The organism is Psychrosphaera sp. 1_MG-2023, from assembly GCF_030548245.1.
Taxonomy (GTDB): domain Bacteria; phylum Pseudomonadota; class Gammaproteobacteria; order Enterobacterales; family Alteromonadaceae; genus Psychrosphaera; species Psychrosphaera algicola.
Window position 1 is genome coordinate 57,672 of the sequence record NZ_JAUORW010000001.1, and the last position, 57,671, is coordinate 115,342.

The following is a 57,671-nucleotide window of genomic DNA, read 5'->3' on the forward strand; positions in this document are numbered from 1 at the left end:
GCCGGTAAAGATTATCAAGAACTCGAAGTGACAAATCTTATTCGATTGGCTCAGGCACAAATGGATGGGTTGTCGAAAGCGCCTCAATTGCCCGTTCCTGAACCGCCAGTTATTAGGGCGATTTCACCGGACCGAAAAATTACTTGGATGGGGTCACCTTTAGGAAGAAGTTATCGAGTTGAACGAAAACAGATAAATGGATCAAAATGGCATGTTATTGGCGATAATATCTCTGATGGTAAAAACAAGTTTGATCCAACATTAGATACCTTATTTCAAGATACCGAACGGTTAACCCCTGGGCAAACATTCCTCTATCGTATTGTTGCGAAAAACGAAAGTGGTGAGTCTGCACCGTCAAATGAAATTGAACACAAGGTTATTGCTCCAAATAGCTTTATACAAACCATTAATGGCCAGTTTAAACGCGACGGCAAACCTTACTATTTTATTGGCACCAACTATTGGTATGGACCTTTAATTGCGGCAAAAAATGGTGACCGAAGTCGCTTAACGTTAGAGTTAGATCAATTACAACAAATTGGTGTAAACAATTTACGTATTTTAGTGGGAGCTGATGGCGGAAATGGTCATTCTGTTGTTAAACCTGCGTTACAATTTCAGCAAGGTAAATACGACTTAACTTTATTAGAGGGTTTAGATTATTTATTAGTTGAAATGAAAAAACGGAACATGGTTGCTGTTTTGTATTTAACCAATAATTGGATCTGGTCAGGTGGTATGTCGCAATACCTAAATTGGAATGGTTACGGCGACGTGCCAAACCCATTTAACGAAGATACAACATGGGCTGATTACATGTCGTATACCCAACAGTTTCATCGTTGTATTCCGTGTACAAATGCCTTTTATCGTCATGTAGAAAAAATAGTTACTCGAACAAACTCGATAACAGGCCAGGCATATAACACAGACTCAACTATTATGTCGTGGCAATTAGCGAATGAACCTAGGGTATTTACCCAAGCTAATTACGAGCCATTTAAAGAGTGGCTCGATACCTCAGTAGCACTGCTTAAAAAACTTGCACCGTTTCAACTGGTTTCAACGGGTAATGAAGGTGCAGCAGGTAGTTTAAATCGTGTCGATGTTTATCAAAAATTGCATGATAATCCGAATATTGATTATCTGACGATGCATATCTGGCCAAAAAATTGGAACTGGTATCAAAAATATGACAAAAATAACAATGATATTCAGGCTGAATCAACTTTGGTTGCTATTGAAAAAGCAAAACAATATATGGCTGAGCATGTTAACGTTGCCGTTGAATTAAACAAACCTATAGTGTTATCTGAGTTTGGTTTTCCGCGTAATTTGGAACGTTTAAAGCCAAATACATCTACTGTGTATCGAGACAAGTTTTTTGCGAGTATTTTTGATCTGGTGCTAAAAAGCAAAAACAACAGTCAGGTGTTAGCGGGACTTAATTTTTGGGCATATGGCGGTAATGGGCATGCAAACCCTGACCATAATGGTGTTTGGCATTTAGGCGACGATTATATGGGTGACCCAGCGCAGGAACCACAGGGACTAAACAATGTCTTTTCGACGGATAAAAAAACTTTATTATTAGTTGAAGAACTGAATATTAATTTGCATAACTAACTTTGTATTAAAAGGTCAGAAGAGAATATCGATTGTCCGTACCTGACCTTTTAATTATCTTACTGCTTTAGTGTTTTTTGATTCTCAATTCATCTATTTTAATATAAACATGCCTTAATTCATGATTTTAAGAGTGTTGTTCAGGACTTTGTCCGTGACGACACTTTTTTGGCGTTATAAAATAGGGCAAAAGAAAACAACACTTCAATTATGCCACCGACAAATGCACCGGTTATAAAGGCCGCGTTAAAAACTATGCATAGAGCACCCGCCAGCATTAGCGCGGCACCAAGTACCCAATACAACTTATTACCGTATAACGTTTGAAACATTAGATAACGCACCCCAATGGCCAATAACATTATGGGGTAAAACCAAGTCGCTTGGTTTTGTGCGATGGCAAATGCGATAAATAAGCCAACAAACAAGATAACGGTAGTTTCCATTGCGAGTTTACTGAGGGGATTATTACTGTGGTGTGCGCCACTACGTTGTAGTAATTTAGCGAGAACAATTGAAAGTGGGAAGATAACCATGCCACCAAAAAACAGGGTAAGCATACTATTTTTATCGGTAGAAAATAGAGCAACCGAGGCCGCGATACACCAAACAATGCCGGAGACTAAAACCCCTGTAGCCCCGCCAAAATAGGCAATATCCATGTCGTTTTGAGCGTCGTTAAAATTCACTATCAAGTCCAAATTGAGCGGTCAGGAATACCAGCGCTAACTGGCTACCTGACCTTATATAGCTTTAGTTGTAGGTGTAGTTGCGACTGAACTAGTCAAGCGCTACAGTAAATGACGTATTTGTTGACGTACCCGACGGAGCGACCACTTCGATTGAAACTTCTGCGGTATCGGTTTCTCCGACATTATTCTTTAATGTGAATGTCATGAAAGCCCCACCATAACCATCAGGGTCGAGAGTACCGACCGTATCAGCGATACGCAGTTGAGTTGTTCCTGATAATTCGCCAGCAGTTGTTGTAACGCTAATCTGCGTCCCGACTGCCATGGTTTGCATTGCATTGTCTGAAATGGCAAGTTTGTAACTCGCAAAATCATTTCGAGCGATGGCTGTTGAAGAACTTATTGATTCATTGCCATAGTTTTGGGCAAGAACGGCATCATTCGACAATTGCGTTACTTTTAAATAGGCATTACTACTTGAAGTAATCAGTACGCCAGCGCGTCTTATATGTATGAGTTTATTCGCATCATCTGAGCACAATGTCGTGCTGTTGCAATGTGGTCCATTAAAGTAACCGTCGCCGATATCATGGGCCGCATTTGAATTGTAATCAAAGAATTTTTCGCCACTGTCGTAGAGCATATTTTCATTGTCGTCACGCCATGCATCTTGTAGGTCAATAAAACCAGAAGTGAGTTGGGTGTCTGGACGCTGGAACCCTGAATCAACAGCATCCATGTTCCCAATTAAATTGTTTGCAACAGTGCCGTCTGCGTCACCCATGATATTATCGCCGTTCACATCAAAAAAGGTTTCATGACCAATGGCATAAGCTAATATTGTCGCTCGGTGGTTATCTAAAAACGGTTCTTGGCTGGTCCACATAACAGAACACTTACCATTGATTGTATTGCAATGTGACTCAATTGCACCACCTTCGGTTGTAAAATTTATGGTAGTGCCATCGGGAATAGGGTTGTTGAAGCTGTCAGCCAAATAGGCACTTACAATGACTTGCTTGCCTACGATATTTCGAGCTTCTGGGTTTGTTTCGGAAAATGCAATTGTGAATGAATCTTGATCAGGAAGGCCGGTATTTATTGACAATAAATCAGATTGAGTAGAAATATTGATGTCGTTTTCCAGTGCAACCGTCGCATTGACTCGTACTGAAGTTGGAACGGTTCCTGAGAGCACTATTGCGCTAACAAGACCATTAGAATTGGTCGTTCCGGAATCGTTTACTAGTTTTATATCGCCTACTTTTGATGTTAGCGAGAATTCTACTTTTTGTTGTTCAATTGGGTTGCCTAGTTCGCCTCGGACTAAAAATGTGATCGTTGAAAATTCTTGTTGGCCTTGACCGCCAGCGCCTTTAATTACTATTGATTCCGGTGAGGCACTCACAAACTCTATTGAGCCTAAGCCTTCTGGCAACAAAGTGATATCGTGAGTAATTACATAGTCTTTAGAATTAACAGTGATGGTCGCGATAATTGTATCAACATTACCGGAATTACCCGCACAACTAATGTCTTTATAAGTTGCTTTAAACGTGCCTTTAACACTTGTTATTGCGGTGTCTATTGATGCTTTGTCGTTGGCGGCACAAGTTGACGTAAAGCTTGCTGTTATTGAGTCGGTAATCAGTTCATGTGCATCGTCTACGATTGAAAATTCAATTCCAAGTGTTGCCCCTGCGTTTATTGTCGCTGGTGTTTCAAGACTTGGATCAGGTTTAAATTGATCAAGAATAAAGGTATTTGAATCATCAAAATAACCTAAGTTAACGCTTTCTACATTTACGCCTGCAATCACTTCGTAGGCTATGGAGTCAGAATTTGACACTGAGTTAACTTCAGCTTGGGCCGACGCAAATCCAGCGCCTAATGTTGTGTCGGTCGTAAGACTAACGGTTGCAATCCCATTACTATTAGTTAAAGCAGAAGGGGCCTGTAAAGCGCCTAATTCAGCAGTAAAAAATACTGGCGTATCAACAATGGGCGCATTGTCTTTATCAGTTAGCGTAGCCTGTAATTGCGCTGAGTTTTGTTCACGGATACGGTTTGTTACTATTCCCGTGCTGTCTACAATGGAAAGTGCGATGTTAAAACTGTCTTCTTCTACAACAACAGTTGTTGCGTCTACCACCTCAAATAAGATATCAGTTTGCAAAACTTCTTCGTCGACGGTTGTTGATATTGTCGCGGTTACAATACCAGTTGAGATCCCTGTCGTATCGACGACAAATTCTGTGGTGCCATCAGAACCGGTTAATCTGGCATCAGATGAGGCGGTACCTTTATTTGATGAAAATTCAATAGCATGATTAGTTATTACCCCTTTGTCGGCATTGGTTAGTTTTACTTTGATAATAGCCGATGCGCCAAGAGAAATTATATTTGCAGAGGTATCCTCTGAATTTGTCAATGTGACAGACAAAATACCATTAGTACCTGTCACTTCTAAGTCTGCGGTTGACGTTTCCGTGTCACTACAACCAAATAAAATTGACGTGAAAAACAATACGAATAATAACTTTAGGTTTACCATGATTTTCCATTGAATTAATGTTGATTCAGTAACAGATTTAAACACTTAGCTAGACAACCTGCAACAAAATAAAGGTTTGTTTTATCTTAATTTCTGCTTTGTTTTTAAGGCAAATATGCATATTTTTATGTCACAAGTATAGACAAACATATGGGGATTGTGACGCCGTAAATATAAAATATTTTAGAGGCTTAGGTAGCAAATCGGTTAAAAATTTGTGGGGATAAAGATTGAATGTAACTAGTAGAGGGCAAGTCAACGGCGGCAATAGTTGCTTTATTGAATTGTGGAACCTTTTGTTTTAGTGGAGTATAAAAGGAGATAAGTGCCTGTTATTAGACACTTATCTATCAATTTTTGTGATTTATTTGTTAGTGATTAAATATCAACAACCACTTTGCCCATGCCTTTGCCACTTGTAAGACGCTCATGTGCTTGACCAATCTGTTCTAGCGAGTAGTGTTTTTCGTCTACGATTGGCGTTAATTTACCTTCATCAACGATGGCCGCTAACGTCGTTAAAATCTCACTATGTTGTTCACGTTTCACATTATGAATCATCGGGATCAACATAAATACCACATGTAGTGACAGTCCTTTAAAGTGTGCTGTCGTTAAGTCCATTTCAATCATTGATACTGTCGTAGCAACTTGGCCATTAAGTGCAGCTGCTTCAAATGAATTAGCTATGTTAGCAGCACCAACAGAATCATAAACAATGTCAAAACCTGCGCCATCTGTGTATTGTTCAACATACTCAGCAACCGTTTGGTTGCGGTAATTAATACCTGTAGCGCCTAACTTTTCAATTAAAGCGAGTTGCGGCTCACCGCCGCCAGTAGAATAAACGTCTGCGCCAAAATAATTAGCGAGTTGCAATGCAACGTGACCTACGCCACCGCTACCACCATGTACTAAGACTTTTTGTCCTTTTGAAATACCTGCACGAATAAGCCCTTCGTAGGCAGTAATACCGACCAAAGGTAGCGCCGCTGCTTCACGCATACTGATGGTTTTTGGCTTTAGCGCAACCAACTTTGCGTCAGCTACCATGTATTCAGCCAAGGCACCTTGAAGTTCACCTAAACCGCCTGCACAGCCATATACTTCATCGCCCACAGCAAACTGAGTTACGCCCTCACCAACGGACTCAACTGTACCAGCAAAGTCCATTCCGAGAATACCCGGCATTGTTGGAGCTAATGGACCGAGTTCAGCACCCATTTGACGCAACATAGTATCCACTGTGTTCACGCTAGTAGCGGCAATCTTAACTAAAATATGGCCGGCTTTTATTTCTGGCTTTGCGACTTCTGCTGCTTCAAATACTTCAGTGCCGCCAAATTGTTTGATGATCATTGCTTTCATTATTATTTCCTTAAATATGTTCTATTTAGATTCTGTGTTTTGTTTATGCGGTCAGTATATTTACAATGTATGGGTTTGATAATATGCTTGATTACATAATCAGTTTTTACTTTTTGTTGATAATAAAATGAATATTGAACATCTGAAGTTGTTTGTCAGAATTGCCGCTACACATAATATAAGCTTAGCGGGGAATGAACTTGGATTATCTCCTGCAGTGGCCAGTTCACATATGAATAAATTGGAAGCCTCGCTTGGTGTAAAACTCATTTATCGAACAACTCGAAAAGTGTCATTAACGGAAGAGGGACTGGCATTTTTGCCCCACGCGGAAGGTGTCCTCGATACCGTAGATACAGCTCGTGCGGCGGTTGGCGCTGGCAGTTATACACCCCAAGGTACTATCAGAGTTGCGGCTCCGGCGTCATTTGGCAGGATGCACATAATCCCAGCCTTAAAAGGATTTATCGACCAATATCCAGAATTGAAAATAGATTTGCGATTAAGTGACAGCATGATTGATATGGTTGAAGGTGGTTTTGATATTGCAATTCGAAACGCTTCCCTCAATGATTCGACACTCATTGCCAGAAAGTTGTCCCCCGACCGACGCGTAGTTTGTGCGTCACCTGACTATATCAAGCAGTACGGAGAACCACTTCACCCTTCGGAGTTACAACATCATCAATGCATTACGTTATTTGGATTAGACAATTGGCAATTTGAAACGCCTGAGGGGGTTGTTCGAGTTAAAGCGAAAGGCATGTTACGTACTGATAATGGTGAATCGATACGCGATGCAAGTGTTGAAGGTATTGGTGTCACCTTGTGTTCGATGTGGTGTGGTTATCGGGAATTTGAAAATGGTAAATTGGTTCAGATACTAAAAGAGTTTCCATTGGTTTCAGATACGGCTATTTGGGCCGTTTATCCAAGTTCTAGACTTGTTGCCCCTAAGGTCCGAGCGTTTATCGACTATTTCTCCCAATATTTTGGCAACACGCCGTATTGGGAGAAATCGTCACATTGAGTGGTTCAAATTAACGGGCTAAAACCTGCTCGATGGCTTGTGTCAACTTGATCGTTTTGTTGGTATCGAGAGCGTCTGGGTGCGGTGCTGAAAATTGTCCTATGTCATTATCGAAATATAACCCAGAAGCTTTTGCAAAATCGTTAGATAATGCAGCTTTTACCAAAATATCAGCACCTTGTTGAACGTCTTCGCCAGCGACGCCGTAAGCTTCTTTTACCATTTTACTGCCTAAAAATGACTTAGGATTAACGGCGACAATTACTGGACCATCTGAACCTAACGACATAGCCATTTGCCTTGACCACATAGTAATTGCGAGTTTGCTTTTGGCATAAGCTTCATTGTCTGACAACTTACCCACGGTAAACAACTCTGCGGGGTTGATTGACGCCTGTGCTGCGGAGGATACGTTCACAACTCGGCCAGAATTATCCATTATTGGTAAAAGTTGTTGGGTTAACAAATAAGGGGCAATGGTGTTAACGGCAAATCGAACATCAAACCCATCAATGGTTTCGGTATTTGCAATTTTGAACACCCCCGCATTGTTAATTAACGCATCTAAGTGTTGGTGTTCTTCTTTGATTTGGTTTGCCAATTGCTTAACTTCGCTTAGGATGGATAAATCAGCTTTATAAGTTTTAATAAATTCAGGCGATGCAAAATCTGACAACAAGGTTTTAACCGCCGCTAGTTTGGCTTCACTTCTGCCATGCAATAAAACCTCATGACCCAATTTAAGCAATGATTTAGCCGTTGCAAAGCCAATGCCGTCAGTTGACCCGGTTATCAATATTGTTTTCTTCATTTTAGTTTCTCCGAACACATTACATTTTATTGTATGGTTGATTAGTTAATAATTAATTTAGGGAAGTTCAATGGCTTTGTTAATTTAGTCAGCGTTTGCTAAATTCGGTCAGTACGTTTTCAGCCAATAAATTTAGTGTTGTTTCAATGTCGAGCTGATTAAATCGTAAATTAAGTGCCACATGATTAATTCCTGCACGTTCGAGCGATTTTAAATACCCGACTAAATACTCAACCGTAGACCTAAAACCGAGATGAATTGGCTCAGGTTTAGCTGAGTTAGAGGTAGCTAAGTCAAAATACAAAGGTTGCATTACGGGTTGCGGCGCTCGATTGTAACGTTTAAGCCGATTATACCAATCTTCAACAAATAGCTTTTGTACAAGAGGGTCGTGAGGATAGACCATGCACCCATCGCTATTTTTGGCGATCCATTCAGGTGATTGTTGACTGCCGCCTGTTACCAACAATGGCAAACGGCCATTGGTTGATTTTGGGAGCATATCGATGTCGCTATCGTGGTCAAATTTTCCATACCTATTATCAAAGGTCGGTTTATCGTTTTGCATTTTTCTAATGTATTCAAAACTATCACGAAAGCGTTCACCTCGGTTTTCATATTCAAGTTCCATTGCTGGATATTCCTGAGGTCTATCTCCGGAGGCTACTCCTAAGATGACTCTACCATTAGACAAGACATCAACACTCGCGGCGGATTTAGCAACATGGGCTGGATGCCGCAGTGGTAAAACAATACTCGCAACACCTAGCGCAATGGTTTTGGTCTGCGCGGCGAGATAACCAAGATAAACAAATGGATCAAAAACATGACCAGCGTCACCAAATGCAGGCACATTAAACGGTACATCTCGTAACCAAACAGATTTAAAGCCCAAACGCTCAGCGAGTTGTACGCGGGTTAAGTGGTCTTCCATTGTCGGCACTGGACCAGACTCATACCGCTCTAGTGGTACCACAAGTCCAATGCTTAATTTTCCTAATTTAAAAACAGAGTTATATCCTGAGTTTAATGAAGGAAAACAGTTTGTCTGAGCTGTGTCTTGAGTGCCTTGCGTCTTTTTCGTCGTTTGCATGTTTTGCTGCATGTTTTGGTCCATGGTAGAAATGAGTGAACAATTTACTTGCCGATATTCACTGTGAAACTAACCATTATACTAACGACAATTAAAGTAATTGATAATACGTCAATTTAGATATTCAGTTTTTACATTTTGTTGATAAAGGGAGAGGGTATTTAGTCAATTTAACATACAAAATTGGCCTACAATTATAGATTTAGCTTGGCTGTCAATGGTTAAAAATGAATTTGAAATTTGATGACAATGTCATTAGAAGCCCTTTTTACGTAACCTGGACTCGTTTTGAACTGCGTTTATTAATTTGCCAAAATTCCTATCTTTTTCTTTGCGTTCAGCCAATGTAGCACTATTAAAGGCTTGTTCTTTTAACAATTTCTGAAAGTTATTGAATCGTCGCGGCTCTAGTTCTCCATTTGCAAGTGAACGTTGAACAGCGCATCCGGGTTCTGTTTGGTGAGAGCAATCACTAAATCGACACTGTTTAGCTAATGCCACAATTTCACTAAACGTTTCATTAACACCAGTTTCACATTCAGTTAACTGCAACTCTCTGATCCCCGGCGTGTCCATTAACAATCCACCTTGTGGTAGCGATTTTAATGCTCTGTGAGTTGTTGTATGTCGGCCCTTGGCGTCATCTTCTCTGATGCTGCCTGTTTTCATAGATTCAGTTTGCAATAGCGTATTTACAATTGTTGATTTACCGACGCCTGAGGAACCTACAAACGCGATGGTTTGGCCTAGTTTGCAATAAGGGGTAAGTTGTTCGAGGTCTGAATACGCTAACGCATTTACGGCTAACGTGACCATCATCGCGTCGAGATCTTGTACTTGGTGTATTTTATTTGTTACTTCTTCATTATTTTCACATAGGTCGGCTTTGGTCAGGACGACAATAGGGTCGACCATAGCGTCTTTGGCAACCGCTATATAACGCTCTATTCGGCTTAAGTTAAAGTCTTGATTAAGTGAGCTGACAATGATGAGGTGATCTATATTGGCTGCGATAAGTTGCGTATCAACTTTTGACCCTGGAGACTTACGTTGAAACACAGATTGCCTTTCTAAACTTCGCTCAATTATGTTTGTGGTTTTATTGATTAAAAGCCAATCCCCGACACAAATAGGTTCAGCAATATTGGATGGTCGGATATCAAATTGACCTTGGTCGCTCACAACAACTATTTTACTTCGGTGCTGCTCCACAACTCGACAAAATAGACAGGTGTCATATTCATCTAAATTGATCTGCTGTTGAAAGAATGGTCGCCAGCCTAGTTGCTGCAAACTCAAATGTGAAGATGAAGACAAAATTATTTACTCTTTTCGGTTTAGTTTAAATAAGCGTTGTGCTTACCCACTATAGTCGATATAGCCCGTTTTTGAAGTAAGTGAAACTCAGTTAAGGCGACTAAATACTTTTGTATATTAGCATTGCATTCCAACCAATAAATAATGCAATTGCATAGCTAATTAATGTCCCTAACAACATATATTCTGTCAGCTTCATATCTTTGTTTTTTGTTAAATCGCCAAATCTAAAAATTGTTTTTGTGGCGACTAAAAAACCAATGCCTGCAAATTGCCCCATAAAAATAAAAGAAATCGCTAAACATCGTTCAATGTAGCCTATCCATGAACCTGCTGAGATTAACCCAACATTGTTTTCTTTTTCGATTTTCAGTTCGACTTCTGTTTTATCCGGCGTTTGACTAATTAATGTGTCGCTTCTTGTTGCCATATTATTATGAGTTAACGCATCGGTGTGTTTCTTTAGAGCGAGTGCTATTAAAACCGATGCCGGTTTACAAACGAGCAAATAGGCAATACCGAGGATCATGGTTTTAGGGGTAATGAGTTGCTTTAAAAATCCAATAACGTCTATAAAAGTAATATTGGAAATAACAGCCCAAACTATGACTAAAATGACGATACGAAGTAATTGATCGAGTAGAAAGTAGACAAGGTTATTGCTTTTTGGTGACTTACAAAGGTCGGCCATCAAATGACCGGCAGTGATAACAAAAACCGCAGTAATGGCTTGAGTTAGGCTTGTCGGTGTTAAATAAATAATTGTCGTTAATACTAAAGTGTAGAGCAGGGCGTGTATAATTGCGCGTCTCCAGAGCGTTTTGATTTTTACGGATTTAGAGGTTGATTGCGTTAGCCACTGCGGCGATTGTAGATAAAAATCGCTAATAAAGTGGGCGGTTAGAAGCAACAACAAGGCTGTCATTGTGACTTTTCCTTCAGATATTCAATCTTACGATTAACATTCTCAATATATTCTTTTATTAAATTCGCACCAATATTACTGAGCCTATTACTGATGTTTTGGCGAGTGGTAGCGGTTAACTCAGCCATGGTTTTATGATCGGTAAAATCGTTTTCAATATATTGATAAAGCAAGGTGGCTTGAGTTTTGGTGAGTCGATTTAAAAGATGATTTAAAAACTGTGTGAGTAAGTTAAGCTCACTTTCGTCTAAATCTTGCTCAATCAGAAGTGATAGTTCACCCCTTGATGTTTTTTGAAGTCCCCGTCCAGACGCAACAAATACCGAACCTGATGACGTGTTTGGTTTATCGGCATAAATGTCGTATTCACCATAGGCGAGCGAAAGTGTACACTGGATTGGCTTTTCTGAAAACGTGGCTAAATGCAGTGCGAGTTTAATTAATAATGTGCTTTTTAGTGCATCTAATGGGTTAGGGTATTGAATTTGAAATTCATCACCACGGTATATTTCACCGACGGCGTTAAACTGGACGTTTACGTCTTGCAGTAATGACGTTAATTGCTTTATGACTTCTGAATACGTCTCTTTTGACATTTTTGTTGAATTAACAATGTCTCCAGTTAACACGGCGATCATTTCGAAGTTTCTCAATAGTTAAGTATTATGCAACCTTATATGATTGCAATTTAATTTGCAATTGAATTTGATTGCCTTGGGGTTTACAACAAAAAAGGATTGTCTGCGCTCTAAGTTCTAAGGATAGTGCAATAAAAAAGCGAATCCAATCAGTATGAATTCGCTTTTAAATTTAACAAGACCAATATTAGCCGTTAATTATTTACAATTTAGCATAACCTTAGTTTTGCCCTTAGAATAAATAGCTAACGCTTAAATCGACTGTCCTAGGCATTATATAGCGACCATTTGACGATAACGAATCGCGTGGATCACCTTCTGTTAGTGCGTTTTCATCGGTCAAATTACTGACTGACATTTGCACTTGAACCGCATCAGTTAAGTTTAAGATCATACCTAAATCAACTTTTTGATAACCAGCCAAGGTTACGGTATTTTCATTATTGGCAAAGCGGTCACCAACGGCTGAAATATTACCGTAAACAGTGGCCCAACTGCCGTTGTCAAAATCAATGTCATAACTTGGGGTCAAACGAATTTGCCAACCTGGTTGTCTTTGTGCCTCATTACCTCTGTTATCAGGGCTTTCAGTAATTTCGGTTTGTTGAACTGTAGAGTTCAGACTTAGCGATAGACCACTTTCGGTGAAATAATTGAAATCAATTTCAATACCATAAGCTTCATTAGTCAATACTTCAGCTGGCGCACCTGGTTGTGAAACAAACGTATCGCCTTTCACTTCATTAAAAAAGGTTGTGGCATACAGTTCGTAATCATTTCGTACCATTTTATAACCAAACTCAAATTGAGTTACCTGTTTGATTAAGTCTTCACCATCTTGGTATGAACCAAAGTTGTCTCTGAAATCATCAAAAAACGGCATTTTACTTCCGTCACTATAACGAGCGAAAATACCTTGGTTTTTGTCCAACATCCAATTTGCACCAACAGTATAGGCCAGCTCTGTTTTGTCATAAGATACGGCCTTATTTATTGCACCGTCCAACCCTTCATCAACCGTATATTCAATCTTATGATTTTCGTTTCTGAGTCCACCATCAATGGTGAGACCGTCAATCACATCAAATGATGCTGCGATATATAAGGCACTTGTTGCTCCATCACCCACACTATTAATATCATAGTTCCAGCCACAGCCATCTAAGTTATCGTTACAGTCAATACCGGTTAACATCTCGCCACCTGACTCAATGACATGGTAGGCTTGATTACCAATTGACCACCAGTCGTTTGCGGCAAATGTCGAGTGATAATAACCTGCGGTAAAGGTGCCATTATCCAACGTTTTAGTTAGCGTGAAGTCATTGGTAAATGCCTCTATTTGCTTTTTGACTACCCAGCGCCCAATTTGTTGAACCATAGTGTCGCCTGCATACACTTTGCCTGACACGGCACCAATTGCAGAACTGCCATTATCGGCAACATTAGACAATGCAGTAGCATCTTCATTTGGCACTAAACCATAAGTATTGGCGTCACCTGTGGTGTATATGAATCGGTCGACTAGCGCCCAATCATTTCCCAATGTTAAGTCTATGCTGCCACCTGTTACCGAACCATTCCAACCGCGGCCTTGACCAAAATCAACAGTTTCTTCGGTATTATCAGGGCCATATTTGATTGTGGCTAAGCGATTTTTACTGCCAATTTGTGTGTATTTATTATCGACCGAATCGACATTAAGTGGCGATGGCAAATACCAGACGCCATGATCGTCAGTTATACGGCTGTATAAATTGATCTTACCGTTGTCTAATTGTTTGGTGATGTTAAGGGTAAATTGCGACCCTTGTTCCGCATTAAAACCTGCGTCACGTATGCCTGGTGAGCTTTTAATGTAACCGCCGGCCATAAAGTACAAATCTTCGGCTATTGCGCCACTGATCATACCGTCGATACGTTGTAAGCCGTAATCTGATGTAGAGTACTTAAAGAGACCTTCGGTATCTTCCGAACCTTCTTTAAGGATGAAGTTGGTTGTTAAACCGGGTTGTCCATTAGAAACAACGGCATTAGGGCCACCGCGAAGAGCGTCCATAAAAACGACCGTTTCGTCTAGCCTAAATAAGGTAGAATTTTCTAAAAAGGAAAGGGTTGGTGGTGGAAAAATCGGTGCACCTTGCAACTGTACAGTTAAGAAAGGTGCATCGCCACCACCGGGGAAGCCACGAACGAAGACATTGGCGCCAGAAACACCACCTGAGCTTTCCGCCCAAACACCTGGTACGGCTTTGAACAAGTCAGCTGTACTTTTTGGCGCTAACTTTCTAATGTCGTCTTCTGAAAACGAACTGATTGCAAAACTCACTTCTTTTTTTGCAACACTTTTACCGCTAAATGTCCCGGTAACAACAATTTTTTCAACGTTGTCATCATTATTATTTTTTTGTTCAGCAAAGGCGTTACTTGTACTACAAGTAAAGGCCAAAGCTAAGGCGACTGACGATAATTTGAATTTTTTAGTCATTTTTATACCCTCTAAGTTGCGATGGTTTACACCCATGCAACTACTGATTATTTTGATTGTAGTTCCTTCCCCGCATTTAAACTAAACAAAATTGCAATCGTTTGCAATTACTTTGTGCAACTAATTGCAATCGATTGCAATTGTAAGTGTTTTACGACGTTAAGTTGCGTTTAACTACAGTAGTTAGTGATAATTCTTCGTTTGGGGAATTGCTACTAATGCAAAAGTGGCATTCTAAATGAACCTATGGAATTTGTTGTAACTAGCTTACGGACCGAATTGTTGAAACGTTTTTAGCAATAAAAATGGTTATTAGAGATTGCTTAACAGGAAAGAACTCATGGTTTGTTTTTGATTGTATTACTGACTATGTATGCAATAATTCTGTTATTACGATGACTAAAAATAATGAAAGGCGATATTTGCTTTGAGCAATGATAATAAACTCACCTTAGCTGGATTGGCCAAATTAGCTGGTGTTTCAACGTCAACGGTTTCCCGAGCGCTAAATGATAACCCCTTGATAAAAAAAGAAACTCGAGAAATGTTGCAAGCGTTGGCTAAAGAAAATAATTTTAGTTTAAATCGCGCCGCAAGTCGTCTACGTACCCAAAAAACGAATGTTGTCGCGGTTATTCTCAATTTAATAGATGATACTGATCAGAGTATTAATGACCCTTTTTTGCTCAAAGTCGTAGGGGATCTTAACCAAGCGCTTAATCAAAAAGGCTACGAGTTGTTGTTGTCAAATTCTCTTATGGCAACTGACGATTGGAGTAATTATTTTATCAACAGTAGTCGTGCAGACGGTATTATTGTTATTGGTCAGGGAAAAAGCACCAGTAAAATAGAAGATGTTGCAGCTGCTGGTTCCCCATTAGTGGTGTGGGGCGATCCTAAAGTAGCAGCTAATTACGCTGTTGTCGGCAGCAATAATGAACTCGGTGGCTTTATTGCGACAGAGCACTTAATCGACGGCGGTTGCCAAAACATCGTATTCTTAGGGGATCCCGAACATGCTGAAATGAGTGAACGGCATAAAGGTCATTGTCGAGCATTAGCACGGGCGGGTAGGGTAATTGACAATAACTTGACCTTATCATGTGACATCACAAGTAAAGCTGCTTACGAAAAAATATCGACGGAAATCTTAACTAAAGGATTATATTTTGACGGCATTGTCGCGACCAGCGATATGGTGGCATTGGGTGCTATGAAAGCGTTAAAAGAACGTTATGTCAGTATTCCGGGTGATGTCAGTATTATTGGTTTTGATGATATCGCGATGGCCGAATTACTGCACCCAGCATTAACTACGGTCAAACAGGACACCAAGTCAGCTGCAGAAGTAATGGTTGAGCAACTCCTTTATCAGTTTCAAGGTAAGCCCGCTAAATCGGCTATTGTTGATATCGAACTTATCGCCCGAAAATCCAGTAAACACGCCTAAAATAAATTCTAGATGTTGTTATGGTATTTATATAATCGGATAAATACCATAACAACACCTTGTAAATAAATCCAAATGCAAACGTTTGCAATTGTGAATAAACAATACTAGACTAAATGAAAATCTTTACTTAAGAGTGTCCAATGTCACGACTAATTACTATTTGCGCAATTGCCGCAAGCTATTTTGTTTTTGCTATTTTATTAAACAGTGTCGGTACCGTCATTCTACAATCTATTTCGAGTTTTGGAATAACTAAACCAGAGGCGAGTACATTAGAAGGTTTTAAAGATCTTTCAATCGCGTTTGTGTCTTTTTTTGTCGCGTCGATTATACCAAGGATTGGCTACAAGGTAACGCTACTAATTGGCTTGGCTTTAGTCACTGTAGCGTGTGTTGTCACACCGTTAGTTGGCAGCTTTTGGGTCATTAAGCTGTTGTTTGCCTGTATTGGTGTTTCATTCGCATTAGTTAAAGTTTCTGTTTATTCCATTATTGGGCAATTGTCTACCTCGGTAAAATCTCATTCATCTTTATTAAATACAATTGAAGGTATTTTTATGCTTGGTAGCCTTTCTGGTTATTGGTTGTTTAGTGTCTATGTTGACCCTAACTCAGTTGTATCGACTGCTTGGCTAAATGTGTATTACCCTCTTGCAGGAATGATCGCATTAACTTTAGTTTTAGTTGGTTTTTCGACGATAAGTCAAACAGAGTTAACATCTAAAAATGAGAGCGTATTGGTTGAATTTATCAATATGATCAAAATGAGTTATCAACCGCTTGTTCTGGTATTTGTGTTATCTATATTTTTATATGTATTAATTGAACAGGGTATTGGTACTTGGCTTCCGACGTTTAACAACGAAGTACTTGGTTTACCAAATAATGTGAGCGTCCAAATCACGAGTATTTTTGCTGCCGCGCTGGCAATTGGTCGTTTACTTGCCGGTCAAGTTCTTCGCTTTATACACTGGTATCCATTTCTAAATATATGCATTTTATCCATGGGGTTGATCATAGTTGTACTATTACCACTTACCCAAGCAACTGAAATGGGGAGCGTTAATAACGTATTTGATGCACCAGTTGTTGCCTACTTACTGCCATTAATCGGTTTGATGATGGCGCCAATTTATCCTGTTATTAATTCGGTAATGTTAAGCAGTGTAAAGCAGTCTAAACAAGCGTCGATGACGGGCTTAATTGTGGTATTTTCAGCGTTAGGAGGCACCACAGGTTCGGTTATTACTGGTTATTCATTTCAAGCGCTCGGAGGCCAACAAGCATTTTATCTGTCGTTAATCCCAATGACACTCATTGTCATCAGCTTATATTTTTTCAATAAGGCATCACAGGCCAAACCAACATCAAGTTTGTAGTAGAAGGGTTATTGTATGCACCAGACCAACCTAAACGCATTTAATTGTCATGAAAGTTTTGCGTTTTTTGAAAGTGAATTATTTAAGGATGTACAAACTCAGGGGGTATTTCCTGATAGTAAAACGTTTACCGATTCTGTACCAAAGCAGCCTATCCATAAGATTTTGACTAATTATCAACAGGAAAGAAAAAGCAATACTGGTTTTGTGCTTCAAGATTTTGTCTTAGCCAACTTTATTATTCCGGACACCCTTGAAATAACGATAGATAGTCCGTCTACCGATATTAATCAGCAAATTGAAAAATTATGGTTGGCGTTGGAAAAACCAGCAGACAAACTAACTAATACCTCATTATTGCCTCTGGCTAATCCTTATGTTGTGCCTGGTGGTCGCTTCCGAGAAATCTATTATTGGGACAGTTACTTTTCTGCGTTGGGCTTAATTAAATCCCATAAAACCAAACTCGTGATGAGTATGTTAGATAATTTTGTCGACTTACAGCGACGCTTTGATTGTATTCCGAACGGTAACAGAAGTTACTATTTATCCCGGTCACAACCACCAATATTGGGATTATTAGTTGAATTACTTTTGCCATTTCAATCAGAACCAATTTCATTTATTAAAAAATATATAGATGCTATTACCAAAGAATATGAGTTTTGGATGCAGGGCAGTGACGATTTAACCGACGAGAAGTCAGAACATCGACGTGTGGTGAAATTACCTGATGGTAGTTTTTTAAATCGCTACTGGGACGACAGTGATACACCAAGACCTGAATCTTATAGAGAAGATATTGAACTGCTCAATGATTTTAAGCCTGATAATGAAAGTGAGTTTTTCCGTAATATTCGGGCCGCCTGCGAATCCGGTTGGGACTTTAGTTCTCGATGGTTAGCCGATCCGCAATCATTGGCGACAATTAGAACCACTCGAATTCTGCCAGTTGATTTAAATTGTCTTCTGTTTAAAGTTGAAAGTTTATTAGGACATTATTTTGAAATTTTGTCTGATGAGTTTTTAAGTTCAAAGTATAAAGATTTAGCATTAAAGAGAAAAATTGCGATAAATCGTTATTTTTGGTCAACAAAAACTAACTATTTTATGGACTACGATCTCGATAAAAAAACCAATAGCCCAGTATTATCGATGGCAGGGATCTTACCACTATTTGTAGAGTTAGCTGATGAACATCAAGCAAAGTGGATATCTGATGCTATTAAAATACAATTTCTAAAACCTGGTGGATTAGTGACAACCTGTGTTGAGAACACTCAGCAATGGGATGCGCCAAATGGTTGGGCGCCTTTGCATTGGTTTGCTGTAGTCGGATTACATAATTATCAACATGATGAACTTGCTAATACTATTAAACATAGATGGACAAAGACCATTGATGTTTACTTTAAATCAACAGGCAAGTTAATGGAAAAATATAATGTTTGCCAACAAACCCAAAAAGCAGTCGGTGGTGAATACGATGTTCAAGAAGGTTTTGGATGGACAAATGGAGTATATCAGGCGATGTCTGGCGAAGATTAATGACCGAAATGAGCTTAGTGGGCAATAACTAAGCTCATTCCTGTCGTGGTAAGTATGTAGCTTAAAACTTAATTTCACATACGGACATTTTACCTTGGATTGTTGTCCACCATTTTCCTGTCCATGTACCACCATTTCTACTCGCTAATTGTTTACATTTATTATTAGCATCGTTTTGATTCCAAATTGGACCAGCTTCAATTGCACGTTTATTGCCTGAGCAATTTTGAATGCCTTGTTGCCAATTATTATGTTTGTTAATTTCAGATTTAAAACACTGAACGGTATTAGCGGCATTAGGGCTGTTTTTACACAAGTTTTTAACGTTTGTTGGACTCCAAGAACGGCTTCCACCGCGTGCCCAAGCAACTTTCCCTTGGATCATGGATTCACATAACTGTTCTTGCGATTGTGTTTGTGCAGGTCTGCGATCTTGATTGTTTGTTGATTTTATTCGGCACAATTCGTTATTTGTGCCTTGGTTGTAATAGCCCCAACTGACTTTTGTGGTGTGTAAGTCTAGTTGCAAATTCATTTTTCTGGATGGGTCGTTGAGATAAACTGACCATTCATCTCGATTTTGTTCTTGCCAGTTGATCCGAGAGCCTCGCTCATTAATTTCTTGCCAGCGTTTATTTCCGACTCGTTGAAAGGTGCTTTTATAAGTGGAACCTTGATAACAAACCGCTTTAGTTAATGAGTACGCATCAATCCCAAATTTACCTTTTGCCCATGTATTTGACGACCATGACAACAATATAGCCATTATTATAATCACAATTTTTTTCATAATATTTCCCTTTAGTTTATTTTAAATAACTGTCCTTACTTCCCCAGTAGTGTCTTTTTTTTTGATCTAAAAACAATAACGACTAAATATTATTTATTGACCAACCTTTTATAAAAATAACAGCTGTTTATTTTGTCGCCAATAAAAAATTGTTAAATTTTTGCTATAAACCTTTTCAGGCGACATATATTAAGTGGATTATTGCGAGGAAGATAAGAGTCGATTAACATTTAATTTGGCAAAGGCTTCAAAAGTTTCGGCTAATAAGGATAAATTACGCCCTGTTTTACGGACTAAAAACCATTGGTTGGTAATTGGAAATTGGTCTACATCTAAGGTGGTTAATCCAGGGACATTACTGTGATCTAACGTTGAACGACTTAAGATAGCAAGACCTAACCCTTCGGCTACAAAGAGCTTTATCGCTCCATTACTTTCTATTGTCATTCGTTCTTTGAGTTTTAAATTGTGCTGCTGACAAAACATATCAATACTCATGCGTGTGCCTGAGCCTTGCTCCCGCATAATAAAAGGGTAATGTTGCAGACGATTTAAACTGATGTGGGGCTGACGAGTCAATTCATGGGTATCACTTGCCATGACAACAAGTTCGTTATCCACAAAAGGTATTTTTTCAGCTTCCAAGTTTTCAGGCCAATGACTTAATACATAAAAATCATCCAAATTTTCCATATAACGTTTTAATACGGTTTGGCGGTTGTTTATGGTCAATTGCACGTCAATATTGGGATACTTTCGGCAAAACGCGCTAAGCAGCTTAGGCATGAAATACTGGGCGGTGGATACTACAGCAATACGTAGCTTACCTGCATTTAATCCGTTAAACGCATCTAATCTAATGTGTAAGTCTTCAAAGGTATTGGCGATGCCTAAGGTCGCTTGATAAACCGCATAACCGGCTTCGGTAATATGAACTTTTCTATTATTCACCACATACAGTTCTGTATTTAATTGTTCACATAGATTTTTGAGTTGAATAGATACTGAGGGTTGCGATATATGCAACTTTTCTGCGACTAAAGAAACACTATTGGTTTCTACGAGCGCAGAAAATATCTGCATCTGTCGTAAAGTTGGTGATTTTGTGAAATTAATCATATACAAAAGTCTATGGTTAGTATTGTTTATATATATTTTAAATTATATAAATTCTGAAATAACATCAAGCTCAAGTTTTAAATTTAATAAATATGTTTTTTAAGATATAAATTAATAAGCGTAATCAACATTATTGGAGCATTCATGTTAGAACCGGTACAACAAAACGTTCGTATATTAGGGACCTTACTAGGGAACAGTATTGCTGTTGAACATGGCGAGCAATGGATTGATAAAATTGAGCATATTCGCTTAAAATCACGTGACGCCCTAAATGACGATCCGAGTGTGATAAAAGAGTTACAAGCGTTGTTTGCAGAATGCTCTGAAGAGGATATGATCATTTATGCTCGGGCCTTTAGCCAGTTCTTGAATTTGGCCAATGTTGCAGAGCAACAATATACGGTAAGTGACGAAGGGTTAGATCAACTCGATTTACCGCACCCGTTAGAAGCTTTGGGTGAAAAATTGGTAAATGTTAATCCGGATAAATTTCACCAAGCTCTTTCCAAGTTGCATGTAGAGCTTGTGCTTACAGCCCATCCTACGGAGATAAACCGGCGTACATTTATCCACAAATATCATCAAATCGCTGATGAATTACAAAATAATCAAGACGACCAAACACGTATTGCCGAGTTAATTGAGCAAGCATGGTTTACCAATGAAATACGTCAGGAGCGTCCTACGCCGTTAGATGAATCTCGTTGGGGCTTAGAAGTAATCGCTGATAGCTTATGGGAAGCCGTTCCTAGATTTGTGCGTGAATTGGATGGTTTGTCTCAACAAATTACCAAAACCTCGTTACCGATTGATGCGGCGCCAATTACATTAGCAAGTTGGATGGCTGGGGATCGAGATGGCAATCCATTTGTAACTGCCGAATTAAGTAAAAAAGCGATTATTAATGCCCGCCTAAAAGCCTGTGAATTGTATCTCAAAGATTTTGAACACCTTTATTTAGAATTGTCTATGTCGGTCGCATCTGAACAATTAATGGCATTAGACATCGAGCGTATCGGTCCATACCGCACTCAACTAAAAGCGGTTGTTAACAAGTTAAAACAGAGCATTGTATTGCTGCAAAATGGTAAGACACGTGGCGTGATTGAAAGCCGCGAAGAATTACTTGAACCACTTATGTTATGCCGTGAGAGTTTAATTAGCCATGGTTTACACCGCATTGCCAATTCTTCAATATTAGATGTGATCAGACGTATTCATTGTTTTGGTATCTCGATGGTTAAACTCGATGTTCGCCAGCATAGTGAGCGCCATAATGCTGCTATGGCCGAAGTGACACGCGCATTAGGTCTAGGGGATTATGAACAGTGGAGTGAAAAAGAGAAGCAAGCTTTTCTAATTGCTGAACTCAATAATAATCGTCCGTTAATACCAAATATAACGTTTTCTGCCGATGTTAAAGAAGTTATCGATACATACAAAATGGTGGCAAGCCAACCGCAAGAAGTACTCGGTATCTACATTATTTCAATGGCCAGCGAAGTGAGTGATGTCCTTCTGGTTAAGCTACTTATGAAGGCCTGTGGTGTAACTTGGGATATGCCAGTATCGCCTTTATTTGAAACGCTTGATGACTTAAACAATGCTGCGCAAGTTATGAATGACGTGTTGAAAGTAGAACAATATGTTAAAGGCATTCAAGGCCAACATTATGTGATGATTGGTTACAGTGACTCGGCTAAAGATGCGGGCGTGTTAGCCGCAACGTGGGCGCAGTATCAAGCACAAGAAGCGCTTGTTAAAGTATTTAAAGAACATGACACCATCCTTAAGTTATTCCACGGGCGAGGCGGTACAATTGGCCGTGGGGGCGGTCCAGCACATGCGGCGATTGCGTCACAACCTCCAGGTACACTCGATGGCGGTTTACGCGTGACTGAGCAAGGGGAAACCATTCGATACAAATTTGGTTTACCTAACTTGGCGGTCAGAAGTTTGCACCTTTATGCATCTGCCATATTAGAAAGCTTAGTGACACCACCACCGGAGCCCAAAACGGAATGGCGTGACCTAATGGATACTATGGCGCAGAGTAGTTGTGAGCAATATCGTAGTTATATTCAAGACCGTCCTGAATTTGTAAAATATTTTAGACAGGCGACACCTGAGCAAGAATTATCTGCTTTACCGCTAGGTTCACGCCCAGCGAAACGTCGCCAAGACGGTGGTATTGAGTCGTTGCGAGCGATCCCTTGGATATTTGCATGGAGTCAAAATCGTCTAGTTGTTCCAAGTTGGTTGGGGTTAGGTAAAGCGATTGAACAGCAATTAGCAGAGAATACAGATACGATGCGTGAGATGCTAAAATATTGGCCATATTTTAAAGCTCGTATTTCATTGACCGAAATGGTTTATTTGAAATCAGACCGTACAGTGTCGTCGTTATATGACCAAAGTCTTGTTGAGCCAGAGTTACAAGTGTTAGGTGAAGAGTTGCGTTCACAACTAAAATCGGATGAAGCGTCGGTATTGGCTTTATTGGGTCAAAAGCAAGCTTTACAAAAAGATGCGTGGAACTTACAGAGTTTTGAAGTGCGTAAACCGTATTTATTGCCACTTCATTTAATGCAGATCGAATCGTTAAAGCGGTTACGTCAAAGCCCAGAGCATCCGACGTATGAACAATTGTTGATGTACACTATGGCTGGTATTGCAACTGGGATGCGTAATACCGGTTAGTGTCTAACTGGTATCCAATTCGCGTTTAGTTGTCATAAACAATCAGCGCATCGTAGATGGCCATACAACCTCAGTTGTTGGCCATCTGTTATTTTTGAGCGTTGGTATTTACCCAATTTAAACGATAATTGTGATATATTGCCGCGCGTTTTAGGAAGCTAACTTAACAGCGTTAATATTCAGTTAATTAAAGAGAGTCGATTATTATATGGATAACCAGCCAAACAACCCACTTCATGGGCTTAAATTAGAGACAATAGTGACCAAGTTGGTCGACTATTATGGTTGGCCAAAGTTAGGTACATTAATTAAAATTAATTGTTTTACTTCAGATCCGTCGGTTAAATCCAGTTTAAAGTTTTTACGCAAAACACCTTGGGCAAGAGAAAAGGTTGAAGCTCTTTATTTAGAGACATTTAGTGCTGTAAATCCATGGTTAAGTGGTAAAGACTGATAATCGATAGATGAGAGAACTGACGCTATGAACCGTCGTAAAAAGATCAATGATACACTCAAGGCAAAAGCTAAAAAGCGCAACGCAAAGTTGCATAAAAACCCTAAGCCTAAGTACATATCGAAAGCCGATAGAGTTGAAGTGTCGACTGATGAGATGTCAGCACAAACGACAGATTGCGAGAAGTAAATCGACATTTCAAACATCTATTTTAAATGTGATGTTTTGTTATTAGAGAATAACGCAGAAATACCCGCCATCTTCACCTGCAGGTGGGGCTAGTTATTCTGTCATTTTTAGACTGAAGGCCATTTCGCAAATAGATAAGTATTAAAAACCAACCCAATTGTTTGATAGTTAAAGAGAGTAATGATCATGGATAAAGAAATAGAAATCCAGGCCGCGGTTTTTCGCCGTTTATTAGCCCATTTAGATAGCCGTAAAGATGTTCAAAATATCGAACTTATGAACTTGGCTGGGTTTTGTCGCAATTGTTTTTCTAAGTGGACGGTATCTGAAGCCGAAAAATTAGGCGTCGATATTGACATGGATACGGCTCGTGAAAGTGTATATGGTATGCCTTATTCTGAATGGATAGAAAAACATCAATTACCTGCAACAGAAGAGCAAATGGCGAAATTTAATGCGTTAAATAGCAAAAAATAAATGCTATGAGCTTATTCAAGGCGCTTATATAGGGCGTCTTGATCACGCAGATTGATTCGAGTTTAGCCTTGTGAATCAATATTCTGTTGAGTTAAGCGATACAGGATTGCGAGCTCAATGGGTTTCCCTATGTGTCCGTCAAAGCCAACTTTTTCATATTTGTCGATGTCTTCTTTCATGACATTCGCTGTTAACGCGATGATCGGCGTATAATTGTTATCAATTTTTCTTATCTCTAAACACGCATCAATACCGTCCATTTCAGGCATTTGAATATCCATAAATACAAGGTCGGGCTTATGTTCGATAAACGCTTTTACAGCCAGTTTACCGTTTTCTACGGCGATAATTTTAGCATTTGTTGCTGACATCATTGACTTGAATACGACCTGGTTAATCATATTGTCTTCAGCTAATAGTATCGTTTTACCAGCAAGGTTTGGGGTAACCAACTCAGTTTCAATCTTGTCTTCGTGTTTAATTTCAACATTGGTTTTACTTAGGGGTAATGTTAAATACACTTGAGTACCAACATCAGATTCACTCTTAATTTCAATTACACCATTCATTATTTGTAATAAATTTTTAGTGATAGCCATTCCTAGACCGGTACCGCCATATTTTCTAGTCGTCGAACGGTCTGCTTGTTCAAATCGTTTGAATAATTGAGCTAGTCCGGCTTTAGACATACCAATGCCGGTATCAAATATGTTTATTTTAAGTCGAGGATTTCCCCATGGGTCTAAGTCAGATGAAACGCTGATTTGTACGTGGCCTTTCTCGGTGAATTTAATTGCATTAGATGCCAGGTTTAACAATATTTGTTTAACTCGGATAGGATCCCCAATCCAACCATCTTCAAAGTCTGTGTCTTTTTTGAAAATGACCTCGAGACCTTTTTCAACGGCGATAGGTTTAATGTCATTAAGTACCATTTTAACGATTTTGTTAACTTCAAAAGGAACTTCTTCGAGGCTTAACATACCAGCCTCTATTTTTGAAAAATCCAGAATGTCATTAATAATGGTGAGTAAAGATCGACACGAAAACAAAGCGTTTTCAATTAAATCATTAACCATCAAGTCATCTACTTGTTCTTCAATCAACTGCAATGAACCATAAATCCCGTTCATTGGCGTTCTTATTTCATGACTCATATTGGCCAAAAATTCGCTTTTGGCTTGATTAGCCACATCAGCTTCCTCTAGCGCTTTTACTAATTTCCGCTGTGTTTCTTGCCGAGCAGAGACGTCTCGAACCAAACCAATAAAGAGCTTTCGGTTACCGACAACAATTTTTGTAACAACCAACTCCATATCAAATTCTTTATCAGTTTTATCAACGCCTTTTACCAACCTTGTTGTATTAATGATATTTCGATTGATATTGTCGTCCTGTGTTTTTAAATAATGGTCGTGGTGTATTGCGACGTTTTTAGGCATTAGCTTACTAATGTTTGCGCCGATCATTTCTGACTCTGTATATTTAAATAGTTTTTCAGCGGAGCGACTGAATTTTTGGATTAAACCTTTATCATCAATCATGATAAGGGCTTCGCCCAAGTTATCTAAAATTGCTTGTTGCACATCTAATGTTTCGTTCATGATGCTTTCTTGATGTTGACGTTCAACAATCAAGTCATTAAATGCTTTAGATAGCTGACCAATTTCGTTATTGCTATAAACGAGGTTTTTACTAACATTTTTTCCTTCACGGAAACGTTGAACCACTAAGTTAAGTATTTCGATAGGGTAGGTGAGCTGCGATGAAATATAGATTGAAAATGCTGCGACAAGTATGGTGGTTAAAATTAACATAGCGATAGATATTGTGATGATTTTATCGTTACTACTAAAGGCATAACCTTTTTCAGTTTCGTTCACCACAACCCAAGTGACATCGCCAATGGTAATGTCTTTATGAACGGAAATTACCGGTTTGGAAAATAATCCCAAGGTATCAAATAATTCGATTTTTGTGTCGCGTATATTATATTGGACTTTGTTGTCGTCTGATGGCTGCGGAATAACTTTTTCAAATTCAATGTTTGAACCGAACTCAGAGTGCATTTTTAATTTTCGGTCTTGATTGACAATAAAATTATTTGTGCCGACATTTTTATATAACTCAATCGTCCGTTGGATCCTGTCCATTTTAAGTTGCATGGCCATAACGCCCATTTTATGTCCCTTATTGTCTAAAACTGGGGACGTAATAAAGCCTGTTAGATGGTGCTTATTTGCTGGATTCTCAAACAAATCTGAAAAGTTAACGCTGCCATTTGCAAAGGATTTTTGCATAACGTTACTCAATAAAGTACCGGAATATTGACCGGTAAAAAGATTAGAACCTAGCGTTGTATTATCACCTAACGAAAATAATACATTGCCTTTACCGTCGACCAAAATTAAATCTGCAATATAATCATAATCAAGCCATCGCTTTGTGAAATAGCCTTTGTACTTCGACACAACGAGTTGGTGCTGATAACTTTTTGTGAAATTTTGTATGGTTGACGCTTGGTTTTTATGTTGCTCGATGAGTTCAGACAATAAAGAAATTGTTGAAGGACTTGATGAAATATCTTTAGCGTCCATAAATCGATATTGAAACCAATTGTTAATAAAAGAAGCCTGTGATGACGCTTTACTCACAAGGTGTTTTACAACTTCTTGCTTTATTTGGCCACTCGCTAAGTTGTAGTTAATCGAGACGGCAACAATTAAGGGCATTAAACTTATGATTAAAAGCCAACTTAAAATAGAACGGTTTATCGAAGTAAATTTCTTTTTAATTGTCTTCATCGTTACCCGCTACTGATAAAGTATCAAATTCTTTAGCTGCAAAATTATTAATGTTGACTGGTGAAGTTATCGTGCCACTCTCCAACCCTAAATTCATCATTAACTTAAGTCCCGGTTTATCAATATCTAAATGTTCGTAATTAATCACACGTAATGTCGGATCTAGGCTTAACCTAATTGCTTCCGTTGTATGAGCGGGGATATGTTTTTGTACCATTTTAATGATTTCATTTAATTTTTCTGGATCACCGTTTCTTGCTTCTTCGATATATTTACCCGCTTTCTTAATCATAGAAAAAACCTCTTTTATGGCTTTTGATTTAGTTTCGAGCGCGATATTTGTTGCAAGGGCAATACATTCCACATGGCCGTTTTGCGTGTTTAAAACATCTTTTGAATACCATGCGACTTTGCCAACATTTTGTGATTCGGCAACATCTATCCATGGTAAAGACTGCTCAATGGCTACTGGCCTGTTTAAATTGTTGTTGCCACGTAAAAAGTTGAGTGACTGTGCAGGGTTAACGGCAATCGCTAATACTTGGTCGTTAAAATTAGGCTTGAAACTCAAAAGTAAATTGTTGTTTTTAAGATAATGAAACAAGATTACGGCATGCGAAGACTGCAAATGTGGCACGCCAATTAGGACTCGCTGATTTGCGTTTATTTCGGATTTAACAATTTGGGCAAGGTCATGACTGGGTTTGCGTTCGTTGTGGTTATCGGGCAATTCCAGTTGATTGGCAAGCACGTTGTTGATTGCTAATCCATTGCCGTCACGATGCATCAAGCCTATCCATTTAAAAATTGGACTTTCCGTGAACATGTTTAACGCCAAAGGCGCCATTGCAAAAGCTATTTCGGTATTGCCTTCCAAAAATTTTGTTTTTAACAAGTCCCAATTTTTCATTTGCTGGATAGAAAAATCAGCATATTTTATTTGTTCCGCATACTTTTCAAACGCCACAATTGCCGCATAGTGATCAGCTAAAGGGACATAGATAGCATTAACTTTTACACGTTCCGCATGTAATTGGGTTGAAAAAACGAAACAAAAGAGGATAAAACCGACGATCATACCTATTCGAAGTTGCATTTACGCTTTCCTGAATTTACTCTTAATGAGCTTAGACTAAAAAATCAATTTTGGCCTAAAAAATAAATTACTTATAAATAGGTAATTGATTGAATTTTGGTCATTAATATATGAGTTAACAATCAGCTTGCTAACTTATTTTTAAACAGGAAACGTAATGCCTAAAGCTAGTGAAATAAAAAAACATGCCGCACTCGATATAGATGGTCGAGTTTTAATCGTAAAAGATATTGTTCGTTCAGTTCCGCAGGGGCGTGCAGGCGGAAGCTTATACAGAATGCGTATGTATGATGTAGTCACCGGTGGTAAGGTTGATGAAACGTTTAAAGCCGATGATATGTTAAAGTTTGCCGATCTGACACGACGTTCAGCGACGTTTTCATACATTGACGGTGATGAGTATGTCTTTATGGATGCAGAAGATTACACGCCATACAATCTAAATTCTGCAAGCATTGCAGATGAAATCCAGTTTATCACTGAAGATACACAAGGTCTTTCTGTCGTGTTAATCGAAGGTTCACCTGTAGGGGTTGAACTTCCTGCTCACGTGGAACTAGTTATCACTGAAACCGATCCTTCTATAAAAGGGGCTTCTGCTAGCGCGAGGACAAAACCGGCTACTATGTCTACTGGCCTGACGGTGCAAGTTCCAGAGCATATATCCGTTGGTGATAAAGTAAAAATTAATACAGCAGAGATTAAATTTTTGGGTCGCGCTGAGCACTAATTAGTCATTTAGAATGTCGAGTAAATATCGTTGAAAAGGTAAAACCAAGGTTTTACCTTTTCTATTTTAAGAGCTGTGATTTTGGCAATAATAAAATTGTTTTTCCGGTTTACATAGGTAACGCAGCTCAACGAAATAGAACCATGCATACGTATTTTCGTTTTTTCTGTTTCTATTTTTCAAACTCATAATACTATAACCCTATTTTTAAATAACGTGGCTAGTGAGTCGATTAGCCTTAGGAAGTTTACATGTCTAAACAATTACCTCTAACTCAAAAAGTACCGCATTGCAGTCAACTCGTCTTTGGTTGCATGGGTTTAGGTGGGGACTGGAATGAACCTAATTACAGTCTAAATGATGTTGCGGTCGCAAATAGAGCAATCGACACTGCGTTAGAGGTTGGTATCTCAATGTTTGATCACGCTGACATCTATACACGAGGGAAAGCTGAGCAAGTCTTTGGCGATGTACTCAAACAAAGACCACATCTTAGAAAAGATATGACGATCCAAACTAAATGTGGGATCCGATTTGAAGATGATAAAGGTCCTGGTCGATATGACTTCTCAAAAGAATGGATACTACATTCGGTTGAAACCAGTCTGAAGCGCTTAAATATTGAACAAATAGATATTTTACTATTGCACCGCCCAGACCCATTAATGGAACCAGACGAAGTGGCTTCTGCATTTGACCAACTCGTTAAACAAGGCAAAGTTAACAAGTTTGGTGTTTCTAATATGACAAGTGCGCAAATGCAATTGTTGCAGCAAGCACTACCAAATCCATTGGTTTGCAATCAATTAGAGATCAGTTTAGGGCATTTAGATTGTATTGATCAGGGCATTATTGCCAATGTAGGCGGAGAAGCTACATACAATGCGATGGCTGGCACATTAGAATATTGCCAATTGAACGACGTTCAAGTTCAATCTTGGGGAAGTTTAAGCCAAGGTTTATTTAGCGGACGCATTTTAGACGGGCAAGCTCCGCATATTATTACGACCGCTTCGTTAGTGTCGTCACTAGCTGCTGAATATCAAACAAGCCCTGAAGCAATTGTACTGGCGTTTCTTACTCGTTTGCCACAAGGTATTCAACCGGTAATTGGAACTGTAGATCCTGATAGGATCAGAGCGTGTCAGCGGGTAATTGAGGTAGAGTTAACCCGCGAACATTGGTATCAATTGTTTGTAGCAGCTCGTGGCCGTTTTGTACCTTAATTGGTAGTGCGAACGGCAACAAAAGTTGGCTGTTAAAAGGAACAGCCAGCTTTTTGATGGAATAAAAACCACCCCCTACAAAACAGCAACGTGTTAAGTGTTTGAATGTTGGTTTTTCGCGCCAAATTCGGTAAGAAATAAATCTAATTTAGCACTCGGTAAAGGTCGACTGAAATAATACCCTTGGATTTCCTGGCAACCTAAATCAGACAATATTTCCATATGACTCAATTCTTCGACCCCCTCAGCAATTAACGTTAAGCCGAGGTTATTCCCTAATTCAATGACAGTACTGACAATTGCCTTGTCGTCTTTGTTTAATTCGATTTGTCGAATAAAGCTCTGGTCAATCTTGAGTTTATCTATTGGAAATTGCTTTAAATAACTTAATGAGGAATAACCCGTACCAAAATCATCAATAGACAATTTCACACCGCTATCTTTTAGCTTTTGTAACATCGCGATGGTATCTGTTTCATTGTACATAATGACGCCCTCGGTGATTTCAAGTTCTATATTTTCGGCAGGAACTTGCGTTTTTTCTAACACACCGACAACAGTGTCGTAGAAGCTAGGGTGATTAAATTGTTGAGGCGAAATATTTATCGCGACAACAATATCTTTATATCCCTGTTCGATTAACGCTGCCGCTTTGTTACAGGCATTTAATAAAATCCAATCTCCAAGTGGCACAATTAAACCGGTCTTTTCAGCCAGTGGAATAAAATCAATTGGTGGAATAAATTTATCCCTTAACTGCCAACGAATTAGGGTTTCTACGCCAATTATTTGGTTTTTTTGGATGTCCAGTTGCGGTTGGAAATACAACTCCAATTGTTGTTTTTCAATCGCTACTCTAAGGTCATTGGTTAACTCTATTTCTTTAGATATCGAATCACCTAATTGCTCTGAAAAAATAACCAATGATGAATGATCAATTTTTATAGCTGAATCTAAGGCGATAGTCGCAGATTTTACGATGGTTTGTGCTTCCGACGCGTGTTCTGGAAAACACGTAAAACCAAAGTCCAATTCTAGATTGACCGTATTTTCAAAGGAAAACGTTTCTATAATTTTTTCTAATTTATTAACTAAATTGGCAATTTCCCTATTACAAATATCTGACTGAACAACAACGGAAAATTGTTTATCTGAGGTACGGTATAACGTATGAGGGACGTCTTGCAGTAGTGTCTTTAATTCTTTGTTCAGCAGCAAAGCAAGTTGTACTATGATTTCGCTGGTCTGTTGAAGACCTAAGCGGGTGATCAAGTGGCTGTAGTGTCTGACTTCAACTAAACCGACGACACTGTTTTTGTCAATTTCACACACCTTTTCTAAGTCAGCTAAAAATTGGTTTTTGTTAAATAGCCCAGTTTCCATGTCGTGAAAAGCTTGGTAATGCATTTGTGCTTCAGCCCGTTTTTTCAGGGTGATGTCTAAAATATGCAAATCCCAATTTTCTAAATCACTTAACCAATGTAAATTGCATTCAAGTGTACTGTCACCAATTTCTACTTCAAATTTATCTTGTTGGTCGTGGTTTGTGCACACCTTACTTTTAGTTTCTTTGAGTGGTATTGCGATAACTTCTTTAAACTCGTCTATATCAATCTTTAAATTAGTTAATAATCGTAACATCGCCGGGTTGGTATATTTAACTTCATTTGTTACATCAATGGACAGAATTGCATTTGGGTTTCTTTCTGGAAACAATGCAAGTCTTCTGTTTCTAACCGAAACCATAATTGACGTTCTAATTGCACGGCCTACAAAATAAGCGATAAGGATGATCATAACGCTGTATGCCAGTACGATTTGGTTGGTTGTATCTAAACTTTGCTTAGTATTGTTATATTGTTTGACGATACGTTCATTGGTGCTTTCGGTTATTTTGGCTATGACAGGTTTGATTTGAATACGGTACATGGCCAATATTTCTAAATGGGTGCGCGCTAAGTCCCACATTTTGCTGTCGGATGCATCACCAAGTTGCATGTTATCGTCAAATTCGGAAGCAAGTTTTATAGTTTCTAATTGGATTAAACTCAGTTGATTTATATATTCTAATCCGACACCAACTTTGGCTAATTCGACTAAATCTGAGGACACCTTATCCGCAGTTGCGTTAAAGTTAGTTTGGTATACTTCACGATTTTGATTTGCATAATATTCGTTTAGATAAAGCTCCTGCTCTATAAATAACGAATTTAGATTTTGTAAACGCTCAAACACTTTAATTTCATGGTCGACAAGCAGTAGGGCATTTTGTTTGATATTTTGAGTGGAGTTATAAACAATACCGGAAAGAATAGTTCCTAATAATATGATGACACCATAAATTAAACCTGCATTACGTTTTAGGATTGCACTATTTAATTCCAAACTAACCCACCTTGTTTATGTATATACATACGATTAACTAGACCGAAGTAAACTGAAAAATGTTTCAGCTTACGTCGACAATTGAAAAGTATAAACCATATTTGGTGATTGTATAACGTTATTATGTAGTTGAAATTATTGAATGTTTCCTTTTTGCTAACGGTGCAACGATAATCAATAAAATCAAAGCGTAAGCCATTTGCCAAGACAAACTAAAAGCCAGTGTGAAACAGACGATAATACTGATAGACGCGAGCCAGAAGTACTTTTTAGGTAATAATTTAAACGCAGCAAACATTGAAGTTAAATAAATCACGACAAAAACACCATTGCAGAGTCCGACTAACACCGCTAAATCTAGTTTAAATAAATGGGATACCGTTAACACCAAGGCCATTAAAAGCACGATATGGCGCAGGGCAATATGAGCTGTACCAGATGAATTCTTTTGTTGATAAAGCGGTGGCAATACTCCGTTATGACTGAAGCTCCACATTAATTTACTGCAACTAGCCGTATATACATTAACGGTGGCAAGACCGCCTGCAATCCCTAAAAAGCAGATCACGATATTTCCATAGCCACCTAGCAACGTATCAAATATATCCACCATCGCTAAGGTTGATTGTGAACTTACATGGGCAACTAAAAAGGTACAGGCGATGTAAATCACACCAACTAATAGGGTTCCAAGTACAATCGCTGGGACTAAATCTTTTTTGGGGTCTTTAAATTCCGACGACATGTGAGCCATGGCTTCTATTCCTAAAAAGCTCCAAAACGCCAATGCTGCTGCGCTAAACATGGTACTTATTGGTTTAGTATCCGTTATAAGAGCGGGCGTTATGTTGTTTACTGTATCAGCAGACAGGAAATACGCTAAGCACAAGATCCCTACCAAAGCGGATATTGTTAATGTTAGGCCCAATTGAATAGTCGCGGATAAACTTACGCCGCGTATATTTAGTAAGTATATGATTAATAAAAAGAGGTACTGAACCATCAATCCTGAAATGTCACTCAATTCCAATAGTGTATCAACAAATTGGAATGTCATAATCAGCGCAGCAGGGGCGCCTAGCGGTACAACCAATAAAAAAATGAGTCCAATAGAACGACCAACAACTTTTCCAAAAGCAAGTTCGCAAAAATTAGCAGGTCCTCCGGCATGTGGGAATTGCCCCGACAACTTTGCAAAAACAAGTGCTATGGGGAGAATAAACAAAGTTAAAAATGTCCATGACCAAATCGCATTGACCCCTGCGATTTCAATTGTCATTTCCGGTAGTATAAAAACACTTGTTCCTAATAGTGTCGTAGCGAGTAATCCAGCTCCCTGCCATACACCTAATGTTCCTGCGTGACTCATCGTTGTTCCAACATCATTATTGAATTTGAGTAAAGTATAAGGGAGTTTACTTTTACATATCGACGTAAATTAACAACAAAAAACTAATTTGACCGTCAATTTGCAGGCATAATGCAATTTTCCCATCAATTTGAAGGTAAATATGGATAAGTTTGATCAACACATAATTGAAATGCTCCGGTTAAACGCCCGGGCGAGTATTTCGTCTATTGCTGAACAAGTCAGTTTGTCGCGTTCATCGGTCACTGAGCGGATCAAAAAACTTGAACATCGTAATATAATCAAAGGTTATCAAGTGCTATTGACCGAATCTCAAAAAGACGGCGTTAGTGTTTATTTTGAAATCCAACATCAATGTGCAAGGTGTTCAGAAGTCATCCCAGAAATTAAAAAAATTCCGGAAGTTGTGACATGTCATGGCATAACAGGTGATATGGATTTATTGGTTTTTGTGAGGGCAAATTCAATGCAACGAATCCATGAAATAAGAGAGTCGTTAGATGCAACAAATGACATAGTAAAAATAAAAACCCACGTTGTTATGAGTGAATGGATCTAATCGTTATTGTTTTTAAAGGGCGAATGTTTAATTTGACCAAATTTTGTCTAACACTAAGATTTTATTGACATACAATTGTTGTGACTCATGGTCATTTTAAAATGTGACCTATGGTCATATCCCTAATTGGGGAGGGAAAAAGCGTTTTTTTTAAATGCTTAAAAAATATCGCATATTTATCAAAATGCCGATGGAACTTTCGCGTTAAATTAGTTACTAATAGGTTCACCTTTTTATATTCCAAAACACTGTTTATGCAGTTTTTAGGGGAATCAACCTGCAAAAATTGTTGTTCGCCGAAAGGGATGAAATTAGTTTTCAACTTTGAATATCTAATTTGGCAGAATAAAAAATGAGTCAGATTGACACAAAAAAAACGGAAGAGAAATTTAGTGAAACAGAGTTATATTAGGTTATTGACAGTTGTTGTACTGAGTAGCGTGACGGCAAGTTGTGCGACCAATAACAATATAAGCATAAAGCAGGATCAAATTACTGTCCCTGAAATGTGGCAAAACCCATCGTCAAATGCGGTTGTCTCAGCTCAAAAAGTGTCAGTGCACGACGTTATTGACAAAAACTTGATTGAGTTTATTCAAGTTGCAGTAACGCAAAATCCTGAGTTAAAACAACTTAGCTTCGAATTAGAAGCGGCAAAACATCGCGTAACGGCAAGTGGAGCGACATTATGGCCTTCACTCGATTTAAATTTGCAGAGCAGTGTACGTCAGGCAAACGAAAATGCTGATGTTGTTGACAATGCAAGTTTAAACCTTGCACTTAAATACGAAGTTGATATTTGGGGCAAATTGTCTGCGGCTGATCAACAAATCAATCTCAACTTCTTGAAGTTGCAAACTCAACATAAAGATAGAATTAATACTTTAGTTGCTGAGGTGATGACAACCTACTTTGCGATTGTAGAAGCAAAGCAACAGTTGGAGCTTAATAAGCTTCGATTGGAGAATACCCAAAATAATTTGGCAATAATAGAAACCGGTTATGAACAAGGATTGAATGACGCTCTGGACGTGTACTTAACTCGCAATGATTTGGCAAATGAGCAGGCAAATATTTCAGCCCAAACTCAAACGCTCGAAAATCTAGTTAGGCAATTTAAAACATTGATTGGAACCTACCCTGACAACCAGTTTGATTATCAAGATTTGGCGTTAGATATTTTACCTCTTGACGCGCTTTCCAACACACCTTCAGATGTTGTAAAGAACCACCCTAAATTGCGCGCTGCGTGGCAAGGGCTGTTATCGTCGAATGCGGCGGTTGCATTTGCTCATAAACAACGATTTCCGTCATTTTCGCTGTCGTTAAGTGTGGGTAGTGAAGGTACGGATCTCGGCAAAGCATTAACTGAGTTTGACTTAGGTTGGTCTTTTATAGGCAATATCGCGGCTCCACTTTTTAATGCGGGACGTTTAAAAGCGAACGAAAATGCGGCTATATCGAATTTGCAGGCACTAGAACAAAGCTACATTAGTGTTTTTTTAAGTACCTTTGAAACCATTGAAAGGCTAAAGGCAAATCAAACAAATCTGCAGGCACAACTTAATGCAAATAAAATTGCCGAGCAAAATGCTGTTGCAGCAGAAGAACTTTCTTTTGAGCAGTACTTAAAAGGTCTCGTTAACTACGCCACCGTTTTAACATCACAAACACGGGCATTTAACGCACAGAGTTCGGTTATTAGACTGCAATATCAATTACTACAAAATCAAATTAATTTATTCACTGCGTTAGGCGGCGATTTTCAAGCATTATATGAACAAGGCAATGTCACATTATGAGTAACATAAATTCATTAAACTCGACCTCAAAGCTAAAGAAAAAGCTTACAGCAATCGTAATTATGCTGGCCGCTATCGCGTTGGCCTTTTTTATATTTTCAAACCCACCAGTAGCTAAACGCGAATTTAAAGCGCCGAAAGCCCAAATGACCGTGGATGTAAAAAACATTAAACCAGAATTGTACCAAGTCTATTTAGACAGTTTTGGTACTGTTAAGCCTCGTACTCAAAGTAAGTTAGTGGCTCAGGTATCCGGGCAAATTGATGCCATTTCGCCAAAATTTCGTGAAGGAGGATTTTTTAAGAAGGGTGATTGGTTAGTCACAATTGACGATCGAGATTATAAAGTCGACGTTAAAGTGGCTGAGGCAAGTTTATTAGATGCTCAACAACAATTGGCTGAAGAACAAGCTCGGTCAGATCAAGCACGTGCTGATTGGAAACGCATAGGGAAAGGTGGTGAGCCAAACGATTTAGTTTTGCGACTGCCTCAGCTTAAAGCTGCTGAAGCCAATGTATTGTCTGCAGAAGCTCGATTAGAAAAGGCTCAATTGGCACTTGAGCGAACCAAAGTTCATGCGCCTTATGATGGCCGTATATTAACGAAACAAGTTGATGTGGGCCAAGTTGTGTCCAACAACGCCTATTTAGCGGATATTTTTGCAAGTGATTATGTTGAAGTCAGATTGCCTATTAACAACAACGATATACCACTCATTAATCTACCTGAACAACAGCAAGAAACCGACATAATGGCGCCAGGGCAAGTACACTTTTCGAGTCGTTTTGATAATCAAGACTGGGCAGGAAAACTGGTTAGGACAGAGAGTTCTATTGACAGTAATTCGCAACAGTTATACGTGGTTGCACAAATAGACGATCCATATGTTGTTAAAGCAAATGGCATGACGTCGTTAAAAATTGGACAATATTTGACTGCGAGACTCGCTGGCAAAATATTATCAGATGTCATTGTTATCCCAAATAAAGCCATTTACCAAGGTAGCTATGTTTATGTTGTAGAAGAAGGTGTACTGAAACGTCGCGAAATTCAAATCCTATGGAAAAATTCCTCAGACGCAATTATTAATAGTGGTTTAGAAGAAGGCGATAGACTAGTGTTGACGTCACTTGGCCAAGTCAGTTCTGGAACACCTGTGACGATTAATGGTGAAGCAAAAGTGACCAAAATAAAGCCTGGAAAAAATAACTTTGAGCGCAAGTTTGACCAATTGCCGGCGAAAGCTCAGGAAAGGATCAAGCAACTTGCTGCTGAAAAAGGCGTTTCTGTTGATGAAGCAATGAAAATGCATAGACCTCGCAAAGATAAGCAGGCGACGAGCGGACAGGGAGACAAATAGATGATTGCTTGGTTTACCCGAAATCATGTAGCCGCTAATTTATTGATGATATCGATATTATTAAGTGGACTATTTTCTCTATCGAGCCGGATCCCATTGGAAATATTTCCGTCATTTGAATCCGACATTATCAGCGTTTCACTATCATTAAGAGGCGCGACCCCAGAAGATGTTGAAAAGGGCATCAGTATTCGAATTGAAGAAGCGGTACAAGATCTTGAGGGGATTAAAAAGATCACGAGTACTTCTGGAGAAAGTTCTTCAAGAGTTAATATAGAAGTAGACAATGGATATGACGCACGAGAAATGTTAGCTGACATAAAATCTCGTGTGGATGCCATTAATACATTTCCGGCTGACGCTGAAAAACCAATTATTTCAATCGCACAACGTAAACGAGACGTAATGACTGTTACGGTTGCAAGTGATTATGGTGAAGCGGAAATTCGCCAGTTTGCAGAACGAGTGCGTGACGATATATTACGTATTCCAGGGGTAACTCAATTAGATTTATCCGGGGTTCGTAATTACGAAATCGCGATTGAAATATCGCAGGACAAGTTACAACAGTATGGCTTAACACTAGGTCAAATCTCTAACTCAATCGCAAATAGTAGCCTAGATATCTCTGCGGGTAATCTGAAAACCTTAGGTGGAGACATTTTACTGCGTTCAAAAGGGCAGGCCTACCGTAAAGACGAATTTGTCAAAATAGTCGTAAAACAAAATACGGATGGCAGTATTGTTAGATTGGGTGATATTGCAAATGTTAATGATGGCTTTGAAGAATCGCCTATTAGGACACGTTTTAATGGTAAACGGGCAGCGTTTATTGATGTTTATCGTATCGGCCAACAAAGCGCAATTGAGGTTGCCGATCTTGTAAAAGAATATATAAAAGAAGAACAGTCCAACTTGCCTCAAGGTTATGAGCTAAGTTACTGGGACGACGATTCGATGATTGTTAAAAATCGTTTAACAACTTTGACAACGAGCGCACTGCAAGGTGGATTTTTAGTACTGTTGTTATTAACGTTATTTTTACGGCCTTCAATCGCTTTTTGGGTCTTTATCGGGATCCCAATTTCCTTTATGGGCGCGTTCATCTTTATGCCGTTTTTAGGCGTAACCTTGAATGTTATGAGTTTGTTTGGATTTATTCTCGTTTTGGGGATAGTAGTAGATGATGCCATTGTGACTGGTGAGAATGTCTATACCCATTTACGAAAGTCAGACTCGGGTGAACAAGCGGCAATACGAGGAACACAGGAAGTTGCAACTCCAGTTACCTTCGGTGTTTTAACAACGGTTGCGGCATTTTTACCATTGGCATTTATTGAAGGGCAGCGAGGCGCATTATTTGCACAATTACCGGCAGTTGTTATTCCGGTATTAATCTTTTCTTTAATCGAATCAAAGTTTGTTCTGCCGGCTCATTTAAAATACATTAAAATTCGGAAGAACGAAGACACTAACGGCTTGGCTCGATTTCAACAACGCTTTGCGGATGGTTTTGAAAACGCAATATTGAAGTACTATCAGCCCCTGTTAAACAAAGCTCTTAGAAATAAAGGCACGACCGTATCTTTGTTTGTTGGTGCCTTGCTAGTGGTTATTGCGTTATTAATGAGTGGTTGGACTAAATTTATATTCTTCCCACGAATTCCATCTGAAACCGTCAGAATGAACTTGTCAATGTCGACAGGAACGCCATTTGAGGTGACCGATCGTCATATTCAAAAAATATCTGATGCAGCTTATCAATTACAGCAAAAGTATGTCGAAGAAGATGGACGAAGCGTCATTATGAATATATTGGCATTTACGGGCGGCCGAGGTGGCGCGACACATCAGGGGCAAGTTCGATTTGAAATAATTCCTCCAGAAAAGCGAGAGTCGACCATAAGTTCACGAGAGTTATTAACCGAGTGGCGTAAAGAGATTGGAGAAGTCCCTGGCGCTGAAAGCATGTCATTTAGAGCGGAATTAGGACGAAGTTCTGATCCAATTGATGTGCAGTTGTCATCGACCTCAATGGAGACGTTGCAAGATGCCGCAGAAAAGGTGAAAAAACGACTCGCAACGTACCCTACGGTATTTGATATCAATGACAGTATGTCTAGCGGTAAGCAAGAGCTGCAAATCGAATTAACAGAGCAAGGAAAAGCGTTAGGGTTAACTCGAAACGATATCTCTAGACAAGTTCGTAATGCGTATTTTGGTTCTCAAGTACAACGTATTCAGCGCGGTAGAGACGATGTTCGGGTGATGGTGCGTTTACCATTGGACGAGCGACGTTCAATATCAGAATTGGAACATATCCTTATTAATACGCCAAATGGCGGCAGTGTGCCTTTGGCACACGTTGCTAAGCTCGATCCTGGCGTGAGCCCTTCATCGATTAATCGGATAGACCGTTATCGTGTGATAAATGTGACTGCGGACTTAGATAAAACCAAAGTTAATATGACAGTATTAAACGCAGACTTAAAAGACTACCTTGACGAGTTAGTGGGGCATTATCCAGGTTTGTCACACTCTTTAGAAGGCGAAGCTAAAGAACAAAGGGAGTCATTTGGATCCTTAAAATGGGCGTTAGTATTTGTTTTCTTTATTATTTATTGTCTATTGGCGATTCCGTTTAAATCTTATACGCAACCAATTGTTGTTATGAGTGTTATTCCATTTGGTGCACTTGGTGCCATGTTGGGACACTGGATTATGGGTATGGACTTATCTTTGATGAGTTTGCTTGGCATGTTGGCGCTTGTCGGGGTGGTGGTAAATGATTCATTGGTGTTGGTTGACTATATCAATAAAAAACGAGCGGAAGGCATGGCATTATATGATGCTGTTTCAACTGCGGGGGCCGCAAGGTTTAGACCGGTTATGCTTACGAGTTTAACCACATTTATCGGTTTAATGCCGTTGTTGTTTGAAAAATCAACCCAAGCACAATTTTTGATACCGATGGCGGTATCACTAGGGTTTGGTATCTTATTTGCGACGTTTATTACTTTGATGTTGGTGCCGGTCAATTACATATTACTTGACCGTGTAATCGGGTTTATCAATCCGAGCAAAAAAACAACATAGCGTAAAGCGCTGTGGGGAAAAAAATTAGCTTAAGTACGGCTTATTAGTTTCCTTATTTGTTTTAATCCATATAAATCATGCCGCTGTTGTTGATTTACCAACAACAGCGGTTATGATCGTGTCACTCTTCAACAAAAAGTGACTACCAAAAATGATCACCACCTCTGACTTCCATGATATTGAAACACCAACGGGCACAATGCGCACTTATGTGTATCGACCAAATGAAACTGGTAATTTCCCGGCTATAATTTTCTACTCTGAAATATTTCAACAAACAGCGCCGATTGCACGTACAGCAACAATTTTGGCTGGTCATGGATTTGTGGTTTTAGTGCCAGAGGTCTTTCACGAGTTAAACCCTATTGGAACCGTCTTAGGATATGACGATGAAGGAAAAGATAAAGGTAATAATGATAAATGGACTAAGCCTTTAGAAGCGCATGATAGCGATACAGTAGCGTTAATTGATTTTGCTAAATCACTAGATTATTGCACAGGAAAAGTTGGCGCAATGGGGGTATGTATTGGTGGCCATTTGGCGTTTCGAGCGGCATTAAACCCCAATATTCTGGCGGCCAGTTGTTTGTATGCGACAGATATTCATTCAGATACGCTGCCTAGCGAAAAAGACAACGATTCATTTAGTCGAACAGGCGATATCAAAGGTGAATTGCAAATGGTTTGGGGAAAACAAGACCCTCATGTCCCTGACGCCGGAAGAATGAAGATACACCAGCAACTTCTAAGTTGTGGTAATCATTTTAGTTGGACCGAATTTAATGCGCAACACGCTTTTATGCGTGATGAAGGGGAACGCTACGATCCCGTTTTGGCAATACGTGTTTACACTATGGCTGTGGAATTATTTCAAAGAACACTTAGATGATCTTTTTAAACTTTAATTTAGGCGCATAATAGAAACCCGTCTCTTCTAAAAAGAGCCTCAATAAAAACTAAATTATGATCATTTTGATAAAAATGATTGTTCAGTTGTACAGAAAGGAAATTGAATGGATTACAACATTGGTGTACCTGGCCAACCTTGGGGAAGCACTGAAAAACAACAGTGGTTTGCACAACAGACGATAAAACGTGACTATAAGCAAACGGTCATGCCGCATATAGAAAAGCTTAAAACCCATTTTGAGGTAACCCAATACGGGGCGCTGTCATACAATTCTGACCGTTACCCGTTGTTTGCAGTTAAGACAAAAAACGCTGACTCACAATTACCAACAATATTAGTTACCGGTGGGGTTCATGGGTATGAAACCAGTGGTGTAATGGGCGCGTTGAGGTTTTGTGAAACGACCATGCTGGATTATCAAAAGCATTTTAATTTTATTGTAATTCCCTGCTTAAGCCCCTGGGGATTTGAAACTATTAATCGATGGAATCCCAATGCGGACGATCCTAATCGGTCATTTTTCCCGGCTAATATTAATGACAACATATCAGTTGAAGAGTCTGGTGTATTACAAACCTATTTATCGCAAATTGATGTCAAACCTTTGGCCCATTTTGATTTACATGAAACAACAGATACTGACAATTCAGAATTTAGACCCGCCTTAGCAGCTAGGGATGCAATTGAGCAAAAATCGTGGAATATCCCAGATGGTTTCTACGGTGTTGGCGATACGTTAAAGCCTGAACCTGAGTTTCAAGCGGCTATTATTAAGTCAGTGGAAAAAGTGACGCATATTGCGCCCGCGGATAACGATGGCAAGCTCATAGGCAATGAATTAGTCCAGAAAGGCGTGATTAATTATGCGACTAAAGCGCTAGGTTTATGTGCAGGTATGACGGACGCTAAGTACGTTACAACGACCGAAGTTTATCCAGACAGTGATTTGGTTGATCCAGAAAATTGTACCATCGCACAAGTTGCAGCTATTGTAGGTGGCTTAGATTATTTAATCACCGTAATTTAAATTTGAATGCTGCATTAAACAATACATGTTTAATGGTACAACAAACACAAACGCCGCTTAATTTAGCGGCGTTTGTGTTTTTGCTGCAGTAAAATGAAGTTTCTATTATTTTAATTTGCGGTATTAAAATGTTGCCGGATATTGGCGCAATGTTAGCGCAATTTCTTCTGCCATAGCGTCAGGAATGGTCATTTCAAATGCCTCAATGTTCTCTGTAAGCTGAGCTAACGAGGTTGCACCAATAATTGTTGATGTAACGCCGTCTATTTGATTCGTCCAAGCTAACGCTAACTGAGCCGGCGTAAAGCCATATTTATTCGCTATTTCTACGTATTGCCGAACTGCGGCGTCGGTTTGTTCTGTATCTCTAAATAAGCCGTTACGTTGGGCCATCCGCCAACGGCTTCCCTCTGGCCTTGCACCACCAATATATTTACCTGTTAGGGCACCTGCAGCAAGTGGCGACCAAGGAAGGTATGCGATGTTTTCATGAACACAATTTTCAATCAAATACGGCCAATCTTTGGTATGCAATAAATTAAACTCGTTTTGAATCGATACCATTTTTGGTAAATCGTATTTGTCACTTAACTTAAGGTAGGTATTTATTCCCCAAGTCGTATCATCAGAAAGGCCACAATGACGTATTTTACCCGCGTCTTGACAGGTTTTTAACGCTTTTAAAATTTCCAACATTTGTTCGGTATGAAGTTTACTATCAGCTTGCGAAAACTTAACCTTGTTAACATGGTGTTGTGCAAAGTGTGGAGAAGTGCGATTAGGCCAATGCAATTGATACAAATCGATGTAGTCTGTTTTCAGGCGTCTAAGTGAATCATCAACGGCTTCAATTACACTGGCACCGGTAATTTTTCCACCGTCACGAATGTAAGGTAATCCTGGACCTGCAATTTTAGACGCTAGTATCATTTCTTTTCGACGTTCTGGGTTTCGGCTCAACCAGTTGCCGATAACTCGCTCTGTGTCACCATATTTTTCAGGGACAGGTGGAACGGGATATAGCTCAGCGGTGTCAAAAAAATTAACGCCTTTGCTTAGTGCATATTCTATTTGTTCATCGGCATCTTTTTGCGAGTTTTGGTTGCCCCAGGTCATTGTGCCTAAGCACACTCTAGACACTTCTAAACCACTGGTTCCTAACGTTGAATACTTCATTTTTTAACCTAGATTTTTCTCAATAAACAATAAATTGTGATGAAAGCTCAATATTCAATGCCAATTGTCGTTTAAATAAAATAGTTGAAATTAGAATGGCACTATAAAAACGTGGCGATATCTTCAAATGGCTTTTTATCTCGAGCATGATTGGGCACTGTAGCACCTTCTTCAGGGTAGCCTGCAATAATCAACATATAGGGACGCTCATTATCAGGTCGTTGGCATATTTTTGACAGGAATTGCATTGGCTTTGGCGTGTGTGTCAGCGTGACTAAACCACAGTCGTGCAAGGCATTGATCAAGAAACCCGTGGCGATACCGACAGATTCATGAACATAGTAATTTGTTTTTTGATCTTCGGCTTTGAGGCCACCTTTTTTTTGGGAAAAAACAGCGATAAGCCAAGGTGCATGCGCTAAATAAGGTTTCTGAGCATCGGTGCCAAGGGGTTTTAAAGCATCTAGCCATTCGTCGCCTGCGCGCCCGTCATAAAAACCTTGTTCGTGTAATTCGGCTTGTTCTCTAACCTGTTGTTTGATCTCCGAGCTATGTATCGCAACAAAATGCCATGGCTGATGATTTGCTCCGCTCGGTGCAGTACCAGCGGCTTTTATGCAATTTTCTATGATCTTTTGGTCAACGGGTCTGTCACTAAATTGTCTGATACTGTGGCGACGTTTAATATTATTTAAAAATGTTTCTGAACGTTTCAGCATGACATCAGGGGCGTATTCGATGTAGTCATTTAGCGGTGTGCAATTGTGTTCATTCATTCTTGAATTCTTATAATTATCAGTGAGTAAAAGGATACGAGTTGCGCCTAGCTTACCCATAGAATGTCATAACGCCAAGTCTATGGGTAAAATTTAACTCAATTCAAATTTAAGGTCGAATGTTCACTCGTATTCTTTTAAGTACACTCACATAGCCATCAGTAATAGTAACGGAAACAAACACGTCCGTTTCCTCTGTCACTGCTAATGACGTCACGGTTACTGTGTTAGTGGGAGGACTATTGGGGTCACCAACAATCACTAATAATTCCGGGTCTCCACTTTCTACCGAAACGACAGAGACGACATCACCGTCTGTAGCAGAATCTGGATCACTAGGCGTAATGTTAAAAGTAAACGTTGAGTTTTGCAGCATTAAAACGCTACCGGTATCGTTGGTTATCGGTGGTTCATTTTCCAAAATCACTGAAACGACAAATGGCACTTCGGTATAGGTTTCGTCGTCGTAAACACGTAAAATAAGTTGAGCGTTTTCGATTACCGAACCCTTACTCGCGCCTGAAATGCGAATGCTATTTATATCAGCTCCGTGGACGACGATCTGGCTTGGAATTATCGCAGAGGTTGGTGTACGCACCTCAACACTTAGTGACAAATTATCAATATCTACAACGCTTAGCGGTAAAGACACAATGTCGTCATTAATTAACGTTAGGTTATTCTCTGAAAGAGTGATTACTGGTGGATCATTGACCGGCATAACATTTAACGAAACAGTTTCAGTGGTCACAAACGCATTTGCAGAGTCGTCACGAGCCGTTATGTCAAAATACAATAAAGTGTCGACCAAAACGTTATCTGGCACTGACACTTCAATATACCCGTCCTGTTCGGTAAGAGCTAACTGATTAGGGAACGGGTTTGTAATGGTAATAGCGATATTGTCGCCGTTAATATCAAAAACTCGATAGTTAATAATCAAATCAGCGCCTTCGGAAACGTTACTTAAATAAGCAGACACCGTTAACTCCGGTGGCGTAGGAATAATAGGAACGGTAACTGTGATATTCAAAAACGTCGATAAGAATCCGTCTGATGCCGACGTAGAAAAGATAAACTCCTGTTCATAAGGGCTATCTTCAGAGACGGCGAGGGCCAATATTTGCGTATTAGGATCATAACTATATGTTAAGTTTGAGTTGTTTACCGTGGAAAATAGATTCAACTCGTCGGTATCTGGATCAACATAGGTCAATCGCATTTGCAGTGTTTCACCAGGTAACATAGATACTTCGGTGTATTGTGCCGTGATCACCGGTGCGGTATTTGTAAAGCGTATTTTGGCCGGAATCGATACGAGGGCCTGTTCGCCAAAGTCGTCTACCGCAGTTACGTCGATTACACCGTCGTAGTCTTCCAATACATTGAGTGCTGTTACAAATAGACTGCTACCTTCGACAACAATCGCAAATTTATTTGTGTCGTAACTTAGGGCAAACGGTAATGTACCTTCCTCGGCATCGGTTACGTCAACTTGAATTTCGGCTGTACCGCCTTCCACTAACTCAATACTGTTTGTATAAGTTATTACCGGTGGGGTGTTATTTTTTACGACTACATTAATATCGGCACTCGATTGAGCGCCAAACTCATCTGTAGCGATAAGTGTTATGGTTGTCTCGATATCATCGTCTGTTTCGTTTGGTAGGGCAGTGATTGCTAAATTTTCGTTTTCTAAAATGACCTGTAAAAGACTATCATCAAATTCAAATGTAACTGTAAAATCGTGAAGTTCAAGATCAGCGATGGCATAAGGCAATAACACACCGGTGGTCTCGAGCACGTCAATAGTTTGTGCAACATCAATTAACGGTGAACTATTTGGGTGGCCACCAAGAAACTCGACAAAGTTATTTTTAATGTATAAGTGATAGGTGAGTTTGGAGTTAAAATTACCATCACTAGCAACTATCGTTATTTGTTCATGGTTTAAATCGGTTACGTCGTCGCTGTAAACATAGACATATGGATAATCAATGCGATAACTGAATGCAGGATCAGAGGCGATAACCGAATATTCTAAGTTACTTTCTAAGTCGTCAAACGCGGCAAATGCTAAAGTCGCGATTAGGTCTGTTTCCACGCCCTGCAATTTGATTAATAAACTCAGGTCTACATTACGTTCTAAGTAGATTTGAGGTGGTTCATCGATAGCAACTTCACCAGTTGACGTTAAGGTAAATGTCGTTTGGCTGCTGTTGTGTGCGTCACTTATTTCTACCGTAATTTCGTTATCATCTATGTCAAATGACGCGATTGGATATAGGGTAATTTGGATCCCTGTTTGGGTTAAATTTACGTGGGTCGTCAGCCATTTTGGGCCTTTAATAATGCGATAGGCAATGCGGTCGGAATCGGGGTCATACAAGTCATAATCGAGCGTGGTTGATTGACCTGTTGGAACATTGATCGTGGTATCTTTGACCGCTAAAGTAGGTATGTGAGTGGTTTCTAAGTCTCGGTTTTTATTGTAATAAATCATATACATGGTGGATTCATTTACCACACCGTTTTTTTCAGTTACGGCTACAATTTCACCATAAGTATCTTCTTCTCCGATAAAGGCTTCTATGATCAGGCTGTTCTTATCAGCTGAAAGCTGACCCTTAATCACCGCAGAATTGAAATAAAATTGTTCGGTGACTTCGTCATCATCTGTGTAGTTACGCTGTATTTCAATTTCAACCGTCTCGCCCTCAAAAATGGTTATGTAATTGCTGGGAAAATAAATGAGATTTGGGTTGAGTTCACTAAGGGGGCAGTCATCAACTGAGCCTGTACAGTCAGGGTCTGGATCATCAGTTCCAGGATCAGTTGAAATGGGAGTCGCAACGTAGTTTACGGTCATTTCTGACGTTTGAGTTTGGCTAGAAAACGACAACTTAAATTGTCCAGAACCAGTCTGGTCTCCTAACATAAAGCTGATCTGTTTATTTGTTTGATCAACCGCTAAGGTGCCATGACTTGGTGCGGATGTGATTGCGACATTGATATCAAATTCAGTTTCTTGCACAACAAGATAATTGAGGAGCGCTGTAGAATTAATCTCGACAGTTAACTCCGTTGAGTCGAGTTCAACGGTAAAACTTTCATCAATTGTTGTTGTCTTATTGCTGTCACTGCAGGCCAATACAAGCATGGAGATAAAAATGAGCAATAGATTTCGACCAGCCACTACAAAATGCGTCATCATAAAAACTACAGGTACCAAGGTGAAAAGAGACTTTAATTATAGCGGCAGTTAGCGGATTTTCTTTACTTGAATGTTGAAGATTTGTTGAAATTAATTAGCAAAAAAACAAGGGAAACTGAACGTTTCCCTCGACTGTTACACAAGTCTAATTAATGACAAAAGTAGAACAAAATATTTGGTGATAGCGTATTACTCTTGTCAAAGTTTAACGTGCGTCAATTATTGTGTTAATAGCGCAACGGCAGTTTGGAGTTTGTCATTTAACTCTGCATTGCTGAGTTTGCCTTGCTCTACGTCAAAATTGTCGTAGAAACTAGGTATTGACAATGATGCTTTAACATCGCCATTAAAATACGGTGCTGACGTTACCGCTGTATTTAATACAGAAGCAGCCCCACCAGGACCTGGCGAAGTGGCCAGAAGCAACATAGGTTTATTTTGATAAACTTTTGGATCAATACGCGAAGTCCAATCAAAAAGGTTTTTAAACGCCGCCGAATAGCTGCCATTATATTCTGCAAAACTAATCACAATTGCGTCGGCATCAGCAATTTTTTGGTGAAATTGTTTCGCTTGTTCAGGTTGACCTAATTCGGCTTCGCGTTCCATGCTAAAAATAGGCATTTCATAGTCGTTAATATCAATGATGTCAGCTTCTGCATTCTCAATTAATGATGTAGCATAAATGGCAAGTTGTTTGTTTATTGAATTTGCAGAATTACTTCCTGCAAGTGTTAATACTTTCATAATAGTTCTCCTCTTGGGTAATGCTGAGCAGTCTATTATGTTCGATTAGAAAGATTAACAGGCCAAATGGTGAATGATTGTTTCCAAATGGCCTTTAATTGACGGTAAGACGTTGATTTTCAATTTAACTTTTAAGCTATTTTTTTACTTTTGCATTATCTGGATGAACTTGTTCGTAATAATCTTGCTTGTAGTCCGTTAGCAGCTCGTCTTGTTGTTCGAAGGTAAATCCAGAGCTAAGCAGTAACTGACGGCTTAACTCGATACTTGCTTCTAAATTTTCCGAAACGACTTTGTAAGCGCCTAAATCCATAAGCTTTTTACAAATAGGGGCATTATGGCCACGAGCATAAATCTTAATTGATGGGTAGTGTTGGCTCAAAATTTCCACGAGCGTGGTGGCCACTTCTGAGTCATTAACCGTCACGATAATTGACTCCGCATTTGCAATGCCTGCCGAATGTAATGTTTCAGGCTTTGTGACATCCGCATAAAAGACTGGCATTCCCAATGCTTGGTATTTTTTCACTAAAGATACTTCACTCTCAAGCGCCACATAGGGCACTCCAGCAAGCGATAATATGTCGCCAACGCGGCGTCCAACACGACCAAAACCGGCAATAACAATGGGTTGGAATTCAATTTCTTTTTGTTCAAGCGGTTTGTCAGATGGCTTTAAATGTAATTTGTAAGCAATTGCAGCCAAAATAGGTGTGACAAGCATACTAATGAGGACAATTAATAACAAAGTATCAAATGTAGATTGAGTTAAAATGTGACTATTAAATGCGATGGAAAACAATACAAGTGCAAATTCGCCACCTTGAGCCAATATCAAAGCCACAGCCAAGCCGTTGTGCTTATTTAAGCCAAATAAGCGACTTATAGGCCACAGAATCAACGCTTTAATAGCGACGAGTGCAAATACCATTGCAATGATAAATAGGGGCGACTGACTTAATACATCTAGGTTTAGCGACATACCCATCGACATAAAAAATAGCCCGAGTAACAAACCACGGAACGGTTGGACTTCGGCTCGGATTTGGTGACGGAACGCGCTGTCTGAAATAAGCAATCCCGCTAAAAATGCTCCCATTGCCATTGATAGACCAGCATGTTCGGTTAAATAGGCGGTACCTAAAACAATGAGAAGGGCAGAGGCAGTAAATACTTCTGAATTAGCAGCATGTGCGACTCGATAAAGTATTGGGTTAAGCAAGTAACGACCAGCCAAAATAACAAGCGCTAAGATCCCAATGGATTTTAAAAATGCATAGCCTAAATGAATATCGCTTGACTGATCGGCGGATAACAGAGGGATCATGGCTAGTAAAGGAACGACGGCTAAATCTTGAAACAGTAAAACCGCCATAGAGCTTCGCCCGTATTCAGAACTTAAAGACTTTTGCTCATTTAAAAGTTGAAGGACAAATGCTGTAGAAGATAATGCGAGCGCTGGACCAATGATAATTGACGCTGCAAAATCTAAATTAAACCCGTAATAACAAATGGAAGTAACAACCGTGCCGGTAAGCACTAACTGCAATGAGCCCTGACCAAAAACCAGTCGTCTAATTTTCCATAGAAATGCAGGTTTCATCTCCATTCCGATCAAAAATAGCAGTAAGACAACACCAAATTCAGAGATATGACTAACATCTTCTACCTGTGCAATAAGCCCGAGACCAAATGGACCTATGGCTAACCCAGCAAGTAAAAATCCTGGAACAGCGCCAAGTTTAATAGCTTGGCAAATTGGTACCATGATTACAGCGGCGATGAGTAAATAAATGAATTCGAGCAAGTATTGAGAAGGCACTATTTTTCCTAGTTGTTAATGGCTACGGTTACAATAAGTTTATCTTATTATTTACGGATAAAAGTTGTGTTAAATCAAAGTGTTTTTCGATAATTATCAGAGTTACTCTTAATTATTAGAGCCACTTTTAAATTATAGTCTAGTAACAATCCAGCAAAATTTGATAAAAATATTACATTAGAGCCAAAAAAAAGGAACGCACTAATTAAAATACGTTCCATTATTTATAAGCATTTAATGAGTTTACTTATCGCCTCGCTAAGAGGCTAAGTAATGCTTGGCTAAAATCTGTGAAGAACGAATATAAGCCAAGCGTTTCGTGTTCTACTTTTGCGACTTGATATGTGAAGCTAGAATTAACACTAAACCCTTACAAACAAACCGAATTTAATTAATAGCACCTAGCCACGGAAACAAATAACAGCAAATAAAACGGTTGTTTATACTCAGCCGTTATTTGAGCGACGTGGCGCTCCACTGGAACCACGGTTACTTGTATTTGCTTTACGAGGCCCATTGCTGCGACGAGCACCAGAATTATTATTTGCCCGGCCACTACCAGAACGATTGTTTGGTTTATTAGACCCTTTGCCCATCGAGCCTTTTTTCTCAGCGTCGTCAGAATTTAAGTCTAAAGATTTAACTTTTTTTGGCTTTTTCTTTTGCGGTGCACGGATAGGGCGAGACGCTGGCACCTTTAAGCTAGGTTTAAACTCTTCATCAACAGAACGGTCGATATGTTTTTGAATTAATTGCTCAATTTTACTTAAGCTATCAAATTCCTCTTCACATACAAAAGAAACTGCGATGCCTTCGCTACCCGCACGACCTGTACGACCAATACGGTGAACATAGTCCTCCGCAATATTCGGCATATCGAAGTTAATTACCTGTGGTAACTCATTAATATCGATACCACGTGCAGCGATGTCGGTTGCTACCAAGACTCGTATAGAACCATCTTTAAAGTTTGCTAACGCGCGGGTGCGAGCACCTTGGCTTTTGTCGCCATGAATCGCAGCGGCTGTGATGTTTTTAGAGTCTAGGTTACGTGCTAATCGGTTTGCGCCGTGTTTTGTGCGACTGAAAACCAACACTTGTTGCCAGTTATTTTGTTTGATTAGCTTGATAAGAAGCTTAGATTTATTACTTCGGTCAATTTCGTACAGCATTTGATTTACCGTATTCGCCGTCGCGTTTGCCGGAGATACAGACACTTCTACAGGGTCATTCATTAGCCCTTTGGCTAGAGTTTTTATATCGTCCGAAAACGTTGCAGAAAACATCAAATTTTGTCGTTTTGTTGGCAGTAATTTTAGAATACGTTTTATGTCGTGAATAAAGCCCATGTCTAACATGCGGTCAGCTTCATCAAGGACTAAGGTTTCAAGTTCGTCAAAACGCACTGCTCTTTGATTAAATAAGTCCATCAATCGACCAGGGGTAGCAACCAAAACGTCAGCACCTTTTCTCAACGCCATCATTTGTGGGTTGATTTTTACGCCGCCAAAGACACAGACATAATTTAAATTTAAGTGCTTGCCATACATTTCAACGTTTTCTGCAATCTGGGCTGCAAGTTCGCGTGTTGGCGTTAGGATCAGGGCTCTTACTTGATTTGAGCTGGCTTTTTTGCCGTCCGCTAAGCGGTGCAATAGCGGCAGAGTAAAGCCTGCCGTTTTACCTGTCCCGGTTTGGGCTGCTGCCATTAAGTCCTTTCCGGATAGTACAGCTGGGATAGCCTGAGCTTGAATTGGCGTTGGTGTTTCATAATTTTTTTCAGATAACGCTTTAAGGATAGACTCGGACAAACCTAATGAAGAAAAGGACATTAATACTCTCAAATTGGTGAATTGGTGGATGGTACAAACGCGCTGGAGGCTACAGTAAACAGTGTACTAAGGCAAGCTCGTCGTGTATTCAGCGATGAATTATAGCCTAAAATTTAACATCCTCCATAGTTTGACGTTAACATTCCTCTTAACTTTAGCATTAAAATTCATTACCTTTAGCGATATTCAGTTTCGGGAGCACTAATTTTGAGTTGGTTTGTTTATATTTTGTCCTGTAAGGATAAATCGCTATACACTGGGATCACGACAGATTGTACTAGAAGATTACTGCAACATAACAAAGGTACTGGTGCGAAATATACGCGGGCACGACTCCCTGTAACTTTGGTTTATCAAGAAATAGCCGATTGTAGAAGCACAGCAACCAAACGTGAAATAGCGATTAAAAAATTATCTCGTCAACAAAAACAAGAGCTTATAAAATCTAAACCTTGTCAGAATTCATAATTTTCGGCGTCTGGCTCTAAAGTACCATTTTCTATTTATACCTGCTGTCTCATTATCAACCTGTACTGTAAAACACGGGATTGAAAATGAAATCGACTTACCTAGCAATATTGACGTTAATTAGCGTTAGTTTTTCAACACTTGCTACAACAAAGTTTACTGCCTTAACCCAGTTTGGTGACAACCCTGGACAGCTTACGGCCACTTATCTATCGAGTGGTCAAAATAATAAAGCACTTGTTGTTTTGCTACATGGCTGTGGTCAGCACGGTGAAACCTTTGCGGATCAAAGTGGGTTAGCGGATGCTGCACAAGCTTTAGGATTCGCATTACTCGTTCCACAGCAAAATAAAAGCAACAATGTGCAACTTTGCTTTAACTGGTTTTCACCTATTGATCAGATTGGCATTGAAGGCGAAAGCCAGTCAATTGTAAATATGATCAACTCGCTAAAAATTAAATTACATTCTTCAGACGTTTATATTGCTGGTCTTTCAGCTGGCGGCGCAATGGCGTCAAATCTGTTGAGTTCACATCCTCAAATTTTTAAAGCCGGTGCTGTTGTTTCGGGCATTGGTTTCCCATGTGCAGATTCGTTAGTGAAGGCGATTTCTTGTATGAAAAATGGCCCCGCGGAACCACCGGCGCAACTCGCAAAAATGTTAACCCCATTGCTAAAAGACAAACTGCTGCCGCAAGTCACGCTTGTTGTTGGCAAAGCGGACAATATTGTTAACCCGCTAAATAGCGATAGTTTGGCGCAAAGCTGGGTAATGTTGAGCAAAGCGCAGCAGGTTTCACAATCGAGCCGTTTGGGCGTGCACCACCAACTTTGGCAGGACAGCAAAAAGGACAGCTCACTCGAGTTAATTAAATTTGATGACTTTGGTCACGGTTGGTCAGTTAATTCAGGTGAAAAATTTGGCGGTCAAGTTGCTCCGTATTTGATCGAACACAAGGTCAGTACCACAGTTTTATTACTTAAGGCTTGGAAACTTATTTAGTTTCATGGTCTTAGTTGGGAAATTCAATGGATAACCGTATACTACTAATGTACAAATTATTTATTTTACAAATTGGTATACAGTTTTTCGAGTCAATGTTTAAAGCTATAAAAATAACTACAACAGGGTAATTACATGAATAAGAAAAGCGTTAGATATACTAGTTTGGCAATAGCCATTAGCGCTGCACTTTCAAGTGCGAATGCGTTTTCAGCTGAACCAACAAAAGAAAAAAAAGAGGCACTGGAAGTCATTGAAGTAACTGCTCGTAAAACAGTAGAAAATATTCAAAAAGTTCCAGTCGCATTAACGTCTGTAAGTGCGTCGGATTTAGCTGAGGCTGGTATTTCTGTTATCACCGAGATTCAGCGCTATTCGCCAAATACAACACTACAAACAAGCCGTGGTACGAACTCAACATTAACGGCTTTCATTCGTGGTGTCGGACAACAGGATCCGCTTTGGGGATATGAACCTGGGGTCGGCATTTACATCGATGACGTTTACATGGCGCGTCCACAAGGTGCCGTTCTTGATCTGCTTGATGTGAGCAGAATTGAAGTATTGCGCGGACCGCAAGGAACCTTATATGGTAAAAATACCATTGGTGGTGCCATTAAATACGTTACGAATGAAATGTCAGGCGATAAAGAATTTAATATTGAAGGCACATTAGGTAGCTATAACCAAACAGACATCAAAGTTACAGGTCAAATGCCTTTAATTGAAGACAAACTTTACGTTGGATTTGGCCATGCAGATCTTAGCCGAGATGGGTTTGGCGAATTTGTTATTGCGCCAACCGGCCAGGACAAAGAAAACTACAATAAAGATCTGTCGGCAACTCGTTTAACCCTTGAGTATCACGCAACGGATGATTTGTTTTTCCGTTTAGCGTGGGATAAAACTGTTGATGATTCAAACGCGAAAGGCGGACATCGTTTATTGCCGAGTCTTATTGACACCAATCCGGCAGCAACCAATATATATGATTCGAATACCAATATGCCAACTTGGAATAGTGTTGAGCTCGAAGGTATAAGTTTCATGGCTCGTTATGATATTAACAATAATACTTCGATTAAATATATCGGCTCTTCTAGAGAAAGTTATTCTGAAACCAATATCGATTTTGACAACACGGCAACAGATATTTTTGATGTTCCAGCCATTTATGACGATGAGAACTCGAGTCATGAATTACAGTTATCTCATACTGGTGATGATTATACGGTAGTGGGTGGTTTGTTTATGTCTGATGCGACGTCGTGTGGACATTATGACGCAATTTTGGGGCATTTGGGCAGAGTATTTGGCGCAAGTTCATTTACGCGAGAAGTTACCGGATGTAACAACAGCGATAGTGTTGCGGCATACGCTCAAGGTAGCTACAACATTTCTGATAAATTATCGTTAACAGTAGGTGCTCGATATACAACTGAAGAGAAGACTGCATTTGTTAATAACACGGTCCACTGGGGAGAACATTACCCAGAATCTGGTTGGACTGACGGCTATGTGAGACCTGCAGACTTACCTGAAACGATGACATTGGGTATGGATACCAATGGTGATGATGTGCTCGACAGTGCAAAATCAGCAGATTGGTCTCGTTTTACTCCACGTATTGGTGTGGAATATCAAGCAGATGCTAAAACTATGTATTTTGCGAGCTACTCACAAGGGTTTAAGTCAGGTACATTTAATCCTCGTGCAGAAGGTAACGAAGAAGCTGCAGATCCAGAAGTTGTTGATTCAATTGAATTTGGTATGAAAAAAGATTGGAACGACGTATTAAGAACCAATATCACGGTATTTTCAATCGACCATAAAGACCGTCAATATATCGTATTAGCTGATACAGATGATGCAACATCAATCCCTCAATATTTAGCCAATGCGGCTGAATCGAAAGTGCAAGGGATTGAAGCGGAAGTGACATTTGCCGCAACTGAAGAATTGACCTTTGACGTTGCATTAGGGTACTTAGACGCTGAGCTAACTCAAGCAGAAAACATAGCAACTGAACTCGTTGGGCTAGCAAGTACGCCAGATTATACGCTTAACTTATCGGCTAATTACTTGATGGATACTGATGTAGGTTACTTTATCTTGTCAGGCAGCTACTACATGCGTGATGAATACGTGTTGTATGAAGAGACAGACTACTTATCTCAAGATGCTTATGGGCTATTAAACCTAAGCTTGAACTGGGAAAGCTTAAATGGCGATTGGTATGGCGCTATTCATCTGAAAAACATTACAGATGAAGAGTATTTAGTTGGTGGCTATACGTTTGTCGGTAAAGACGACGACGGTAACTGGACACCAGGTACTGGGTTTGACCAAACGTTAATCGGTTATTATGGCGATCCGAGCACGGCTCATATCACCATTGGTTACCGTTTCTAAACTAGACAGTTTTATTTATTGTTGTGCTGTAAAAAGAGCTGGCGTCATCCAGCTCTTTTTTTTACCATAAAATTAATTGCCTTACAGAGTACAAATGATGTTAGCTTCCACAATATTAATTGCCGATGACCACCCGTTATTTCGGACCGCACTAAAACAAGCCGTAGGTCAGTGTTTGCCCAACGTAACTATGCTAGAAGCAAATAGTGTAGATGAGTTGTTTAATGTCGTAGAGTCAACTCCAGAGCTGGAAATTATGTTTTTGGATCTGCATATGCCCGGAAATAATGGCTTTACGAGTTTAACTCGTTTACAGAACCATCACCCGGATATCATTATTATTATGGTATCTTCCGATGATGCGCCTGAGATCATGCAAAAAGCCATCGACTTTGGGGCGGCGGCTTTTATTCCTAAATCGGCTGATCTAACGGTAATATCCGATGCAATTACCGCGGTACTAGAAGGGGATACTTGGTTACCAAAAGATGCCAACTTACCGAGTCAAACCAATCATAATGATAAAAAACTTGCTAAACAATTAGCATTGCTAACACCGCAACAGTATGTGGTTTTATCACAAATCGCAGATGGACAATTGAACAAACAAATTGCTTATGACTTAAATATTAAAGAAACGACAGTGAAGAAACATGTGTCTGCTATTTTACTAAAATTAGAAGTCACTAACCGCACTATGGCAGGAATGGCTTTCCAACAGTTAACGTTAAACTAGTCGTTTTACAATATATGGACGAAGGGATTCTCCCGTTATATAGCGCAGCCTGTCCCATCAATTAAACAGTAACTGTTTTAGTTGTTTCTTTAAAGCCAGTGATTTAACTGGCTTTTTGGTAAATTGAAAGCCACCTAAGCTAACTTGTTCCCGTACCTGTTCCGATGTATCTGCAGAGCAAACAATGCAAGGTATAGGGGTGTCCGAATAGGCTAAAATGTGGTTGAAAAAGTCGATGCCGTTGTCGCCGTCATCTAAGTGGTAATCAACGATAGCTGCCGCCAGTTTAGGTTTGTAGTCTGAAAGCGTATCTATCTGCTTTGATTCACAATATTCTTGCCATTGTTGACGATCTTTTATCGCTAAAACGGTAAACCCCCAGCTTTCTAATTGTTGTTTTAACGCCTCTAATAGCAACTCATCATTATCAATAACCAATATTGTATGCCCGTTAAACAATGG

General features: G+C 39.5%; 43 protein-coding genes (2 of these 43 cut by a window edge). 21 read left to right on the plus strand and 22 right to left on the minus strand.

Annotation, left to right across the window (positions count from 1 at the left end):
* A protein-coding gene (locus Q4575_RS00200; RefSeq protein WP_215963101.1) for a hypothetical protein crosses the window boundary here: on the plus strand, nt 1-1,629 show its 3' portion. The gene continues 1,104 nt to the left of window position 1, outside the view; the window shows 1,629 of its 2,733 coding nt (coding positions 1,105-2,733); its start codon lies off the left edge, out of view; the stop codon is at nt 1,627-1,629.
* Nucleotides 1,630-1,769: 140 nt separating this feature from the next.
* Here Q4575_RS00200 and Q4575_RS00205 read toward each other — a convergent pair whose 3' ends face one another.
* The 3 genes from Q4575_RS00205 to Q4575_RS00215 all read right to left on the minus strand — a co-directional run bounded on the left by Q4575_RS00205 (nt 1,770) and on the right by Q4575_RS00215 (nt 6,243).
* Complete coding sequence (locus Q4575_RS00205) at nt 1,770-2,318, minus strand: hypothetical protein (protein ID WP_215963102.1); 549 nt, start codon at nt 2,316-2,318, stop codon at nt 1,770-1,772.
* 91 nt (nt 2,319-2,409) lie between these two features.
* Nucleotides 2,410-4,875: an Ig-like domain-containing protein gene (locus tag Q4575_RS00210; protein ID WP_303520933.1), complete on the minus strand. Its 2,466-nt coding sequence runs from the start codon at nt 4,873-4,875 to the stop codon at nt 2,410-2,412.
* Nucleotides 4,876-5,253: 378 nt separating this feature from the next.
* Entirely contained in the window at nt 5,254-6,243 is a 990-nt protein-coding gene (locus tag Q4575_RS00215) for a zinc-dependent alcohol dehydrogenase family protein (RefSeq protein WP_215963104.1), read from the minus strand.
* A gap of 127 nt (nt 6,244-6,370) precedes the next feature.
* On the opposite strand from Q4575_RS00215, the gene Q4575_RS00220 reads away from it, so the two are divergent.
* Nucleotides 6,371-7,273: a LysR family transcriptional regulator gene (locus Q4575_RS00220; protein WP_215963105.1), complete on the plus strand. Its 903-nt coding sequence runs from the start codon at nt 6,371-6,373 to the stop codon at nt 7,271-7,273.
* Nucleotides 7,274-7,283: 10 nt separating this feature from the next.
* On the opposite strand, the gene Q4575_RS00225 is transcribed toward Q4575_RS00220, so the two are convergent.
* The 6 genes from Q4575_RS00225 to Q4575_RS00250 all read right to left on the minus strand — a co-directional run bounded on the left by Q4575_RS00225 (nt 7,284) and on the right by Q4575_RS00250 (nt 14,545).
* Nucleotides 7,284-8,084: an SDR family NAD(P)-dependent oxidoreductase gene (locus Q4575_RS00225; RefSeq protein ID WP_303520936.1), complete on the minus strand. Its 801-nt coding sequence runs from the start codon at nt 8,082-8,084 to the stop codon at nt 7,284-7,286.
* Between the two features lie 88 nt (nt 8,085-8,172).
* Nucleotides 8,173-9,189 (minus strand): LLM class oxidoreductase, encoded by a 1,017-nt coding sequence (locus tag Q4575_RS00230; protein ID WP_303520938.1) that lies wholly within the window; start codon nt 9,187-9,189, stop codon nt 8,173-8,175.
* 243 nt (nt 9,190-9,432) lie between these two features.
* Nucleotides 9,433-10,494 carry a ribosome small subunit-dependent GTPase A gene (rsgA, locus tag Q4575_RS00235; protein ID WP_303520941.1) on the minus strand — a complete coding sequence of 354 codons (1,062 nt, stop codon included), beginning with the start codon at nt 10,492-10,494 and terminating at the stop codon, nt 9,433-9,435.
* 100 nt (nt 10,495-10,594) lie between these two features.
* On the minus strand, nt 10,595-11,419 hold the full coding sequence (locus Q4575_RS00240) for a DUF3307 domain-containing protein (RefSeq protein WP_303520943.1): 825 nt from the start codon (nt 11,417-11,419) through the stop codon (nt 10,595-10,597).
* Nucleotides 11,416-12,057: a MarR family transcriptional regulator gene (locus tag Q4575_RS00245; protein WP_303520947.1), complete on the minus strand. Its 642-nt coding sequence runs from the start codon at nt 12,055-12,057 to the stop codon at nt 11,416-11,418. Before Q4575_RS00245 ends, Q4575_RS00240 begins: the two co-directional genes overlap by 4 nt.
* A 232-nt stretch (nt 12,058-12,289) precedes the next feature.
* Nucleotides 12,290-14,545 (minus strand): TonB-dependent receptor, encoded by a 2,256-nt coding sequence (locus Q4575_RS00250; protein WP_303520948.1) that lies wholly within the window; start codon nt 14,543-14,545, stop codon nt 12,290-12,292.
* A 427-nt stretch (nt 14,546-14,972) separates the two neighbouring features.
* Between Q4575_RS00250 and Q4575_RS00255 the strand changes: the two genes are divergently transcribed.
* The 3 genes from Q4575_RS00255 (at nt 14,973) to treF (ending at nt 18,925) form a co-directional block, all read left to right on the plus strand.
* On the plus strand, nt 14,973-15,995 hold the full coding sequence (locus Q4575_RS00255) for a LacI family DNA-binding transcriptional regulator (protein ID WP_303520950.1): 1,023 nt from the start codon (nt 14,973-14,975) through the stop codon (nt 15,993-15,995).
* A 143-nt stretch (nt 15,996-16,138) separates the two neighbouring features.
* The gene (locus Q4575_RS00260) at nt 16,139-17,377 is read left to right on the plus strand and encodes a sugar MFS transporter (RefSeq protein ID WP_303520952.1); all 1,239 of its coding nucleotides are present in this window, start codon (nt 16,139-16,141) and stop codon (nt 17,375-17,377) included.
* Between the two features lie 15 nt (nt 17,378-17,392).
* Entirely contained in the window at nt 17,393-18,925 is a 1,533-nt protein-coding gene (treF, locus tag Q4575_RS00265; RefSeq protein WP_303520955.1) for an alpha,alpha-trehalase TreF, read from the plus strand.
* A 61-nt stretch (nt 18,926-18,986) separates the two neighbouring features.
* On the opposite strand, the gene Q4575_RS00270 is transcribed toward treF, so the two are convergent.
* Together Q4575_RS00270 and Q4575_RS00275 are read right to left on the minus strand one after the other, a co-directional pair.
* On the minus strand, nt 18,987-19,715 hold the full coding sequence (locus tag Q4575_RS00270; RefSeq protein WP_215962757.1) for a mannan-binding lectin: 729 nt from the start codon (nt 19,713-19,715) through the stop codon (nt 18,987-18,989).
* Between the two features lie 198 nt (nt 19,716-19,913).
* Nucleotides 19,914-20,834: a LysR family transcriptional regulator gene (locus Q4575_RS00275; protein ID WP_215962758.1), complete on the minus strand. Its 921-nt coding sequence runs from the start codon at nt 20,832-20,834 to the stop codon at nt 19,914-19,916.
* Nucleotides 20,835-20,978: 144 nt separating this feature from the next.
* Between Q4575_RS00275 and ppc the strand changes: the two genes are divergently transcribed.
* From ppc to Q4575_RS00295, 4 genes are all read left to right on the plus strand, one after another.
* Nucleotides 20,979-23,537 carry a phosphoenolpyruvate carboxylase gene (gene ppc / locus Q4575_RS00280; protein WP_303520962.1) on the plus strand — a complete coding sequence of 853 codons (2,559 nt, stop codon included), beginning with the start codon at nt 20,979-20,981 and terminating at the stop codon, nt 23,535-23,537.
* A gap of 208 nt (nt 23,538-23,745) precedes the next feature.
* Nucleotides 23,746-23,991, plus strand: coding sequence for a VF530 family protein (locus Q4575_RS00285; protein WP_303520964.1), 246 nt, complete (start codon nt 23,746-23,748; stop codon nt 23,989-23,991).
* 27 nt (nt 23,992-24,018) lie between these two features.
* Nucleotides 24,019-24,180 carry a DUF2986 domain-containing protein gene (locus Q4575_RS00290; protein ID WP_215962761.1) on the plus strand — a complete coding sequence of 54 codons (162 nt, stop codon included), beginning with the start codon at nt 24,019-24,021 and terminating at the stop codon, nt 24,178-24,180.
* 186 nt (nt 24,181-24,366) lie between these two features.
* Entirely contained in the window at nt 24,367-24,657 is a 291-nt protein-coding gene (locus Q4575_RS00295) for a DUF1244 domain-containing protein (RefSeq protein WP_303520967.1), read from the plus strand.
* Nucleotides 24,658-24,719: 62 nt separating this feature from the next.
* Here the strand turns inward: Q4575_RS00295 and Q4575_RS00300 are convergent, their stop codons facing one another.
* Entirely contained in the window at nt 24,720-27,461 is a 2,742-nt protein-coding gene (locus Q4575_RS00300) for an ATP-binding protein (RefSeq protein WP_303520969.1), read from the minus strand.
* Nucleotides 27,448-28,557 (minus strand): ABC transporter substrate-binding protein, encoded by a 1,110-nt coding sequence (locus tag Q4575_RS00305; RefSeq protein WP_303520971.1) that lies wholly within the window; start codon nt 28,555-28,557, stop codon nt 27,448-27,450. The genes Q4575_RS00300 and Q4575_RS00305 overlap by 14 nt, the downstream gene beginning before the upstream one ends.
* A 157-nt stretch (nt 28,558-28,714) precedes the next feature.
* Here Q4575_RS00305 and yeiP point away from each other — a divergent pair, with 157 nt between their 5' ends.
* Nucleotides 28,715-29,287: an elongation factor P-like protein YeiP gene (gene yeiP / locus Q4575_RS00310; RefSeq protein ID WP_215962765.1), complete on the plus strand. Its 573-nt coding sequence runs from the start codon at nt 28,715-28,717 to the stop codon at nt 29,285-29,287.
* A gap of 251 nt (nt 29,288-29,538) precedes the next feature.
* On the plus strand, nt 29,539-30,513 hold the full coding sequence (locus Q4575_RS00315) for an aldo/keto reductase family oxidoreductase (RefSeq protein WP_303520974.1): 975 nt from the start codon (nt 29,539-29,541) through the stop codon (nt 30,511-30,513).
* A 93-nt stretch (nt 30,514-30,606) separates the two neighbouring features.
* Here the strand turns inward: Q4575_RS00315 and Q4575_RS00320 are convergent, their stop codons facing one another.
* Together Q4575_RS00320 and yjeH are read right to left on the minus strand one after the other, a co-directional pair.
* The gene (locus Q4575_RS00320) at nt 30,607-32,898 is read right to left on the minus strand and encodes a bifunctional diguanylate cyclase/phosphodiesterase (RefSeq protein WP_303520975.1); all 2,292 of its coding nucleotides are present in this window, start codon (nt 32,896-32,898) and stop codon (nt 30,607-30,609) included.
* Between the two features lie 121 nt (nt 32,899-33,019).
* Nucleotides 33,020-34,267 (minus strand): L-methionine/branched-chain amino acid transporter, encoded by a 1,248-nt coding sequence (gene yjeH / locus Q4575_RS00325; protein WP_303520976.1) that lies wholly within the window; start codon nt 34,265-34,267, stop codon nt 33,020-33,022.
* A gap of 142 nt (nt 34,268-34,409) precedes the next feature.
* On the opposite strand from yjeH, the gene Q4575_RS00330 reads away from it, so the two are divergent.
* The 6 genes from Q4575_RS00330 to Q4575_RS00355 all read left to right on the plus strand — a co-directional run bounded on the left by Q4575_RS00330 (nt 34,410) and on the right by Q4575_RS00355 (nt 43,022).
* Nucleotides 34,410-34,826, plus strand: a complete 417-nt coding sequence (locus Q4575_RS00330; protein ID WP_303520977.1) for an Lrp/AsnC family transcriptional regulator — start codon at nt 34,410-34,412, stop codon at nt 34,824-34,826.
* A 392-nt stretch (nt 34,827-35,218) separates the two neighbouring features.
* Entirely contained in the window at nt 35,219-36,628 is a 1,410-nt protein-coding gene (locus Q4575_RS00335; RefSeq protein ID WP_303520978.1) for a TolC family protein, read from the plus strand.
* Nucleotides 36,625-37,989: an efflux RND transporter periplasmic adaptor subunit gene (locus Q4575_RS00340; protein ID WP_303520979.1), complete on the plus strand. Its 1,365-nt coding sequence runs from the start codon at nt 36,625-36,627 to the stop codon at nt 37,987-37,989. The genes Q4575_RS00335 and Q4575_RS00340 overlap by 4 nt, the downstream gene beginning before the upstream one ends.
* Complete coding sequence (locus tag Q4575_RS00345) at nt 37,990-41,085, plus strand: efflux RND transporter permease subunit (protein ID WP_303520980.1); 3,096 nt, start codon at nt 37,990-37,992, stop codon at nt 41,083-41,085.
* Between the two features lie 151 nt (nt 41,086-41,236).
* Nucleotides 41,237-41,974, plus strand: coding sequence for a dienelactone hydrolase family protein (locus Q4575_RS00350; protein WP_303520981.1), 738 nt, complete (start codon nt 41,237-41,239; stop codon nt 41,972-41,974).
* Between the two features lie 124 nt (nt 41,975-42,098).
* On the plus strand, nt 42,099-43,022 hold the full coding sequence (locus tag Q4575_RS00355; RefSeq protein WP_303520982.1) for a M14 family metallocarboxypeptidase: 924 nt from the start codon (nt 42,099-42,101) through the stop codon (nt 43,020-43,022).
* A 123-nt stretch (nt 43,023-43,145) separates the two neighbouring features.
* Here the strand turns inward: Q4575_RS00355 and Q4575_RS00360 are convergent, their stop codons facing one another.
* The 6 genes from Q4575_RS00360 to Q4575_RS00385 form a co-directional block, all read right to left on the minus strand.
* Nucleotides 43,146-44,198, minus strand: a complete 1,053-nt coding sequence (locus tag Q4575_RS00360) for an aldo/keto reductase (RefSeq protein WP_215962775.1) — start codon at nt 44,196-44,198, stop codon at nt 43,146-43,148.
* Between the two features lie 101 nt (nt 44,199-44,299).
* Complete coding sequence (locus Q4575_RS00365) at nt 44,300-44,974, minus strand: nitroreductase family protein (protein WP_303520983.1); 675 nt, start codon at nt 44,972-44,974, stop codon at nt 44,300-44,302.
* Between the two features lie 109 nt (nt 44,975-45,083).
* A complete protein-coding gene (locus Q4575_RS00370) occupies nt 45,084-48,188 on the minus strand; it encodes a hypothetical protein (protein WP_303520984.1) in 3,105 nt (1,034 codons plus the stop codon).
* Nucleotides 48,189-48,407: 219 nt separating this feature from the next.
* Nucleotides 48,408-48,935: an NADPH-dependent FMN reductase gene (locus Q4575_RS00375; RefSeq protein ID WP_215962778.1), complete on the minus strand. Its 528-nt coding sequence runs from the start codon at nt 48,933-48,935 to the stop codon at nt 48,408-48,410.
* A 136-nt stretch (nt 48,936-49,071) separates the two neighbouring features.
* Entirely contained in the window at nt 49,072-50,757 is a 1,686-nt protein-coding gene (locus tag Q4575_RS00380; RefSeq protein ID WP_303520985.1) for a monovalent cation:proton antiporter-2 (CPA2) family protein, read from the minus strand.
* 446 nt (nt 50,758-51,203) lie between these two features.
* The gene (locus Q4575_RS00385) at nt 51,204-52,589 is read right to left on the minus strand and encodes a DEAD/DEAH box helicase (protein WP_215962780.1); all 1,386 of its coding nucleotides are present in this window, start codon (nt 52,587-52,589) and stop codon (nt 51,204-51,206) included.
* 207 nt (nt 52,590-52,796) lie between these two features.
* On the opposite strand from Q4575_RS00385, the gene Q4575_RS00390 reads away from it, so the two are divergent.
* From Q4575_RS00390 to Q4575_RS00405, 4 genes are all read left to right on the plus strand, one after another.
* A complete protein-coding gene (locus Q4575_RS00390; RefSeq protein ID WP_256448301.1) occupies nt 52,797-53,057 on the plus strand; it encodes a GIY-YIG nuclease family protein in 261 nt (86 codons plus the stop codon).
* 86 nt (nt 53,058-53,143) lie between these two features.
* Complete coding sequence (locus Q4575_RS00395) at nt 53,144-54,061, plus strand: PHB depolymerase family esterase (protein ID WP_303520986.1); 918 nt, start codon at nt 53,144-53,146, stop codon at nt 54,059-54,061.
* A 135-nt stretch (nt 54,062-54,196) separates the two neighbouring features.
* Nucleotides 54,197-56,473 carry a TonB-dependent receptor gene (locus Q4575_RS00400; RefSeq protein WP_215962782.1) on the plus strand — a complete coding sequence of 759 codons (2,277 nt, stop codon included), beginning with the start codon at nt 54,197-54,199 and terminating at the stop codon, nt 56,471-56,473.
* Nucleotides 56,474-56,570: 97 nt separating this feature from the next.
* Entirely contained in the window at nt 56,571-57,209 is a 639-nt protein-coding gene (locus Q4575_RS00405; RefSeq protein ID WP_303521125.1) for a response regulator transcription factor, read from the plus strand.
* A gap of 57 nt (nt 57,210-57,266) precedes the next feature.
* Here the strand turns inward: Q4575_RS00405 and Q4575_RS00410 are convergent, their stop codons facing one another.
* Nucleotides 57,267-57,671, minus strand: partial view of a PAS-domain containing protein gene (locus tag Q4575_RS00410; protein WP_303520987.1) — the 3' end only. Its footprint extends 3,066 nt past the window's final position; the window shows 405 of its 3,471 coding nt (coding positions 3,067-3,471); the start codon falls outside the window, past its right edge; it ends in the stop codon at nt 57,267-57,269.

Bases quoted from the DNA above. Each gene is read 5' to 3' on its own strand.
- Q4575_RS00350 (WP_303520981.1), top strand. From the start codon at position 41,237: ATGATCACCACCTCTGACTTCCATGATATTGAAACACCAACGGGCACA.
- Q4575_RS00370 (WP_303520984.1), bottom strand. From the start codon at position 48,188: ATGATGACGCATTTTGTAGTGGCTGGTCGAAATCTATTGCTCATTTTT.
- Q4575_RS00330 (WP_303520977.1), top strand. From the start codon at position 34,410: ATGGATAAGTTTGATCAACACATAATTGAAATGCTCCGGTTAAACGCC.
- Q4575_RS00275 (WP_215962758.1), bottom strand. From the start codon at position 20,834: ATGATTAATTTCACAAAATCACCAACTTTACGACAGATGCAGATATTT.
- Q4575_RS00385 (WP_215962780.1), bottom strand. From the start codon at position 52,589: ATGTCCTTTTCTTCATTAGGTTTGTCCGAGTCTATCCTTAAAGCGTTA.
- Q4575_RS00375 (WP_215962778.1), bottom strand. From the start codon at position 48,935: ATGAAAGTATTAACACTTGCAGGAAGTAATTCTGCAAATTCAATAAAC.
- Q4575_RS00295 (WP_303520967.1), top strand. From the start codon at position 24,367: ATGGATAAAGAAATAGAAATCCAGGCCGCGGTTTTTCGCCGTTTATTA.
- Q4575_RS00365 (WP_303520983.1), bottom strand. From the start codon at position 44,974: ATGAATGAACACAATTGCACACCGCTAAATGACTACATCGAATACGCC.
- yeiP (WP_215962765.1), top strand. From the start codon at position 28,715: ATGCCTAAAGCTAGTGAAATAAAAAAACATGCCGCACTCGATATAGAT.
- Q4575_RS00290 (WP_215962761.1), top strand. From the start codon at position 24,019: ATGAACCGTCGTAAAAAGATCAATGATACACTCAAGGCAAAAGCTAAA.
- Q4575_RS00285 (WP_303520964.1), top strand. From the start codon at position 23,746: ATGGATAACCAGCCAAACAACCCACTTCATGGGCTTAAATTAGAGACA.
- Q4575_RS00230 (WP_303520938.1), bottom strand. From the start codon at position 9,189: ATGCAGCAAAACATGCAAACGACGAAAAAGACGCAAGGCACTCAAGAC.
- Q4575_RS00345 (WP_303520980.1), top strand. From the start codon at position 37,990: ATGATTGCTTGGTTTACCCGAAATCATGTAGCCGCTAATTTATTGATG.
- Q4575_RS00225 (WP_303520936.1), bottom strand. From the start codon at position 8,084: ATGAAGAAAACAATATTGATAACCGGGTCAACTGACGGCATTGGCTTT.
- Q4575_RS00270 (WP_215962757.1), bottom strand. From the start codon at position 19,715: ATGAAAAAAATTGTGATTATAATAATGGCTATATTGTTGTCATGGTCG.
- Q4575_RS00405 (WP_303521125.1), top strand. From the start codon at position 56,571: ATGTTAGCTTCCACAATATTAATTGCCGATGACCACCCGTTATTTCGG.
- Q4575_RS00215 (WP_215963104.1), bottom strand. From the start codon at position 6,243: ATGAAAGCAATGATCATCAAACAATTTGGCGGCACTGAAGTATTTGAA.
- Q4575_RS00360 (WP_215962775.1), bottom strand. From the start codon at position 44,198: ATGAAGTATTCAACGTTAGGAACCAGTGGTTTAGAAGTGTCTAGAGTG.
- Q4575_RS00305 (WP_303520971.1), bottom strand. From the start codon at position 28,557: ATGCAACTTCGAATAGGTATGATCGTCGGTTTTATCCTCTTTTGTTTC.
- Q4575_RS00395 (WP_303520986.1), top strand. From the start codon at position 53,144: ATGAAATCGACTTACCTAGCAATATTGACGTTAATTAGCGTTAGTTTT.
- yjeH (WP_303520976.1), bottom strand. From the start codon at position 34,267: ATGAGTCACGCAGGAACATTAGGTGTATGGCAGGGAGCTGGATTACTC.
- Q4575_RS00355 (WP_303520982.1), top strand. From the start codon at position 42,099: ATGGATTACAACATTGGTGTACCTGGCCAACCTTGGGGAAGCACTGAA.
- Q4575_RS00245 (WP_303520947.1), bottom strand. From the start codon at position 12,057: ATGATCGCCGTGTTAACTGGAGACATTGTTAATTCAACAAAAATGTCA.
- Q4575_RS00220 (WP_215963105.1), top strand. From the start codon at position 6,371: ATGAATATTGAACATCTGAAGTTGTTTGTCAGAATTGCCGCTACACAT.
- Q4575_RS00300 (WP_303520969.1), bottom strand. From the start codon at position 27,461: ATGAAGACAATTAAAAAGAAATTTACTTCGATAAACCGTTCTATTTTA.
- Q4575_RS00400 (WP_215962782.1), top strand. From the start codon at position 54,197: ATGAATAAGAAAAGCGTTAGATATACTAGTTTGGCAATAGCCATTAGC.
- Q4575_RS00315 (WP_303520974.1), top strand. From the start codon at position 29,539: ATGTCTAAACAATTACCTCTAACTCAAAAAGTACCGCATTGCAGTCAA.
- Q4575_RS00260 (WP_303520952.1), top strand. From the start codon at position 16,139: ATGTCACGACTAATTACTATTTGCGCAATTGCCGCAAGCTATTTTGTT.
- Q4575_RS00340 (WP_303520979.1), top strand. From the start codon at position 36,625: ATGAGTAACATAAATTCATTAAACTCGACCTCAAAGCTAAAGAAAAAG.
- Q4575_RS00240 (WP_303520943.1), bottom strand. From the start codon at position 11,419: ATGACAGCCTTGTTGTTGCTTCTAACCGCCCACTTTATTAGCGATTTT.
- Q4575_RS00210 (WP_303520933.1), bottom strand. From the start codon at position 4,875: ATGGTAAACCTAAAGTTATTATTCGTATTGTTTTTCACGTCAATTTTA.
- ppc (WP_303520962.1), top strand. From the start codon at position 20,979: ATGTTAGAACCGGTACAACAAAACGTTCGTATATTAGGGACCTTACTA.
- treF (WP_303520955.1), top strand. From the start codon at position 17,393: ATGCACCAGACCAACCTAAACGCATTTAATTGTCATGAAAGTTTTGCG.
- Q4575_RS00250 (WP_303520948.1), bottom strand. From the start codon at position 14,545: ATGACTAAAAAATTCAAATTATCGTCAGTCGCCTTAGCTTTGGCCTTT.